Source organism: Streptosporangium sp. DT93, assembly GCF_049844535.1.
In the GTDB taxonomy this organism is placed as follows: domain Bacteria; phylum Actinomycetota; class Actinomycetes; order Streptosporangiales; family Streptosporangiaceae; genus Streptosporangium.
In genome coordinates this window covers 542419-598967 of sequence record NZ_JBNCLF010000002.1, presented here as the reverse complement: position 1 = coordinate 598967, position 56549 = coordinate 542419, and the positions used below count along the sequence as shown (strand labels likewise).

At 71.7% G+C, this 56549-nt stretch carries 47 protein-coding genes and 1 pseudogene (1 of these 48 running past the window's edge); 25 read left to right on the top strand and 23 right to left on the bottom strand.

The features are described from left to right. From ACLQ2R_RS07825 to rfbH, 4 genes are all read right to left on the bottom strand, one after another. A partial coding sequence (locus tag ACLQ2R_RS07825; protein ID WP_425958659.1) for a beta-ketoacyl synthase N-terminal-like domain-containing protein occupies window positions 1-896 on the bottom strand: 896 nt, incomplete at its 3' end. 34 nt (window positions 897-930) lie between these two features. Then, window positions 931-5592 (bottom strand): type I polyketide synthase, encoded by a 4662-nt coding sequence (locus ACLQ2R_RS07820; protein ID WP_425958658.1) that lies wholly within the window; start codon window positions 5590-5592, stop codon window positions 931-933. 97 nt (window positions 5593-5689) lie between these two features. Continuing rightward, the gene (locus tag ACLQ2R_RS07815) at window positions 5690-6547 is read right to left on the bottom strand and encodes a sugar phosphate isomerase/epimerase family protein (RefSeq protein ID WP_425958657.1); all 858 of its coding nucleotides are present in this window, start codon (window positions 6545-6547) and stop codon (window positions 5690-5692) included. Between the two features lie 111 nt (window positions 6548-6658). Further along, complete coding sequence (gene rfbH, locus ACLQ2R_RS07810; RefSeq protein WP_425958656.1) at window positions 6659-7978, bottom strand: lipopolysaccharide biosynthesis protein RfbH; 1320 nt, start codon at window positions 7976-7978, stop codon at window positions 6659-6661. 320 nt (window positions 7979-8298) lie between these two features. Here rfbH and ACLQ2R_RS07805 point away from each other — a divergent pair, with 320 nt between their 5' ends. The 5 genes from ACLQ2R_RS07805 to ACLQ2R_RS07785 all read left to right on the top strand — a co-directional run bounded on the left by ACLQ2R_RS07805 (window position 8299) and on the right by ACLQ2R_RS07785 (window position 13848). After that, the gene (locus ACLQ2R_RS07805) at window positions 8299-9090 is read left to right on the top strand and encodes a TetR/AcrR family transcriptional regulator (RefSeq protein WP_425958655.1); all 792 of its coding nucleotides are present in this window, start codon (window positions 8299-8301) and stop codon (window positions 9088-9090) included. A 133-nt stretch (window positions 9091-9223) separates the two neighbouring features. Beyond that, window positions 9224-10432 (top strand): macrolide family glycosyltransferase, encoded by a 1209-nt coding sequence (locus tag ACLQ2R_RS07800; RefSeq protein WP_425958654.1) that lies wholly within the window; start codon window positions 9224-9226, stop codon window positions 10430-10432. Window positions 10433-10612: 180 nt separating this feature from the next. Continuing rightward, complete coding sequence (locus ACLQ2R_RS07795) at window positions 10613-11593, top strand: ATP-binding cassette domain-containing protein (protein ID WP_425958653.1); 981 nt, start codon at window positions 10613-10615, stop codon at window positions 11591-11593. After that, window positions 11590-12429 (top strand): ABC transporter permease, encoded by an 840-nt coding sequence (locus ACLQ2R_RS07790; protein WP_425958652.1) that lies wholly within the window; start codon window positions 11590-11592, stop codon window positions 12427-12429. The genes ACLQ2R_RS07795 and ACLQ2R_RS07790 overlap by 4 nt, the downstream gene beginning before the upstream one ends. 153 nt (window positions 12430-12582) lie before the next feature. After that, on the top strand, window positions 12583-13848 hold the full coding sequence (locus ACLQ2R_RS07785; protein ID WP_425958651.1) for a DUF6365 family protein: 1266 nt from the start codon (window positions 12583-12585) through the stop codon (window positions 13846-13848). A 132-nt stretch (window positions 13849-13980) separates the two neighbouring features. Here the strand turns inward: ACLQ2R_RS07785 and ACLQ2R_RS07780 are convergent, their stop codons facing one another. Continuing rightward, window positions 13981-15090 (bottom strand): DegT/DnrJ/EryC1/StrS family aminotransferase, encoded by a 1110-nt coding sequence (locus ACLQ2R_RS07780; RefSeq protein WP_425958650.1) that lies wholly within the window; start codon window positions 15088-15090, stop codon window positions 13981-13983. A gap of 153 nt (window positions 15091-15243) precedes the next feature. On the opposite strand from ACLQ2R_RS07780, the gene ACLQ2R_RS07775 reads away from it, so the two are divergent. From ACLQ2R_RS07775 to ACLQ2R_RS07765, 3 genes are read left to right on the top strand one after another with little or no spacing between them, the layout of a single operon-like run. Beyond that, a complete protein-coding gene (locus ACLQ2R_RS07775; RefSeq protein WP_425958649.1) occupies window positions 15244-16161 on the top strand; it encodes a putative sugar O-methyltransferase in 918 nt (305 codons plus the stop codon). Continuing rightward, window positions 16158-16772, top strand: a complete 615-nt coding sequence (locus ACLQ2R_RS07770; protein WP_425958648.1) for a dTDP-4-dehydrorhamnose 3,5-epimerase family protein — start codon at window positions 16158-16160, stop codon at window positions 16770-16772. Before ACLQ2R_RS07775 ends, ACLQ2R_RS07770 begins: the two co-directional genes overlap by 4 nt. Further along, window positions 16769-17755 (top strand): NAD-dependent epimerase/dehydratase family protein, encoded by a 987-nt coding sequence (locus tag ACLQ2R_RS07765; RefSeq protein WP_425958647.1) that lies wholly within the window; start codon window positions 16769-16771, stop codon window positions 17753-17755. Before ACLQ2R_RS07770 ends, ACLQ2R_RS07765 begins: the two co-directional genes overlap by 4 nt. Here ACLQ2R_RS07765 and ACLQ2R_RS07760 read toward each other — a convergent pair. After that, entirely contained in the window at window positions 17740-18960 is a 1221-nt protein-coding gene (locus ACLQ2R_RS07760; protein WP_425958646.1) for a methyltransferase domain-containing protein, read from the bottom strand. The two genes, ACLQ2R_RS07765 and ACLQ2R_RS07760, sit on opposite strands and share 16 nt — an antisense overlap. 219 nt (window positions 18961-19179) lie before the next feature. Between ACLQ2R_RS07760 and ACLQ2R_RS07755 the strand changes: the two genes are divergently transcribed. Continuing rightward, on the top strand, window positions 19180-20664 hold the full coding sequence (locus ACLQ2R_RS07755; RefSeq protein ID WP_425958645.1) for an NDP-hexose 2,3-dehydratase family protein: 1485 nt from the start codon (window positions 19180-19182) through the stop codon (window positions 20662-20664). Continuing rightward, window positions 20661-21650 (top strand): Gfo/Idh/MocA family protein, encoded by a 990-nt coding sequence (locus ACLQ2R_RS07750; RefSeq protein ID WP_425958644.1) that lies wholly within the window; start codon window positions 20661-20663, stop codon window positions 21648-21650. The genes ACLQ2R_RS07755 and ACLQ2R_RS07750 overlap by 4 nt, the downstream gene beginning before the upstream one ends. 125 nt (window positions 21651-21775) lie before the next feature. Here ACLQ2R_RS07750 and ACLQ2R_RS07745 read toward each other — a convergent pair whose 3' ends face one another. From ACLQ2R_RS07745 to ACLQ2R_RS07735, 3 genes are all read right to left on the bottom strand, one after another. Next, window positions 21776-22696 carry an NAD-dependent epimerase/dehydratase family protein gene (locus ACLQ2R_RS07745; protein WP_425958643.1) on the bottom strand — a complete coding sequence of 307 codons (921 nt, stop codon included), beginning with the start codon at window positions 22694-22696 and terminating at the stop codon, window positions 21776-21778. Beyond that, entirely contained in the window at window positions 22696-25404 is a 2709-nt protein-coding gene (locus ACLQ2R_RS07740) for an AAA family ATPase (RefSeq protein ID WP_425958672.1), read from the bottom strand. Before ACLQ2R_RS07740 ends, ACLQ2R_RS07745 begins: the two co-directional genes overlap by 1 nt. A gap of 591 nt (window positions 25405-25995) precedes the next feature. Further along, window positions 25996-26745 carry a thioesterase II family protein gene (locus tag ACLQ2R_RS07735; RefSeq protein WP_425958642.1) on the bottom strand — a complete coding sequence of 250 codons (750 nt, stop codon included), beginning with the start codon at window positions 26743-26745 and terminating at the stop codon, window positions 25996-25998. Between the two features lie 783 nt (window positions 26746-27528). Here ACLQ2R_RS07735 and ACLQ2R_RS07730 point away from each other — a divergent pair. From ACLQ2R_RS07730 to ACLQ2R_RS07715, 4 genes and pseudogenes are all read left to right on the top strand, one after another. Continuing rightward, complete coding sequence (locus ACLQ2R_RS07730) at window positions 27529-28596, top strand: glucose-1-phosphate thymidylyltransferase (RefSeq protein ID WP_425958641.1); 1068 nt, start codon at window positions 27529-27531, stop codon at window positions 28594-28596. 90 nt (window positions 28597-28686) lie between these two features. Beyond that, window positions 28687-28932, top strand: a pseudogene (locus ACLQ2R_RS07725) (hypothetical protein); the annotation flags it as partial. Window positions 28933-29377: 445 nt separating this feature from the next. Next, window positions 29378-30118, top strand: a complete 741-nt coding sequence (locus ACLQ2R_RS07720; RefSeq protein WP_425958640.1) for an alpha/beta hydrolase — start codon at window positions 29378-29380, stop codon at window positions 30116-30118. After that, window positions 30111-31439: an acyltransferase family protein gene (locus ACLQ2R_RS07715; RefSeq protein WP_425958639.1), complete on the top strand. Its 1329-nt coding sequence runs from the start codon at window positions 30111-30113 to the stop codon at window positions 31437-31439. Before ACLQ2R_RS07720 ends, ACLQ2R_RS07715 begins: the two co-directional genes overlap by 8 nt. Here ACLQ2R_RS07715 and ACLQ2R_RS07710 read toward each other — a convergent pair. After that, complete coding sequence (locus tag ACLQ2R_RS07710) at window positions 31429-31857, bottom strand: hypothetical protein (protein WP_425958638.1); 429 nt, start codon at window positions 31855-31857, stop codon at window positions 31429-31431. The two genes, ACLQ2R_RS07715 and ACLQ2R_RS07710, sit on opposite strands and share 11 nt — an antisense overlap. A 340-nt stretch (window positions 31858-32197) precedes the next feature. Here ACLQ2R_RS07710 and ACLQ2R_RS07705 point away from each other — a divergent pair, with 340 nt between their 5' ends. From ACLQ2R_RS07705 to ACLQ2R_RS07690, 4 genes are all read left to right on the top strand, one after another. Continuing rightward, window positions 32198-32851 (top strand): heme oxygenase (biliverdin-producing), encoded by a 654-nt coding sequence (locus ACLQ2R_RS07705; protein WP_425958637.1) that lies wholly within the window; start codon window positions 32198-32200, stop codon window positions 32849-32851. Window positions 32852-32884: 33 nt separating this feature from the next. Beyond that, the gene (locus tag ACLQ2R_RS07700; RefSeq protein ID WP_425958636.1) at window positions 32885-33493 is read left to right on the top strand and encodes a TetR/AcrR family transcriptional regulator; all 609 of its coding nucleotides are present in this window, start codon (window positions 32885-32887) and stop codon (window positions 33491-33493) included. A gap of 228 nt (window positions 33494-33721) precedes the next feature. Then, window positions 33722-34048, top strand: coding sequence for a hypothetical protein (locus ACLQ2R_RS07695; protein WP_425958635.1), 327 nt, complete (start codon window positions 33722-33724; stop codon window positions 34046-34048). A gap of 301 nt (window positions 34049-34349) precedes the next feature. Beyond that, window positions 34350-35423, top strand: coding sequence for a DUF6745 domain-containing protein (locus tag ACLQ2R_RS07690; RefSeq protein WP_425958634.1), 1074 nt, complete (start codon window positions 34350-34352; stop codon window positions 35421-35423). A 102-nt stretch (window positions 35424-35525) separates the two neighbouring features. Here ACLQ2R_RS07690 and ACLQ2R_RS07685 read toward each other — a convergent pair whose 3' ends face one another. The 5 genes from ACLQ2R_RS07685 to ACLQ2R_RS07665 are packed head-to-tail and all read right to left on the bottom strand — an operon-like array spanning window position 35526 to window position 41038. Beyond that, a complete protein-coding gene (locus ACLQ2R_RS07685; RefSeq protein ID WP_425958633.1) occupies window positions 35526-36461 on the bottom strand; it encodes an STM4011 family radical SAM protein in 936 nt (311 codons plus the stop codon). A 5-nt stretch (window positions 36462-36466) separates the two neighbouring features. Beyond that, window positions 36467-37945, bottom strand: coding sequence for an STM4012 family radical SAM protein (locus tag ACLQ2R_RS07680; protein ID WP_425958632.1), 1479 nt, complete (start codon window positions 37943-37945; stop codon window positions 36467-36469). Further along, the gene (locus ACLQ2R_RS07675) at window positions 37936-38742 is read right to left on the bottom strand and encodes an STM4013/SEN3800 family hydrolase (protein ID WP_425958671.1); all 807 of its coding nucleotides are present in this window, start codon (window positions 38740-38742) and stop codon (window positions 37936-37938) included. The genes ACLQ2R_RS07680 and ACLQ2R_RS07675 overlap by 10 nt, the downstream gene beginning before the upstream one ends. Continuing rightward, complete coding sequence (locus ACLQ2R_RS07670) at window positions 38739-40085, bottom strand: STM4014 family protein (RefSeq protein ID WP_425958631.1); 1347 nt, start codon at window positions 40083-40085, stop codon at window positions 38739-38741. The genes ACLQ2R_RS07675 and ACLQ2R_RS07670 overlap by 4 nt, the downstream gene beginning before the upstream one ends. Then, entirely contained in the window at window positions 40082-41038 is a 957-nt protein-coding gene (locus ACLQ2R_RS07665; protein ID WP_425958630.1) for an STM4015 family protein, read from the bottom strand. Before ACLQ2R_RS07665 ends, ACLQ2R_RS07670 begins: the two co-directional genes overlap by 4 nt. Before the next feature lie 112 nt (window positions 41039-41150). Between ACLQ2R_RS07665 and ACLQ2R_RS07660 the strand changes: the two genes are divergently transcribed. Beyond that, the gene (locus ACLQ2R_RS07660) at window positions 41151-42578 is read left to right on the top strand and encodes an MFS transporter (RefSeq protein ID WP_425958629.1); all 1428 of its coding nucleotides are present in this window, start codon (window positions 41151-41153) and stop codon (window positions 42576-42578) included. A gap of 138 nt (window positions 42579-42716) precedes the next feature. Here the strand turns inward: ACLQ2R_RS07660 and ACLQ2R_RS07655 are convergent, their stop codons facing one another. After that, the gene (locus ACLQ2R_RS07655; protein WP_425958628.1) at window positions 42717-43946 is read right to left on the bottom strand and encodes a cytochrome P450; all 1230 of its coding nucleotides are present in this window, start codon (window positions 43944-43946) and stop codon (window positions 42717-42719) included. Between the two features lie 94 nt (window positions 43947-44040). Between ACLQ2R_RS07655 and ACLQ2R_RS07650 the strand changes: the two genes are divergently transcribed. Both ACLQ2R_RS07650 and ACLQ2R_RS07645 read left to right on the top strand, forming a co-directional pair. Further along, window positions 44041-45537: an FG-GAP repeat protein gene (locus tag ACLQ2R_RS07650; protein ID WP_425958627.1), complete on the top strand. Its 1497-nt coding sequence runs from the start codon at window positions 44041-44043 to the stop codon at window positions 45535-45537. Between the two features lie 169 nt (window positions 45538-45706). Further along, window positions 45707-46927 carry an ROK family protein gene (locus tag ACLQ2R_RS07645; RefSeq protein WP_425958626.1) on the top strand — a complete coding sequence of 407 codons (1221 nt, stop codon included), beginning with the start codon at window positions 45707-45709 and terminating at the stop codon, window positions 46925-46927. Between the two features lie 12 nt (window positions 46928-46939). Here the strand turns inward: ACLQ2R_RS07645 and ACLQ2R_RS07640 are convergent, their stop codons facing one another. The 3 genes from ACLQ2R_RS07640 to ACLQ2R_RS07630 form a co-directional block, all read right to left on the bottom strand. Continuing rightward, window positions 46940-47509 (bottom strand): hypothetical protein, encoded by a 570-nt coding sequence (locus ACLQ2R_RS07640; protein ID WP_425958625.1) that lies wholly within the window; start codon window positions 47507-47509, stop codon window positions 46940-46942. A 42-nt stretch (window positions 47510-47551) separates the two neighbouring features. After that, window positions 47552-49174: an alkaline phosphatase D family protein gene (locus ACLQ2R_RS07635; protein WP_425958624.1), complete on the bottom strand. Its 1623-nt coding sequence runs from the start codon at window positions 49172-49174 to the stop codon at window positions 47552-47554. Window positions 49175-49287: 113 nt separating this feature from the next. Then, a complete protein-coding gene (locus tag ACLQ2R_RS07630) occupies window positions 49288-50121 on the bottom strand; it encodes a hypothetical protein (protein ID WP_425958623.1) in 834 nt (277 codons plus the stop codon). A gap of 371 nt (window positions 50122-50492) precedes the next feature. Between ACLQ2R_RS07630 and arfB the strand changes: the two genes are divergently transcribed. Together arfB and ACLQ2R_RS07620 are read left to right on the top strand one after the other, a co-directional pair. Continuing rightward, window positions 50493-50915, top strand: coding sequence for an alternative ribosome rescue aminoacyl-tRNA hydrolase ArfB (gene arfB / locus ACLQ2R_RS07625; RefSeq protein WP_425958622.1), 423 nt, complete (start codon window positions 50493-50495; stop codon window positions 50913-50915). Window positions 50916-51112: 197 nt separating this feature from the next. After that, window positions 51113-51559 (top strand): NUDIX hydrolase, encoded by a 447-nt coding sequence (locus tag ACLQ2R_RS07620; protein WP_425958620.1) that lies wholly within the window; start codon window positions 51113-51115, stop codon window positions 51557-51559. A 34-nt stretch (window positions 51560-51593) separates the two neighbouring features. On the opposite strand, the gene ACLQ2R_RS07615 is transcribed toward ACLQ2R_RS07620, so the two are convergent. From ACLQ2R_RS07615 to ACLQ2R_RS07600, 4 genes are all read right to left on the bottom strand, one after another. Continuing rightward, window positions 51594-52991: a glycosyltransferase family 39 protein gene (locus tag ACLQ2R_RS07615; RefSeq protein WP_425958619.1), complete on the bottom strand. Its 1398-nt coding sequence runs from the start codon at window positions 52989-52991 to the stop codon at window positions 51594-51596. A 210-nt stretch (window positions 52992-53201) separates the two neighbouring features. Beyond that, window positions 53202-53984, bottom strand: a complete 783-nt coding sequence (locus ACLQ2R_RS07610) for an HAD-IIA family hydrolase (protein WP_425958618.1) — start codon at window positions 53982-53984, stop codon at window positions 53202-53204. A gap of 144 nt (window positions 53985-54128) precedes the next feature. Further along, entirely contained in the window at window positions 54129-54560 is a 432-nt protein-coding gene (locus tag ACLQ2R_RS07605) for a nuclear transport factor 2 family protein (RefSeq protein WP_425958617.1), read from the bottom strand. 24 nt (window positions 54561-54584) lie between these two features. After that, window positions 54585-55484, bottom strand: a complete 900-nt coding sequence (locus tag ACLQ2R_RS07600) for a TIGR03619 family F420-dependent LLM class oxidoreductase (protein ID WP_425958616.1) — start codon at window positions 55482-55484, stop codon at window positions 54585-54587. Window positions 55485-55540: 56 nt separating this feature from the next. Between ACLQ2R_RS07600 and ACLQ2R_RS07595 the strand changes: the two genes are divergently transcribed. After that, complete coding sequence (locus ACLQ2R_RS07595; RefSeq protein ID WP_425958615.1) at window positions 55541-56455, top strand: phosphotransferase family protein; 915 nt, start codon at window positions 55541-55543, stop codon at window positions 56453-56455. Between the two features lie 46 nt (window positions 56456-56501). After that, window positions 56502-56549: the 5' portion of a zf-TFIIB domain-containing protein gene (locus ACLQ2R_RS07590; RefSeq protein WP_425958614.1), read on the top strand. 261 nt of this gene lie beyond the right edge of the window; the window shows 48 of its 309 coding nt (coding positions 1-48); its start codon is at window positions 56502-56504; its stop codon lies off the right edge, out of view.

The window sequence follows — 56549 nt, the reverse complement described above, 5'->3', positions numbered from 1 at the left end:
TTCGACGCCCCATCCTGATTCACCGCCGAACCCCGAACCACCGCCAACACCCGATGACCACGACGACGAGCATCCGAGAGCCGCTCCACCAGCAACACCCCCACACCCTCACCCCAACCCGTCCCATCAGCCGCATCCGCGAACGACTTACACCGCCCGTCCGGAGCCAGACCGCTCTGCTTGCTGAAGGCCACGAAGGCGGCAGGCGTCGACATCACCATGACGCCGCCGACCAGCGCGAGGGTGCACTCCTTCTTGCGCAGCGACTGGCACGCCAGGTGCAGAGCCACCAGGGACGACGAGCAGGCGGTGTCCACCGTGACCGCCGGCCCCTCCAGGCCCAGGGTGTAGGCGACGCGGCCGGAGATCACCGCGGCCGCGGCCGCGGTGGACATGTACGCCTCGGCGACCTCGGGGGCTCGCAGGAGCAGGTCACCGTAATCCTGGATGCCCGACCCCATGAACACGCCGACGTTCTCGCCGCGCAACGAGTGCGGTGCGACTCCGGCGTGCTCGATCGCCTCCCAGGAGACTTCGAGGGCCAGGCGCTGCTGCGGGTCGGTCGCCACGGCCTCGCGCGGGGACATGTCGAAGAAGTTCGCGTCGAACCGTGGTGCGTCGTGCACGAAGCCACCGCGACGCACGTAACTGCCACCGGTCTCACCGGTGGTCCAGCCGCGGTCGGTGGGGAAGGCGGAGGTGGCGTCGACACCATCGGCCACGAGACGCCAGAGCTCGTCGGCGTTCGACACACCGCCGGGCAGCCGGCAGCTCATCCCGACGATCGCGATGGGCTCCTGGTCCTGGGCCTGTACCTCGTTCAGGCGCCGGCGGGTCTGATGCAGATCCGCGCTGACACGCTTGAGGTAGTCCAGGATTTTCTCGTCGTTCGCCATCCAAGCCTCACAGATGTTTCACGTCGTGATCGGGTCAGTTCAGCCCGAGTTCTTCGTCGATGAATGCCAGTACGTCGTCCGCGCTGGCGGCCTCCAGGCGGTCCTCCACGTCGGACGAGCCGCCGGACGAGCCGCCGGAGGTCAGCCGCTGTGCCAGTGCCTGCAGCCGGGCGGGGATGCGGTTGCGTTCGATGTCCTCGGGGGGCAGCCTGGCGACGGTCGCCTCCAGGCGATCGAGCTCGGCGAGTACCGGCTCCACCTGGACCCCGTCGCCGAACAGTTCGCTCCTGAGGTAGTCGGTCAGCGCGGTCGGGGTGGCGTGGTCGAACACCATCGTGGCGGGGAGCCGTCTGCCGACGTCCCGCGCGAGGGCGGTTCGCAGCTCCACCGACGTCACCGAGTCGAACCCGAGGTCCTGGAAGGGGCGTCTCGGTTCGACCGCGGAGGCGTCGTCGTATCCCATGAGCGCGGCGACGTGCCCGCGCACCAGTTCGAGCAGTGCCCTGTTCTGCTCCGCGGTGGACTTCCCGGCCAGGCCGGTGACCAGTGACCGGTCGGCCTGGGGTTCCGGCTCCCCGGTGGCCCGCAGCTCGGGGATCGCGTCGAGCAGCGGGCGCGGCCTGGCCAGGGTGTACGTGCCGGCGAAGCGCGGCCAGTCGAAGTCCGACACCACCACGTGGCTCTCCTCGTGGTCCAGGATCTGCCGCAGCATTCCGACGGCGGTTCGGGTGTCCATCGCGGGCACGCCGATGCGCCGCATGAACCCGGCGATCTCGTCGTCGACCATGCCGCTGTCCAACGGACCCCACGCGACCGCGGTCGCCGCCAGCCCGCGGGCCCGGCGCCGGTGCGCGAGGGCGTCGAGGAAGGCGTTCGCACCGGCGTAGGCCGCCTGGCCGGTGCTGCCCCACACCGCGGCGCCCGAGGAGAACAGCACGAACGCGTCGAGCGGCCGGTCACCGAGTAGTTCGTCGAGGTGCACGGCTCCGGTGACCTTGGCGCGTCCGATCTCGGCGAATTCCGCGAGGCCGGTCTCCGGCAGCGGCGTGTCCTGCTGTGCCACGCCGGCGGCGTGGACGACGGCTCTCAGCTCGGGCAGCGACCGGAGCAACCGGCCGACGGCGGCCCGGTCGCTCACGTCGCACGCGACGATCGTGACACGTGCGCCGAGCCGTGTGAGCTCCTCGGTCAGCTCGGTCATGCCGGGGGCGTCAGGGCCGCGGCGGCTCGTCAGCACGAGGTGCTCGGCACCGATGCTCGCCAGCCACCGGGCGACGTGCGCGCCGACGCCACCCGTCCCACCGGTGATCAGCGTCGTGCCGGTGGGACGCCAGGCGCGTTTGCGTGACGCGCCCGCCAGACCGGCGCGGACCAGTCGCCGGCCGAACACGCCCGCGTCGCGGACGGCGACCTGGTCCTCGCCGCCGGTCGAGGTCAGCACGTCGCACAACCGGCGCGCCGTCGTCTCGTCGAGGCGGGCGGGCACGTCGACGACGCCGCCCCAGAAGTCGGGGTGGTCCAGTGACACCACGACACCCGTGCCCCGCAGCGCCGCCTGGTGCGGGCTGGTCAGCCGGTCCTTGCCGTCCACGACCACCGCGCCGGAGGTGACGCACCAGAGTCGGGCGGGGACGGTGTCCGCCACCGCCTGGATCAGGGCGATCGTCGCGGCCTGGCCGGCGGACAGGCCCGGGTGGACGGGGTGCGGCCGGTCGTCGAGGGCGAGGAACGACAGGATCCCCTCGGGGGTGTGGGCCGTGAGGTGCCGTGCCAGCCCGGCGCGGTCGGGCTCGGTCACCTCGATCCGGACGATCTTGGCCCCTCGCGTGCCGAGCGCGTCGCCGACCGCCGAGATGCGCTCGTCGTCGGCGTGCCCGCCGGGTGCGAGCACCAGCCAGGTGCCGGTCGGCTCCGCCTGCGGCACCGAGGTGGTGATCGGCTCCCAGCCGATCCTGTACCGCCACGAGTCGGTCGCGTCGCTCACGGCGTCCGGCATGAGCCAGTGGTTCGTACGCTGGAAGGGATACGTGGGAAGGTCCACCGGCCGCGCGCCACGGCACGCGAAGACCGACTGCCAGTCCAGGGGCACGCCGGCGGCGAACAACCGGCCGGCCGCGGTCATCAGCGACTCGGCCTCGCCGTGGTCCTTCCGCTGGGCCGCGATCACGATGCCCGAGTCGCCGAGGACCTGCCGGGCCGGTCCGGTCAGCACCCCGTCCGGCCCGACCTCGACGAACCGGGTCACCCCCTGTTCGGCGAGGTGGCGGACGCCGTCGGCGAACCGTACCGTCTCCCGGACGTGCCGTACCCAGTACTCGGCGGAGCCGGTGTCGGCGGGCCTCCCGGTCACGGTGGAGACCAGGGGGATGGTGGGGGGCGTGAACCGGATCCCGTCCATCGCGGTGCGGAAGCCGGCGAGCATGGGCTCCATGAGCGGCGAGTGGAAGGCGTGGGAGACACGCAGCCGGGTGGACCTGCGGCCCGGCAGGGCGGCGAGGATCCGCTCGACGGCCGCCTCGGTGCCGGAGACGACCACGGAGTCCGGGCCGTTGACCGCGGCGATGTCGACCTGGTGTGCCGCTTCGCCCGGGTTCGAACCGGTGACCGCGGCGGCATCGGGCCGCCGCGAGGACGGGCCCTGGCCCGGCAGCAGGGCCAGCACCTCCTCTTCCGTGGCCTGGATCGCGACCATGATCCCGCCCTCGGGCAGCGCCTGCATCAGCCGTCCGCGCGCCGTCACGATCCGGCAGGCGTCGGCCAGCGAGAACACCCCGGCGACGTGCGCCGCCGCGATCTCGCCGATCGAGTGTCCCGCGACGTGGTCGGGCCGGACCCCCCACGACTCCAGCAGCCGGAACAGGGCCACCTCCACGGCGAACAGGCCCGCCTGGGTGAACTCCGTCCGGTTCAGCGCGGCCTCGTCGGACCAGATCACGTCACGGACGCGAGGGTCCATCAGGGACATGACGGCGTCGAACGCCTCGGCGAACACCGGGAAGATGTCGTGCAGTTCCCGGCCCATCCCGAGTCGCTGGGCGCCCTGTCCGGAGAACAGGAACGCCACCTTGCCCGCGCCCGCCGTTCCCGTCGACAGGCCGGCCGACGGCCGTCCTTCCATCAGCGCGGTCAGGCAGCGGGTGAAGTCCTCCGGTTTCGTTCCCACCAGGGCCGCGCGGTGTTCCAGGGCGGCCCGGGTCGTCGCGAGGGAGAATCCGACGTCCACCACGTCCAGGTCACCGGCGTGCGACAGGAGGTTGCGGGCCTGCTGCTTCAGGGCCGCCTCGCCGCGGGCCGCCAGGGGCCACACCACGGGCACGCCGGCCAGCACCGGGTCGGCCGGGGCGGGTGAGGCCTCCTGGGCGTCCTCGGCCTCCTCGATGATCACGTGGGCGTTGGTGCCGCTCACGCCGAAGGAGGAGATCGCGGCGCGGCGGGGCCGCGTGCCCCGCGGCCATTCCCGCTGCTCGGTCAGCAGGGAGACCGCTCCGGCCGACCAGTCGACCTCGGGTGTGGGCACGTCGATGTTCAGGCTCCGCGGCAGGATGCCGTGCCGCATGCCCTGCGTCATCTTGATGATTCCCGCGACGCCGGCCGCCGCCTGGGTGTGACCGATGTTCGACTTGATCGATCCCAGCCACAGGGGCCGGTCGCGGTCCTGGCCGTACGTCGCCAGCAGGGCCTGGGCCTCGATGGGGTCGCCGAGGGTCGTGCCGGTTCCGTGCGCCTCGACGGCGTCGACGTCGGACGGTCTCAGCCCGGCGTTCGCGAGCGCCTGGACGATGACGCGTTGCTGCGCGGGCCCGTTGGGCGCCATGAGGCCGTTGGAGGCACCGTCCTGGTTGATCGCCGAGCCGCGGACCACGGCGAGCACGGGGTGGCCGTTGCGGCGGGCGTCGGAGAGGCGCTCGAGCAGCAGCCAGCCGACGCCCTCGCCCCAGCCCGTGCCGTCCGCCGATCCCGCGAAGGACCTGCACCGGCCGTCGGGGGAGAGGGCGCGTTGCCCGCTGAACGCGATGAACGCCTCGGGGGTGGCCATGACCGTCACGCCTCCGGCCAGTGCCAGGGTGCTCTCCCCCGAGCGCAGTGACCGGGCGGCGAGGTGCAGGGCGACCAGCGACGAGGAGCAGGCGGTGTCCACGGTGACCGAGGGGCCTTCCAGGCCGAGCACGTAGGACACCCGGCCGGAGGCGATCGCGCCCGTGCTGCTGTTCTCGGGGTAGTCGTGGTAGACCATGCCGGCGAACACGGCGGTCCGGCTGCCCCTGAGGGACGTCGGGTCGATCCGGGCGCGCTCGAGGGTCTCCCACGCGGTCTCCAGCAGGAGGCGCTGCTGCGGGTCGATCTCCCTGGCCTCGCGCGGGCCGATCGCGAAGAAGTCCGCGTCGAAGTGGCCGGCGTCGTGCAGGAAACCGCCGTGGCGGGTGTAGGTGCGGCCGGGTATTCCCGGTTCCGGGTCGTAGATCAGCGGGTTGTCCCACCCGCGGTCGTCCGGGAACGGCGTGATTCCCTCGCGCCCGTCGGCCACCATGTCCCACAGCTCGTCCGGGGAGGTGATGCCGCCGGGCAGCCGGCAGGTCATCGCGACGATCGCGATCGGCTCGCCGTCCCGCGCCTCCAGCTCACGCACGCGACGGCGGGCCTGCTTGAGCTCGGCCGTCGCCCGTTTCAGGTACTCGCGCAGCCTGTCGTCGTTCACCAACAACACCAACCAATCTCACGGCCGAGCCGCTCGCGCGCGCTGCCCGGCGCACGGCGACCACGCTGTCCTCGCGCACCGGGCAGGGGTCCGGCGGTCAGGATCGCGCGGCTTCCTTGAAGACGTTCACCGCGGCCAGCGTGCGCCGCACGTTCTCCGCCGCCGAGAGTTCGCGCAGTTCCTCCGACATCACCTCGACCGAGATGCGCACGTCGGCTCCCTTGGCGTCCAGCGCGTTCACCAGCCGGACGAGGTCGAAGTCGCCCTCGCCGGGCAGCAGGTTGCGGTTCAGGGCGTCGTCCATCCTGGACACGGCGGGCTCGGCGGGGCCGTCGCGCAGTTCGAGGCCCATGACGTACTCGACGGGGATCTTCTCCAGCGCGGCCCAGGCGTCCGGGTCGCGGAAGAAGTGCCAGCCGTCGACGACCATGCCGCCGTTGGGCCGGCCCGCCGCCACGATCATGTCAACGGTGTCGTTGTAGTCGAAGCCCGGATTCACCGACTGGGTCTCGAACGCGATCTCCAGGCCGTGCTCGGCGGCGCGGTCGCAGATTCCGGCGAAACGCTCGACGAGCAGGTCGCGCGGGGGCATCTCGGTCGGTGTCATGATGACCGTCTTCACGCGCGGGATGCCGAAACGCACGGCGAGGTCGTAGACGTGGTCCTCGCGTTCGCGCGCCATCCGCCCGTAGTCGCCGCCGAAGTGCCAGCCGTAGAGAATCTGCAGCTCGCCGATCGTGACGTCGTGCTCGTCCAGCACGCCCTGGAGCTCGTCGGCCGAGCGGGTGGCCAGCAGCTGGTCGAACTCGTCGGCGTCGAACCCGATCCCGATGACGTCCTCGTGGCCGAGCGCGGCGATCCGCTCGTCGAACGTGTAGCGCGGTGGCTCGCCGAAAGGTGCGCCGAGCATGTGCAGGTACGTGAAGAACACGCCCTCCTGGTCCAACAGGCCCACAGTCGTCTCCTATTCGGCGGAAATCAGGTAATGCTCTTTGTCAGCACCGATTCAAGCCAGCGCGGTGCGGGCGGACCACAGGGCTCGCCCCCTAACAGCGGCGCCTGTCCCCTATCCGTCCCACCTGGCGAGGAACTCCTGGACGGACGACACCATGTAGGCGGTCATCTCCTCGGTGATGCCCGGGTAGACGCCGATCCAGAAGGTCCGCTCGGTGATCACGTCGCAGTTCGTCAGCTCGCCGGAGACGCGGAACTCCCGGCCGAGGTAGGCCGGTTGCCTGGTCAGGTTGCCGGCGAACAGCAGCCTGGTGCCGATCTGCCGTTCTTCGAGGAAGTTCACCATGTCCTGCCGGGTGAACGGCGCCTCCTCACGCACCGTGAGCGCGAACCCGAACCAGCTAGGGTCGCTGTCCGGCGTCGGTTCGGGCAGCAGCAGCGCCTTGGCGCCGTCCAGGCCGGCCCGCAGCTGGCGCCAGTTGCGGCGGCGCGCGGCCGAGAAGTCGTGCAGTTTGCCCAGTTGCGACAGCGCCAGCGCGGCCTGCAGGTCGGTCGTCTTCAGGTTGTAGCCGACGTGCGAGAAGATGTACTTGTGGTCGTAGCCGTAGGGCAGGTCGCCGAGCTTGTACGAGAACCGCTTGCGGCAGGTGTCGGTCTCGCCGGGCTCGCACCAGCAGTCGCGGCCCCAGTCCCGCAGGGACTCGACCTGTCGCGCCAGCACCAGGTTGTCGGTCAGCACGCATCCGCCCTCACCGCTGGTGATGTGGTGGGCCGGGTAGAAGCTGACGGTGCTCAGGTCGCCGAACCCGCCGGTCTGCGTGCCCCTGTAGGTGGATCCGACCCCGTCGCAGTTGTCCTCGACGAAGAACATGTCGCGTTCGGCCGCCAGCTCGGCGACCTCGGCCACCTCGAAGGGGTTGCCGAGCGCGTGCGCGATCATGATCGCCCGCGTGCGCGGGCCGATCGCGTCGGCGACCCGTTGCACCGTCGTGTTGTACGTGCCGAGTTCGACGTCCACGAACACCGGGGTGAGGCCGCACTGCAGGATGGGGTTGACCGTGGTGGGGAACCCCGCCGCGACCGTGATCACCTCGTCGCCGGGGCGCAGCCGCGAGTCCTCCAGCGCGGGGGACATCAGCGCGCTCAGTGCCAGCAGGTTCGCCGAGGACCCCGAATTGGTCAGGTGCGCCTTGCGCAGGCCCAGGGTCCGGGCGAACGCCGACTCGAACTTCCGGGAATACGCGCCCGCGGCGATGCGCATTTCCAGCGCGGCCTCCACCAGTGCCGCGCGGTCGTTCTCGTCGAGCACCGCGCCGGACGGCCAGATCGGGGTGATGCCGGGCCGGAAAACGACGTCCTGACGCTTGGTCTTGTCGTAGTCGTGAACGAGTTCCAGAATTCGCGCCCTGGTTTCCGCAGATTCGTCAGACATCACCACTCCATGGCACGATCGGAAATGTGAGCGAACGTCAAAGAAGTGTGAGAAAAGCCGGTTTCCTCGTCGCGGCCTTTCGTGATTTTCACACTAGCGACGGCGAAGATCGCCGCCACCCCTACCCGGCCCCAGACTTGCCGCCGGTGCCCGATCGTGCGCCGGCCGGGCGTCCCGGTGCACGCCAACGGCCCTCTCCCGCTACCTCTGAGCGGCCGCGTCCGTTACTGTTCCGGGTGAAGGACGGGCGGCCGCCGGGCAAACGTGCCGCCAGGCGTCAGGGCGCCCGGAGTATCTTTCGCCATTACATACAAGTACAATTGGCGGGCACCTACCGGCTCATGCAGGGAAAAGTGAAAGCGATGGACGAAGCAGGGGGAAGTGGCCTGCCCGCGATTCTGGAAGCCGCGTGGGGCGTCCGGCCGCGTTCCGGTAAACGTCGCCAGCCCGCTTTGAGTCTGGAAAGCGTCGTCGAGGCCGCCGTGCGGGTCGCCGCGTCGGAGGGCCTCGCCGCGGTGTCCATGAACCGGGTCGCCACCGAGCTCGACGCGTCCGCCATGTCGCTCTACCGCTACGTGGCCGGCAAGGACGAACTGCTGGTCCTGATGGCCGACACCGCCTACCGCACCTCCCCCTCGCCTCGCGAGCCCGGGGACGCCTGGCGCGACGGGCTGTCGCGGTGGGCCTGGGACCTGCACCGGATGCTGCGGCAGCACACGTGGGTGCTGAAGATCCCGATCTCCGGGCCCCCGGCGACGCCCCGCATGGTGGCCTGGGTGGAACACGGCCTGAGCTGTCTCGCCGACACGGGACTCGCAGAGACGGAGAAGCTGTCGGTGATGATGCTGCTGAACGGTTTCGTGCGCAGCGAGGCGACGGTGTTCGCCGACTTCAGCGAGTCCTACACGCAGGCGGGCGCCACCTCGCAGGAGGCGATGTCGTTCTACAGCTCACTGCTCGGGAAACTGGCCGACCCGGAGCGGTTCCCGGCCTTCCATGCCGCGTTGTCGGCGGGCGGTTACGATGTGGAGGGCGGCGAGCACGACGAATTCGTTTTCGGCCTCGATCGCATTCTCGACGGTATCGAGAAATTGATCGAATCGCGTTCCTGACATTCGTGCCTCGCGTGCACTTCAGGGGTTGATAGGGGTATCGGCTCGTTTTCCGGTGAACTTATGGTCGCCCTCACAAGTCACGCGTTCCACGATGGACGGGAGTCGCCCGGTGCCGCAGCACATCCTTTTCATGAGCCTGCCCGATCGCGGTCACCTGTTTCCCCACCTGGCCGTGGTGCGGGAGCTCGTGAACAGGGGGAACCGGGTCACGTTCGTCACCGCCCCGAGCATGACCGACCTGGTGGCCGCCTCCGGAGCGCGGATGCTGCCGTACGAGTCGCACTACGAGGGCATCGACGACAAGGTCGGCGTGGCCAACGACGACGGCGGGTCGGGCATGATGACGCTGGGTGTGGCCGAGTGCGCGTCGATGCTGAGGGCGATCGAGTCCGACTTCGGCGACGATCGCCCCGACCTGGTGGTCTACGACTTCGCGGTGTCACCGGGCGGCCGCGTCCTCGAACGCAAGTGGGGCCTGCCGGCGATCCAGGTCTATCCGGTGTTCGCCCAGAACGAGCACTACTCGTTCGCCGACTCGCTGATGGAGACCGCCGAGGAGCGGCACGCCGGGGACGAGCCGCCCGACCTGGACGACTGGATGTCCTCGCCGGAGATGAGGGAGTGGGTGCGGGCCGTCGAGGACCTGCTCGCCGCGCACGGCGTCGACACGGACTTCCAGGAACTCATGCTGCCCGTCCAGGACCTCACGATGGTGTACGTGCCGCGGGAGTTCCAGCCGTACGGCGAGACCTTCGACGAGCGCTTCGAGTTCGTCGGGCCCTGCATGCAGGACCGCACCTTCCTGGGGACGTGGGAGCCGCCGAAGACCGATCTGCCGGTGGTCCTGGTGTCGATGGGCACGGTGTTCAACGAGCTGCCCGACTTCTTCAGGACCGCCGTCCGCGCGTTCACCGGCGCTCCCCTGCACGTCGTGATGACCGTCGGCGGCGGCTTCGACCCGGCCGACCTCGGGCCGCTGCCCGACAACATCGAGGTGCACCGGTGGGTCTCGCACCTGGGGGTCCTGGAGCACGCGCGCGCGTTCGTGACGCACGCCGGGATGAGCAGCGTGACGGACGCGTTGAGCGCGGGCTGCCCGGTCGTGGCCGTGCCGGTCAGCCCGATGGAGCGGTCGACCGGCAGGCGGGTCGCGCAGCTGGGCATCGGCCGCCTGCTGCTGCCCGACGCGCTGGACGCCGGCAGCCTGCGGGAGACCGTGCTGGAGGTCGTGGCGGACGAGGCCACGCACAAGAACGCGGCCGAGATGAGAGCGCACACCGCCGCCGCCGGAGGCACCGGGCGCGCGGCCGATGTGATCGAGAACCGCCGCGGCCACTGAGCCGCGAGCAGCCGGCAGTGTCGAGCCGCCCCACCGTTCCTCGGGGGGCGGCTCGATGTTTGACCAGCGTGTTCGCCGTTTGTGTATTCCATATTGTCTGCGCGTGCACCTTACGCTTAAGCTATACGCACACTGGCCGGAGAGCGGCTGACAACAGGGAGCGAAGAGGGGAGCAGGATCTTGGCTGCGACCGGATCGGCGATCATCGCCGAGAACATCTGCAAGCGGTACGGCGAGGTGAGGGCGCTCAACGGCTTCAGCCTGACGGTGCCGGCCGGTGTGGTGTACGGCCTGCTCGGACCGAACGGTTCGGGCAAGACGACGGCGGTCAAGGCGCTGACCACACTGTCGAGGTTCGACAGCGGCAGCGCCGTCGTCGCCGGTTTCGACGTGGTGCGCCAGCCGGAGATGGTGCGCACCCGCATCGGGCTGACCGGCCAGTACGCGGCCGTGGACGAGTTGCTCACCGGCTGGGAGAACCTGGTCATGTTCGGCAGGCTGTACAACTTCGCCCCGCGGGACGCCAGGAAGCGCGCCGACGACCTGCTCGCCCAGTTCGATCTGGTCGAGGCCGGCAAGCGCCCGGTGGGACAGTACTCGGGCGGCATGCGGCGCCGGCTGGACCTGGCGCTGAGCCTGATCCAGGCGCCCGAGGTGCTCTTCCTGGACGAGCCGACCACCGGCCTGGACCCCAAGAGCCGTAACCAGGTGTGGAACGCCGTGCGCGACCTGGTCGCCGGTGGCACCACCGTGCTGCTGACCACGCAGTACCTGGAGGAGGCCGACCAGCTGGCGTACCGGATCGCGGTCATCGACGCGGGCGTCGTGATCGCGGACGGCACGGCCGACGAGCTCAAGTCGCGCACCGGCGGCGACCAGATCACCGTGGTCGTGCGCGACGCGCGCGACCTGGCGCCGGCGACGGCCATCATCGGGCGGATCAGCGGCTCGGAGCCGCAGGTGTCGGAGGCGGAACGGCGGATCAGCGCACCGGCCGCCGACCGGATCGCCACGCTCACCGATGTCGTCCGCACGCTGTCGGACGCGAACATCACCGCCGAGGACATCAGCGTCCGCCGGCCCACCCTGGACGAGGCGTTCCTCGCACTGACCGGGCGCCGTACCACTTCGACCGCGGAACCAGAGGGGGTTTTGCGATGAGCGTGGCGACCACGCGTCCGCCCGTCGTGCCCGTCCGTCCTCAGCCGGGACGGTTGCGCAAGGCCGTCTCCGACGGGCTGGTGCTCACCAAGCGCAATCTCGTGCACAACGTGCGCGAGCCGATCGAGCCGTTGCTGGCGCTCATGGTCCCGATCATGCTGGTGCTGTTGTTCGGTTACGCGTTCGGCGAGGCCATGTCCGTACCGGGCAACGGGAACTACCGCGAGTTCCTGATCGCCGGCATCTTCGTGATGGTGCTGTCCTACGGGACCGCGTCGACGGCGCAGGGCGTCGCGCGGGACACCGACAAGGCGGTGTTCGGCCGGTTCCGGTCGATGCCGATGGCGCCCTCGGCGCTGCTGGTCGGCCGCGCCCTGTCCGACATGCTCAGGGCGATTCCGGAGATGCTCCTGGTCGGCGTCGTCGGCCTGCTGATCGGCTGGCGGTGGCACAGCGACCTCGGTGACGTGCTCACCGCGTTCGGGCTGCTGCTGCTGCTGCGCCTGACGCTGATCTGGGTCGGGATGCTGCTCGGCATGGCGGTCCCCGCGGAGGCGGTCACGGCCATCGTCTATCCGCTGATGATGCCGCTGACGTTCATCTCCAGCACGTTCGTCGCGCCGTCGATGATGCCGAGCTGGCTCGGCGCCATCGCCGAGTGGAACCCGCTGTCGTCGGTGGTGAACGCCATCAGGGACCTGTTCGGCAATCCCGGCGTCGGCGGGGACAGCTGGATCGCGCAGAACTACATGCTGATGGCCGTCGTGTGGCCGCTGATCCTGCTGGTGCTGTCCGTTCCGCTGGCCGTCAGGAGGCTGAAGAGGATCACCATCTGACCGGTCCCCGCCGCGAAGGCCGTGAGCGCCGATGCGCTGCTCACGGCCTTCGTTCTGGGGGGGCGTAGGGGTGGGGAGCGCAACGACCCCGCGTCTAGGTTCGAGCACGTATCCCGGGGGATTTTCCTTCCCGCGACGGCCTTTGGGAGAACCATGCGCCTGCTCTACATCTCTCTGACCTCCTCGGAATCCGGCGAGGTGATGATCGCGCTGAACTTCGCCAGGCAGCTCGCCGGCGAGGACGTGCGGCACCACTTCGTCGTCCCGCCGAACCTGGCCGCCAAGGTCGCCGAGAACGGTCACCCGTACACGGTGCTCGACCCGGCCGTCGGCGCCGGCGCCCGTGGCCTGTTCGACGACGTGATCAACCAGGTGAGGCCGGACCTGATCATCGTGGCCGACTACTTCACCCACATGGTCTTCTTCGACTACCACCTGGAGGGCGAGCACGGGCTGGACCCCTGGTTCATCATGGACTACGGGATCCCGGTGCTCCCGATCGACATCTGGGAGTGGGAGAACACCGACTTCTCCCTCGACATCACCGCCGGTCTGGCCCTGCCCATGGACAAACGCATCCTGGACATGCCGATGCACCTGCGGCCGGTGCCGACCGGGAAGCCGACGGCGAGCGGAGCCGGCTACCCGTACCTGCTGACCAAGGAGACCGACAGGCTCTCCGCGCGCAGACGCGCCGAGGTGCGGGCCGGGCTGAGCGTGTCCGGCTCCGACAGGCTGCTGGTGGTCCCGATCTCCAACTGGCAGCAGCCCGAGGAGTCGCACCCCACGGTCGGCCGCATGGCCCGCCGCGTACCGGATCTGATCGCCCACTACCTGCGCCGGTTGCCCGCGCAGACCCGGTTCGTCTTCGTCGGCAGCGTTCCGGACTCGATCTCCGCGCTGCCCGCGGAACAGACGAGGATCCTGCCGCACCAGAGCGCGGAGGACTACTCGGCGCTGCTGGGCGCCTGCGACGGCACGCTGGTGCTGAACCCGCCGGCCACGACGCTGGTCCGGGCGTTGCTCGCCGACCTGCCGGGGATGTTCGTGACCAACGGTCTCCCGGTGGAGGACGAGAAGGACCTGGAGAGGGCGGACCGGGAACTGGGCGGGCTGAGCCCGAAGGTGCGGGAGTGGATCACGACCAGCATGCCGGTGCCCCGCTTCCGCGAGTGGCCGATGTCGTTCCACACCTTCATGGAGCCGCTGCTCTCCGGCAACCCGTACCTGGACGCCGTGGCGCACAACGAGATCCTGGACGAGCGGGCGGTGGTGGAGGGGCTGACGGCACTGCTGTACGACGCCCCCACCCAGGAGAGGCTGGCCGCGGCGCGGGCGACGTACCTGGAGCGGATCGCCCAGGTGCCGGACGCGGCGGAGGCGGTCGCGGAGGCCGCCCGGCGGTTCAACATCTCCTGACGACCGGGCCCGTGCGACCGGCCCTCTCGGGCGGTCGCACGGGCCTCGTCGCGGGGAGATGTCAGAAGGCGGGACCACCGGGCGAGCGGTGGCGGGCCGGGTGGCGGGCCGGCCCTCCCGGGCCTCGTGGGGTCAGAGCGATTCCAGAACGGTTCGCAGGGCGTCGATCACGCGGTTCTGGGTGTCCTCGTCGAGGGACGCGTACATCGGCAGCGAGAAGATCTGGTCGGCCAGTGCCTCGGTGACCGGGAAATCACCGGGACCGTAGCCGAGATGAGCAAATCCCTTCATGATATGAATCGGCCAGCGATAGCTGATGTTAAGTGAGACGTCGTGCTCCTGCATTCGTCGTAGAATTTCGTCGCGGAGGGGATGGCGCACCACGTAGAGGTAGTACACGTGGTCGTTTCCCTCCGCGGTACGGGGCAGGACCAGATCCGTGTCCCCCAGCGCGGCCGCGTACCTGTCCGCTATCTCCTTCCGGGAATTCAGGTATCCGGGGAGTCTCGTCAGTTTTCTGCGCAGGATCTCCGCGTGGACGTCGTCCAGCCGGCTGTTGTAGCCCGGGGTCTCCTCCACGTAGTAGCGGGTCTCCATCCCGTAGTAGCGCAGCCTGCGCAGCCGGGCGTTCACCTCGTCGTCGGAGGTGATCACCGCTCCGCCGTCGCCGTAGGCTCCCAGCACCTTCGTCGGGTAGAAGGAGAAGGCCGCCGCCCTGCCCATCGTCCCCGCCTGCTCGCCGTGGTGGTGTGCGCCGTGGGCCTGCGCGCAGTCCTCCAGGACGGGTATCCCGTGCCTGGTCGCCAGGTCCTTCAGGGGCGCCATGTTCACGCACTGCCCGTACAGGTGGACGGGCAGGAGGCAGCGGGTCCTCTCCGTGATCACCTCCGCGACCTTCGCCGTGTCCATCAGGTAGTCGTCCTCGCGGACGTCCACGAACACCGGTGTCGCACCGACCTGGTCTATCGCGATGATCGTCGGGGCGGCCGTGTTCGGCACCGTCACCACCTCGTCGCCGTGCCCGACACCGAGCGCCCGCAGCGCCAGCACCAGCGCGTTCGTGCCGTTGTCGCAACTCACGCAGTGAGGGACGCCGTGGTGGTCGGCGTATTCCCGTTCGAATCCCTGGACACTGGCGCCGAGTATGAGCTGACCGGAGCGGAAAACAGTGTCGACCGCATCCAGAATATCCGCTCTTTCAACCTCGTACTCCCGGCGGTAGTCCCACACAAAAGTGGTCATCAGCGCGCTTCTCCCTTCTGACGCGGCATGACAACACTATGCCGCATCGCATCGGGTCAACCCCTGCCGGACGGCGTCTATCTTCCGCGGAACGCCCCCTATGTCGCACCCCCGTCCTTGTTCGCCGGCGCGCGGCGACCATAACTTGTCGCCATGACGGAAAATCCGGTAAATGGTCGCAGTGCGCTTTGGGAACATATAAACAACAACCACGTCACCCGCGATTCCGCCGACGATCTGTCCACTTTCAAGTCAAGCGCGGTTAATTACAAGCTGGCGTTGTGGAATCCCGAGGTGAACGGGGTCCGCTACCTCAAGGCGCTGACCTACAACCTGGGGCGCCAGCTCACCCCCGACAACCTGACGCGGCTGCGCCGGATCGGCAACCGGGAGATCGGAGCCCCGTTCTCGGTCCGGGTGCACGGCGAGAGGGTCTGCATGGACTACCTGCAGGCCGTGTATGAGCTGGAGTTCATCGGCGCGCGGGTCGATCTGGACGGTGCCGCCGTGCTGGAGATCGGCGCCGGCTACGGCCGCACGTGCCACGCGCTGCTGTCCAACCACGACCTGGCCTCGTACCACATCGTCGATCTGCAGAACTCGCTCGAACTTGCGCGCTCCTACCTCAAGGCCGCTCTGACCGCGGAACAGTTCGCCAGGGTGGTCTTCGTCCCTGCGGGCCGTCCCGAACTGCTTCCCGGCAGCGGCTTCGACCTGTGCCTGAACATCGACTCGTTCGCCGAGATGGACGCCGGCACGGTGCACGACTACCTGGCGCTGATCGACAGGCTGTGCCGGTACTTCTACGTCAAGAACCCGGTCGGCAAGTACCTCGACAGGGGCCTGGACGGCCACGCCGAGGGAGAGCACGTGGTGAGACTGGCACTCGCCACCGGCCTGCTCACCGACGTCATCGACATCCACGACAGTGACCAGGTCGAGGCCATGGCCCGCGCGTTCGTCGCCGTGTACCGGCCGGCCGACCGGTGGCGTCCCGTGGCCGACGCCTGGGGCGTGCCGTGGAGTTACTACTGGCAGGCGCTGTACCACAACGAGGAACCGGGCCGATGACCACCATGCGGGCACGCGAGCTCGCCGTGGCGGGCGCGTACGAGTTCACCCCACCGTCCTTCGCGGACGAGCGGGGTGTCTTCGTCTCTCCCCACCACCACGACGACTTCGTCGCGGCCGTCGGGCACCCGCTGTTCCCGGTGGCGCAGAGCAGCTACAGCAGCTCGCGCCGAGGCGTGGTGCGCGGGGTCCACTTCGCCCTCACCCCCCCGGGGGTCGCCAAGTACGTGTACTGCCCGCGCGGACAGGTGCTCGACATGGTGGTCGACACCCGGGTGGGCTCGCCCACGTACGGCCGGTTCGACGCGGTCGTGCTCGACCAGGACGACCGCCGGGCGTTGTACTTCCCCGTCGGCGTGGGGCACGCGTTCGTCTCCCTGGAGGACGACTCGGTGGTGCACTACCTGCTGTCCGGCGTGTACGTGCCGGAGAACGAGCTCGCGATATCGGCGCTGGACCCCGCCCTGGACCTTCCCGTCCCCCGCGACGTCACACCGATCCTGTCCGAGCGCGACCGCGTCGCCCCCACCCTGGCCGAGGCGGCCGCTCGCGGCCTGCTGCCCGACTACGCCGCGTGCCGGCAGATCGAGAAAGAGCTGCGATCCCGATGAGAATCGTTGTCCTCGGCGCGTCAGGTTTCCTCGGATCGGCGATCGTGGGCAGGCTGTCCACCCGGCACGTCGCGCTGCGCGCGGTCGCCAGGCGCGCGACCGCCACCCCCGCCCGCCCGACGGCGGAGATCGAGGTACGCCGGGCGGACCTGACGGTCCCCGGTGACCTCGCCGGCGTGGTCGCCGACGCCGACGCGATCGTGCACCTGCCCCTCTACGACAGCGGCGCCTCGTGGCGTGTCGAGGAGGGCGACGAGGCAGGCCTGCGGGTGAACGTGGGCATCGCCGAGAACCTCGTCGGCCTCCTGCGCGAGGCGGGTCGCGAGGTTCCGCCGGTGCTCCTCTTCGCGGGGTCGACGTCGCAGGTGGGCCTCCCCCGCACCGGCCGGATCGACGGCGGCGAGGTGGACGCCCCGGTGACCGAGTACGACCGGCAGAAGCTCGCCGCGGAGCGGGCGTTCATGACCGCCACCGCCGAAGGCGTGGTCCGGGCCGTCAGCCTCAGGCTGCCGACGCTGTTCGGGCACAGCCCGATGTCGGCGAACACGGACCGGGGCGTCGTGGTGACGATGATCCGCAGGGCGCTCGCCGGGGAACCGCTGACCGTGTGGGGCGACGGATCGGTCACCAGGGACCTGCTCCACGTCGGCGACGCCGCCGAGGCGTTCGTCGCGGCGCTGGACCACGCGCACGCGCTCGCGGGACGGCACTGGCTCGTCGGGTCCGGCCGGTCGATCGGTCTCACCGATCTGTTCACCGAGATCGCCGCGGCCGTCGCGGCCCACACCGGCCGCCCGCCGGTGCCGGTCGTGTCCGTCGCGCCGGCCGGCCGCGCGACCGAGGCGGACTTCCACTGCTTCGACATCGACCCGTCGGCGTTCCGGCGGCTCACCGGCTGGCGGCCGCGGGCGGGGCTCGGCGAGGCGCTGCGGCGCACGGTCGCGGCGCTCGCCGAGCCGGCCTTCACTCACTCGACGACGTGAACCTCGGGGACGTACAGGATCCAGCGCCCGCCACCGTCCCGGAACGCCGGCTCCTTGGCGATGATCTCCTCCGCGTGGTTCCACGCGAACAGTAACGCGTAGTCCGGGTACGGCTCGGCGAACTCGCCCGACGGGACCACCGGGATGTGCGAACCGGGCGCCAGCCTGCCCTGCTTGGCCGGCGTCGAGTCGCAGATCTTCGACACCAGGTCCGGCCCGATGCCGCAGTAGTTCGTCACGGTGGCGCTCTTGGCGGTCGCACCGTAGGCGACCACCCTCCCGCCCCGGTCCTTCAGGTCCTTCAGCAGCGCGACGAGATCGTCGCGGATCCCCGCCACGCCGGCGGCGAACCCGTCCAGCGTCTCCCGCGTGACCAGGCCGCGCGCCTCCTCCTCGGCCAGGAGCTCGGCCACGGCGGCCGTCGGCACGCGCGCCTCCGGACGGGCGATCGAGTACCGCACCTCGCCGCCGTGCACGCCGAGCCGCCGCACGTCGACGAGGTCGAAGCCGTACCTGCGCGCCGCGGCGCGGACCGAGGTCGCGGTGAAGAAGTAGAAGTGCTCGTCGTAGATCTGGTCGAAGGAGCGCCGCTCGACGATGTCGCCCCAGTAGGGGTCCTCGAACACGAACACGCCGTCCGGCTTGAGCAGCGCGTCGACGCCGAGGAAGATCGACTCCAGATAGGGGATGTGGCAGATGGTGTTGGCGGAGAAGATCACGTCGGCCGGGCCGTGCTCGTCGCGGACGGCGCGCGCGGTCGAGTCCTCGAAGAACTCGGTGAGTACCCGGACGCCCTTGCTCCTGGCCACCTCCCCGACCCCGGCCGACGGTTCCACGCCGAGGTGGCGCACGCCGGCCTCGTGGACCGCGCTCAGCATCACGCCGTCGTTGCAGCCGATCTCCACGATGAACGGGTCGTCCCCGCTCAGCTCGGTCTCAAGGAACTCCTGCGCGGTCCGCCCGAAGTGCTCGCGCATCAGCGCGGACCCCGACGAGTGGTAGGGGTAGTCCGCGTGGAACATCCGGTCGCGTGGAACCTCCTCGACCAGCTGCACCATGGCGCACGACTCGCAGGCTCCCACCGCGAGCCGGAAGAAGTACTCCTCAGAGGTGTCATCCGGCTTCCGGAACGCATCCGACAGGGGCTGTCGCCCGAAGTCGACGAACTCGCGAACGGACGCCCCGCATATCCGACAGGTCAGCATGCCAGGGAACGTAACCCGCGCGTCCCGCCGAGCCAACCCCTGAGCATCCGGCGTTCCTGCACTCCTCGCACCCCCTGTTCCCCGCTGGGGCAGGCCGTGGCCCGTAGGGGGTGTTCGCGGTTGTCGGCCGTTCACGGCGGTTCATAGGTTGATGATGCTCTCGGCCGACGTGGACATCCACCGGCCCGCTGCCCGGATGACGCGAGGGAGGACAGGATCGTGACCGAGCTGACAGCCCGTCCGGACGTGTTGCTGCGCACCAGGGACCACGCCCTGCCGATCCGGATCGCCCAGTCGGCGCTCGCCGACGAGGGCTCGATGATGAGCATCGCCGAGTTCCGCACGTGGTTCGGCGACCGTAACCGCGACGATCCCTCGACCACCCGCAAGATCCCGTTCGACGAGCTGGCCGGCTGGAGCGTCCAGCCGGGCACCGGCAATCTCGTGCACGACAGCGGGAAGTTCTTCGTCATCGAGGGCCTTCGGGTGAGGACCCGGCAGGGCCCGGTCGGCGAGTGGTCGCAGCCGATCATCAACCAGCCGGAGATCGGCATCCTGGGCATCCTGATCAAGGAGTTCGACGGCGTCCTGCACTGCCTGATGCAGTCCAAGATGGAGCCGGGCAACTGCAACGGGCTCCAGCTCTCCCCCACGGTGCAGGCCACGTGGAGCAACTACACCCGTGTCCACAAGGGCAGCCCGGTCCCGTACCTGGACTACTTCGTCGACGCCGACCGCCACCGCGTGGTCACGGACGTGCTGCAGTCCGAGCAGGGGTCGTGGTTCTACCGCAAACGCAACCGCAACATGATCGTCGAGGTCACCGAGGACGTCGAGCTGCTGGACGGGTTCTGCTGGCTGACCATCGGCCAGCTGCACCGGCTGCTGTCGATGGACGACATGATCAACATGGACTCCCGCACGGTGCTGTCCTGCCTGCCGTTCTCCGGTTCCGGCCTGGCCACGACCTTCCCCTTCAGCGCCGACCCGTTCCGGTCCGCGCTGATGCGGTCGGTCAGCGAGGACCACGGCGCCCTGCACACCAACAGGCAGATCCTCAGCTGGATCACCGAGTCGCGCACCCGGTACGAGATCCGGACCGACCGCATCGACCTCGCCGCGGTGGAGGGGTGGAGGCGGACGGAGGATCGGATCTCCCACGAGGACGGCCGGTACTTCGACATCATCGCGGTGGACGTGCGGGCCCACGGCCGCGAGGTCGGCGGCTGGACCCAGCCGATGATCGAGCCGCACCGCATAGGCGTGATCGCCTTCGTCATCAAGGAGATCTCCGGTGTGCTGCACGTCCTGGTCAACGCCCGGGTCGAGGCCGGCTACCTCGACGTGGTCGAGCTGGCGCCCACCGTGCAGTGCACCCCCGAGAACTACGAGCACCTGCCGGAAGAGGCCCTCCCGCCGTTCCTGACCGAGGTGCTGACCGCGCCGCCCTCCCGGATCAGGTTCGACTCCGTGCACTCGGAGGAGGGCGGCCGGTTCTATCACGCCCGCAACCGGTACATGGCCGTGGAGGCGCCACCGGGCATCGACCTGAAGGTTCCCCCGGGGTTCCGGTGGATGACGCTGCACCAGCTCGTCAGCCTGATGCAGCACAGCCACTACGTGAACGTGCAGGCACGCAACCTGACCGCGTGCATGTACAGCCTGGCGGGCGGGTCCGGCGGCACCAGGGACACGGATCGATGAGCCCGCTGCGTGTCGGGGTGCTCGGCGCGTCGGCGATCGGCTGGCGCCGGATGCTGCCGGCCATGCGCGACAACCCGGCCACGACGCTGGCCGCGATCGCCAGCCGCAGCGCCGAGAAGGCGGCCACGTTCGCCGCCGAGTTCGGCTGCGAGGCCGTGGTCGGGTACGAGAAGCTGCTCTCGCGTCAGGACATCGACGCCGTCTACGTCCCCCTTCCCAACGCGTTGCACTACGAGTGGACCCGTGCGGCGCTGGAGAGCGGCAAGCACGTCCTGGCCGAGAAACCCCTCGCCACGACGGTCAAGGAGACCGTCGAGCTGACCGCCGCGGCCGCCGTGCGCGGCCTGGTGCTGCGGGAGAACTTCGCCTTCGTCCACCACGGCCAGCACCGGCGGGCGCGGGAGCTGGCCGGGGACGGCCGGATCGGGCGGCTGCGGCACTTCACCAGCTCGTTCTGCTTCCCGCCGCTGCCGGCGACCGACGTCCGGTACCGGGCCGAACTGGGCGGCGGGGCGCTGCTGGACGTGGGGGTGTACCCGGTCCGCGCGATGCAGTACTTCCTCGGTGACGACCTGACGGTGGTCGGAGCGGTGCTGCGGCGGGACCCGGTGTCCGGGGTGGACGTCTCCGGCAGCGCCGTCGCCGCCTCCGCGGACGGCGTGATCGCCACCGTGAACTTCGGTTTCGAGCACGCTTTCGGCTCCAGCTACCAGCTGTGGGGAAGCTCCGGGCAGCTCACCGTGGAGCGGGCGTTCACCCCGCCCGCGTGGTTCGTGCCGACGCTGCGCGTCGTCTCGCAGAACCACGTCGAGGAGATCGCGCTGCCGGCGGAGCACCAGTACAGCGCGTCCGCGGGCGCGTTCGCCGCCGCGGTCGCCGTGGCGCGGCAGAAGGGCCACGACCCGGGCCACCGGTCCTGGGCACGGACGGCCGTCCGCACGGCCGAGCTGGTCGAGCAGATCCGCGAGATCGCCCACCGGGTCTGACCCGCGTGGCGAGGGGGCCCCTCGGCCTTCCGGGCCTCTCGCGGAGGGCGGGGGACGTCCACGGCGGGCCCCGCCCCTCCGGGACGCGCGACCCGGCGGGTCCACCGGTTGCGCGACCGGCCCGGTTACGCGGTGAAGTCCTCCCAGAAGGCGCGGACCGTCTCCGGCAGAGTACGGCGGGGCTTCCAGCCCAGCAGCCCGGTCGCGCCGGCGAGGTCGGCCTGGAACCAGTCGAGCTCCCCCCGGGGCGTCGCACCGGCGTCGGGCCGTTCCACGATCCGGACGGGAACACCGCTGACCGAGATCAGCAGGTCGACGAGCGTCCTGACGCCGACCGCCTCACCGCGGCCGATGTTCACCACCCCGGACGCCTCCGCCCCCGCGGCGAGCACCACGGCCTCGGCGACGTCCCGGACGTCGACGAAGTCGCGCCGCGCCCGCAGGGGGGCCAGCTCGACGGCCGCGACCCGCCCGCGGTTCCTGGCCTCGGCGAGCTCGGTGGCGACCTGCCCGAGCAGGCTGACCGTGGGCACCCCCGGGCCGATCACATTGGACAGGCGAAGCACCATGGCGTCCACGGAGGACTCGACGACGGCCCTCGTCGCGGCGAGTTTCGTCCGGCCGTAGGCGGTCACGGGCCGGGTGGGCACGTCCGTGCCGACGGGCACGCCCACCTCGACCGGTCCGTACTCCAGCACCGAGCCGAGCTGCACCAGCCTCGGGCTCGGGTTCAGCAGGGACAACGCCGCGACGAGGCGCGTCGTCACGGCGTGGTTGGCCGACTCCATCTCCCGCTCGGTCACGCCCCACACCCCGCCGATCGCGTTGACCACGACGGCGGGACGCACCGTGGACAGCAGCGACGCCAGCCGGGCGGGCGGTGTCGTCGCCAGGTCGGCCGACACCCGGCGGTGACCCGGCACCCGGTGGTGACCCGCCGCCGGAGCGCGGGCCACCACCAGGACCGAGTACCCCTCGCGCGCCATCGCCGTGGTGATGTGCCGTCCGATGAAGCCGTCACCGCCCAGGATCACCGCGCCCGGCATCAGGCGATCTCGGCGGTGCCGGCTTCGACGTGCATCGGAAGCTCCTCCCGGTTGCGGATGCTCAGTTTCCGGTAGACGCGCGTCAGATGCTGCTCGACCGTGCTCACCGTGACGTACAGCTTCTCCGCGATCTCCCGGTTGCTGTAGCCGAGCGCCGCGAGGGACGCCACCCGGCGCTCGGAGTCGCTGAGGGTCGCGAAGTAGTCGTCCTTGGGCGTCCGCCGCCGTTGCTGCTTCGTCCCCGGCACATACGCCGTGAGCAACTTCTGGCAGAGCTCCTCGGCGTTGCAGCTCTTGGCGATCCGCTGCGCCCTGCGTGCCACGGTCCGCGCGTACGCCTTGTCCCCCAGCTGCTGGTAGATCTCGCTCATGTCGGCCAGCACGTGCGCGCTCTCGTACCGGTCGTTGCCGATCTGCAGCATCTGCAACGCGCCCTGCAGGGTCGCCAGCCGCTCGTCGGCCGTCTGCAGCACGGCCATCCTGCGCATGGTCATCCCCCGCGCCCGGAACAGGTCCGGGTTGAGCAGGTCGAGCTGCCCGGTGATGAACTCCCCGGCGCGGTCACGGTCGCCGCTGGCCATCCACGCGTCCGCGGCGCCGACGCGCCACGGGGCGAGCGCGGCGGAGTCGAGGTTCCACGCCGTCATCCGCTCGCCGCACGCCATGAAGTCGGCCAGCGCCGCGGGCGTGCGGCCGCCGGCCAGATGATGGCGGCCACGCGCGTACAGGTAGTGCAGGCCCGCGCGGGTCTGCAGCAGCTCCGGCAGGATGGGACGGGCGAACAACCGCGCCGCCGCGTCGTGGTCACCGGCCGAGGTGTGCGCCTCCGCCAGCGTGGCGAGCACGAGCACGGCGTTGGCGCTCCAGCTGTGGTCGGCCATCAGCGCCAGTGCCGTCTCGCCGTGTTTCACCGCCGCGCCCAGCTGGCCGGTACGCAACGCGACCAGCGCGTTCAGGCCGCTGATCAGCGACGCCCACACGGGTTCGCCGCTGCCGCCCAGCTCGGCGGCGAACCGCTCGCACCAGTTCGCGGCGGTGTCCAGCAGGTCGGAGTAGATCAGCGCGAGGATCGCCGGCTCGACCACCCGCACCGCGTCCGGTCCGCGGCCCGCGTTCTGCAGGACCTGCTCGGCCTGGGCGATCGTGTGCTCGTCGGCGTTCTGGGCCAGCACGGTCGCCAGCGACTCGGCCGCCTGCAGGGCGGGCGAGTAGGTCGCCGGGGCCGGCAGCTCGTCCACCGCGGACAGGTCGGCGTGCTGCAGCAGGCCGGGATAGCCGGTCGAGAGGACCAGCCGGACGAAGCGTCGCGCCGGTCCGTCGATGCGGTCGATCACCTCGAGCGCGTCGTCGAACCGGAGGTTCCACAACAACAGCTCGGCGACCCTGACCTTGTCGTCACCGGTGATCATGCCGGTCAGCGCCGGCGCTTTCAGCGACAGCAGCCGCGACCCCGACGACGCCGGCTCGATCAGCCAGTACAGCGCGGCCACCTGGGTCTTGAGAGAGTAGCGCTGACGCTGGTCGGCGCAGCACTCGGCGGCGAACCGCAGGTACTCGACGGCCCTGCGGGTGTCGTTTCCGGCCAGGGCGGACTCCGCCGCGCTGCGCAGTATCGGCAACACCCAGTCCTGCGGGAACGGGTCTACCTCAAGCAGCTGGTCGGCCACGACCGATGACGGGACGCCCTCCTCGTGCAGCAGCTGGGCCGCGCGGTAGCGCAGCTTGACGGCCTCGTCGGCGGGGATGTTCTCCAGGATGACCGTCCGCACGGCCTCATGCCGGAACCCGTTGCCGTCCAGCACGCCTGCCGCGGTGAGTTTCCCCACCACCCGCCGCGTCACCGTGATGTGCATGTCGATCAACCGGCTCAGCACGAGCATGTTGCTCGAGTCGCGCAGCACGGCGATGCCGTCGGCGACGCGCACCGCGAGCGGGCCGAGCCTGCGCACGCACATCCGGATCGCCTCGCGGAACCGCGGCCCGGCCGGGTCGTCGCCCACCGGGTACGGGCCGTTCGGCGCCTCCGCGAGCATCGCGCTGACCAGCATCGGGTTGCCGCCGCTGACCTGGTGGTAGACCCGGGCGAGGTCGGTGGCCTCGTGCTCGTCCATCGTGGTGCCGGCGTGCTCGGCGATCATTTCGGCCACGCCGCCCGGGGACAGCGAATCGATCTGGACCCGCCGCACGTCCGACCGATACACGAAGTCCTCGAGCATGGCCAGCGGTTCCTGGTCGAGCTGCTGCTCCCAGGTGAAGACGATCCCGAACGGCCTGCCGCGCAGCCCCTGCTCAAGGTACTGCAGGCAACGCAGCGACTCGATGTCGATGAACTGGACGTCGTCGACCGCGACCATGACCGGGCCGAACTCGGTCAGCCGGTTGACCGCCTGGAAGGTCACCCGCGCCACGTGGATGAAGCTCTGGCGTGTCGTGGCCGATTCCAGGTCCGATCTGAGCGTGGGCGGAAGGGCCGGCCCCATGGAGTCGAGCAGTTTCCCGAGCACGCTGTAGGGGATCTTTTGCTCACCCCGCAGGGCGATCCCGCCGACCACCATCGCGCCTTCGTCCGCCGCCCGTTCACTGAAATCGCGTAAGAGCGTGCTCTTGCCCATTCCAGGAGATCCGTTGATGACTACGACTACGTTTTTCCCAGCCGACATTTCCTCCATGACATCATTAAGCCGGTTTATTAATCTCGCACGTTCCACCACCAACAACGACGGTCACCCCTTTTAGTTCAGGTCCCCTTGAACCGCACGTGCTCCCGTTCGGCGTCCAACGGGGGTCGGCCAGCGCTGACCGCCCTGCCCGGCGTCCCCGTTCCTCCTGGGTCGCCGGGCCCCCAAGCTCTGCGGCGCCTCCCTGGCTCCTAGCAGGCCACGACCGCCCCGAGCGGCTCACCCCCGGAACTACCGCGTGACCTGTACACTTAACTTTTATGACATATACCTAGCGACAGGGCGATTTACTTCCGACGCCCCCCGCCCCTCAATGCTGGCATACGACGAAAATCGGCTCAAGTATCTAGAATTAGCCGACCCGCCCAGACCTTACTTACCAGGGATAGCGAGAGCAACACCCCTCGTCAGCGAGGGAGGACCGGGATGACCTGGTCTCCAGCGGGACGGGTGTTCCGCGGACGGAGGTCGCGCCGCCCGGTCCCGTGCCGGGACGCCAGGGTGGAAAGAATGGGGAGGTCGCGGGACACATAGGGGTAGCCCCTATGTGACCGAGAGCGACAGCGGGTTAACCCGCTGGAATATCCGGGCGCGTCTCCGCGCCCGGGCCGCGGGGCCGGCCTACGGCAGGTGCCGGGCGATGACGTCGGCGACGGCCTTGCCGTGCTCGACCAGGTAGAAGTGCCCGCCCCGGAAGGTGTGCATCCGGAACGCGCCGGTGGTGTGGTCACGCCACCCCTCGACCTCGTCGAGATCGGCCTTGGGGTCCTCGTCACCGGTCAGGGCGACGATGGGGCAGCCGAGCACGGGCCGTGGCCGATAGCGATAGGTCTCGACCGCGGTGTAGTCACCGCGTACGGCAGGCAGGATCATGTCCAGCACGTCCGGATCGTCCAGGACGCGGGTGTCGGTGCCGCTCAGCCCCTTCAGTTCGGCGACGATACCGTCGTCGTCCCGCAGGTGCACGCCGGGTTCCTCCCGGTGCCTCGACGGGGCACGCCTGCCGGACACCATCAACACCCCCGGCTCCGTGTCGAGCCGTTCCCTCATGCGGGTCGCCACCTCGAACGCGATCATCGCGCCCATGCTGTGGCCGAAGAACGCGACCGGCTGCTTCATGATCGGTTCGAGCGCGGCGAACACCTCGTCGGCGAACGCGTCGATCGTGGTCAGGCAGCGGTGGTGCCGCCTGTCCTGCCTTCCCGGGTACTGCAGCGCGAGCACCTGCGCGCTCGACCGCAGCATGCCGGACAGGGGTGAGAAGTAGTTGGCCGACCCGCCCGCGTGGGGAAAGCAGACAAGGAACGGGGCACGGTCCGGTCCCTCGTGAAAACGGCGGACCCATACATCGTCAAGGGAGATCTCGCGCAAGGATCGTCCTTTCGTCGGCCTCCACCCGGATCTTCCGCCCGGCGAGATCGCGGGCGGCGCCGCGGTACGGCCATGGAGAACAAGAGCGTCGTCGACCCCGCCCTCCGCAATGCCAATCCCGGCCCGAATCGGCCCGGACATCGCACTCGACAAACGTGAGACGACCATCCTCCGGTGACCACTCCACGGCACTCATTGAATTCACCGGATGCCCTGAATCGTTGCAACAATATCCCGCGCCTCCGGCGCCCCGCCCCCACTAACTCCCCGACATCTTCGATCGGGACCCCACTCCTCTCACGTGGCCCCGGCCGCTTCGGCGCGAGGTGCCGGAGCCCCTCCCCCGGACGCCGCTCCGGTAGCGGCGCATCCCGCGAGGGTCACCGGCGCCGGAACACCGCGACCGGCCGCCCCCTCGCACGCCGGCCGGCGCGTCGAGGCGGACCCGAAACGGATTCGGCGTAGCGCCGAAAAGGACGGCGGAGAAAGCGGCCGGCCCGAAACTGCCGCCGATAATGCGTGGACAGCGGGGAAAGGCGGTCCTGATAATTCTGGTGACCGGGGGGCGTGACATGGCACCCCGCCGATACCGGACACGGCGTCGGCCGACAGGAGCGCTTTTCCCCTCGGAGAGGCCTGATCGCTTTGCGGCCGCCGTTCACCTCATTCACCTCGAAGACCCGATTCGTGAGCGAGGTCCCGCTCTTGTGAACCGTCGCGGGACCGCCGTGCCGCGTTTCCTTCCCGGCCCGAAGGCCGGGATCCCCACGCTGGAGGTACTCGATGAAGGCACTGGTACTCGCCGGGGGCTCGGGGACGCGGCTGCGGCCGATCACCCACACCTCGGCCAAGCAACTCGTCCCGGTGGCCAACAAGCCGGTGCTCTTCTACGGGCTGGAGGCCATCGCCGAAGCGGGAATCCACGACGTCGGCATCGTGGTCGGCGAGACCCACGCCGAGATCGAGGCCGCGGTCGGCGACGGTTCCCGGTTCGGCCTGCGCGTGACCTACCTTCGGCAGGAGGCGCCGCTGGGACTCGCGCACGCCGTCCTCATCGCCCGCGACTATCTCGGCGAGGACGACTTCGTGATGTACCTCGGTGACAACTTCATCGTCGGCGGCATCAGCGACCTCGTCTCCTCCTTCGAACAGGACCGGCCCACCGCACGGATCATGCTGACCCGGGTGGCCGACCCGGCCCAGTTCGGCGTGGCGGAGCTCGACCGGAACGGCAGGGTCGTGGGCCTGGAGGAGAAACCCGAGGTGCCCAAGTCCGACCTGGCGCTGGTGGGTGTGTTCCTCTTCACCGCTGCGGCGCACGAGGCGGTGGTCGAGCTGAAGCCGTCCTGGCGAGGCGAACTGGAGATCACCGACGCGCTGCAGTGGCTGATCGACGAGGGACACCGCGTCGAGGCGACCGTGATCTCCGGCTACTGGAAGGACACCGGCAACGTCACCGACATGCTGGAGGCGAACCGGCTGGTGCTGGAGTCGGTGGAGAGCCGGCTGGACGGCGAGGTGGACGCCGCCAGCGACCTGATCGGCCGGGTGGTGGTCGAGGAGGGCGCGTCGGTGACGCGCTCGCGGATCGTCGGCCCGGTCATCGTCGGAGCCGGAACCCGGGTCAGCAACAGCTACGTCGGCCCCTTCACCTCCATCGGCGCGAACTGCGCGATCATCGACAGCGAGGTGGAGTACTCCATCATCCTGCCGAAGGCGTCCATCTCCGGCGCGCGCCGTATCGAGGCCTCGCTCATCGGCCACTACGCCGAGGTCACGCCCGCGCCCGACACCCCCAAGGCGCACCGCCTCGTCCTCGGTGATCACAGCAAGGTGCAGATAAGCTCCTGACCTCCTTCCCCTCGTGAACGAGGAGGATGACCGCGCTCGCCGTACGCGGCGTCGGAGGCGGGCGGCGACCTCGTCGCCCGCGCCTACGCGGTCGCCTACGGCCTGAACGTCTCCATCACCGGGTGCGGCAACACCTACGGTCCTCACCAGTATCCGGAGAAGGTCATCCCGCTTTCATCACGCGCCTGCTGCGCGGCGGCAAGGTCCCGCCGTACGGCGACGGCGGCGACGTGCGGGACCGGGTCCGTGTCGAGGACCACTGCGCCGGCATCCGTCCGGTCGCCGAGAAGGGCGAGCCGGCCGAGGTGTGCCACATCGCCGGTACGGCCGAACTGAGCAACGTGGAGCCGACCGGCCGCCTGCTGGAGGCGATCGGCGCGGGTCGGGACATGGTGGAACACGTTCCGGACCGTAAGGGCCACGACCGCCGCTACTCGCCGGGCGACTCCAGACTGCGCGCGCTCGGTTGTCGTCCCCGCGTCCCGTTCGAGGAGGGCCTGGAGAGCACCATCCGCTGGTACGCCACGCACCGGGAGTGGTGGGAGCGGCTCGACCCCGGTGTCGTGCCGGTCCCCTGAGCCGTCCGCCGCTCCACCGTCCCTCCACGCCCGGCCGATCGTTTCGCCGGCCGGGTGCGTCACCGTACCCCTCCACGGTGGCGTTTCTCCGGCGCCCTCGCTCCCCGGAGGGACGGGAGAGGTGAGCGCCTCGGAGTGACGCGGGTTACAGGCCCCGGTTCCTAGCGTTCTGTCCGGTCCTTCAGCCCGGACAGGAGGCTCGTATGTTCCGCCGTACGTTCGCCGTGGCCACCGCCGCGGCACTCGCCTACACGACGGTCCCCCCGCCCTCGGGCGACCGGATGGTGCGGGTCTACGGCGACCTCGGCGCGGCCGAGCACGTCGCGGTCGTCGTCCCCGGCTCCGACACCACGGCGGCCACCTTCGACGGCGGCAGGGCCAAGCCCTACAGCACGCCGGGCGGCGGGGCGCGGGCGCTGCTGGCCGAGGCGCGAGCACTGGATCCGAAGGCCAGGCTGGCGGTGGTCGCCTGGCTCGGCTACGACAGCCCGGCGACGCTCAGCCTCGGCGTGGTGACCGGCGGAGCCGCCGGAAGAGGAGCCCCCGACCTGCGGCGGTACGTCACCGGGACGCTCGCGGGGAAACGGGTCAGCCTGCTGTGCCACAGCTACGGATCCGTCGTGTGCGCCAAGGCCGCCCCGGGCGCCGGTGTCGCGGACGTGGCCGTTTTCGGCAGTCCCGGCCTGGACGTCTCCCCTGCCGACGGGATGGGCGGCGCCCGGTTGTGGGCCGGCGGCGGCAGCCGCGACTGGATGCGGAGGGTTCCCAAGACGCGGATCGGGCCCATCGGGTTCGGTCCCGATCCGATGGGCCCGGCCTTCGGCGCCCGGCCGTTCGCGGCGGGCACCGCCGGTCACGGCGACTACTTCGCGCCGGGAGGGGTCTCCCTGCGCAACCTGACGCTGATCGCCCTCGGCCGGACGGGCGAGGTGACCCGTGGCTGACCTCGTGGCCCGGATCGAGGCGGCCACCCCGTCCGGCCGGGACCGGGGCGTGGACGCGCTGCGCGCGCTGGCGATCCTCGGGGTGGTCGCCGGGCACTGGCTGGTCACGGCCTGGGTGCACGCCCCCGGCGGGAGGGTCCGCCTGTCCAGCCCGCTCGCCCACCTGCCCGCGCTCACCCCGGCCTCCTGGGTGCTGCAGACGCTGGCGGTCTTCTTCTTCGTGGGCGGTTACGCCGCCGCCAGGAGCCTGCGCCCTTCCACGCACCGCCCCGAGGCCCCTGAGCACCTCGACCGCCCCGAGGCCCCTGATCGCCCTGAGGTCCCCGGGACCCCTGGGCGCCTCGACCGCTCCGGTCGACCGGGGGGCAGGATGCGCAGGCTGCTGGCGCCGACGGTGCCGCTCCTGCTGGTGTGGGCGGGGATCGCGGCCGGGATGGCGCTGCGCGGCACCTCGGTGGAGACGATCCGGGCGATGGCGCTCCCCGCGGTCGGGCCGCTGTGGTTCCTGGCCGTCTTCGCCGCGCTGACCGCGGCCGCCCCGCTGCTGCTGCGCGCCCACCCGGGCGTCACGGCCGCGGTGGCGTTCGCGGTCGTGCTCGGGACGGACCTGGTCCGCTTCGGGCTCGGCGGCCCGGCCTGGGCGGGGTGGGTGAATCTGGTGGCCGCCTGGCTGGTTCCGTACGCGCTCGGGATCGCCCTGGCGGGCGGGCTGCTCTCCTCGCGCCGGGTGGCGGCGGCGCTGCTGGCAGGTGGGGCGGCCGGTGCGGCGGCGCTGGTCGCGGGCTTCGGGTACCCGGCGAGCATGGTGGGGGTGACCGGTGCGGCCCTGTCCAACCTCGGCCCTCCCACGCTCGCCGTGACCTGCTTCGGGCTGGCCCAGGTGGGACTGGCTCTGCTGGTACGCGAACCGTTGGCCCGGCTGATGCGCCGTCCCCGGGTGTGGGCGGCGGTGGCGCTGGTCAACCTCTCGGCGATGACGATCTTCCTGTGGCACCAGACCGCGCCGTCGCTGGTCGCCCTGGCGGCGCTGCGCCTCGGTGACGTCCCCGGCCTGCTCGGCCTGCCCGCCGAACCGGCCTGGCTCGCGTACCGGCTGGCCTGGCTCCCGGTGTTCGCGGCGGTTCTCGCGCTCGCCTGGCTTCCACGGCAGACGCCGAGACGGCCGACGCCGACGCCGACAGGAACGATGGCGAAAGAGGCGACGGCGAGAAAGGCGGCATCGAGAGGGACGACGGTGAGAGAACAGGGGCGGGGAGGGGCCTCCTGGGCCGGGGGACGCGCCTCGGGAGACGAAGGCCCTTGGACGGGCCTCAGGAGGTGAAGGCGTACTCGCCGTTCTCCTCGTCCCAGATCAGCGTCTGGTCGTCGACGTGGACGTCCCACCCGGTGTCCGGCAGGGCGGATCTGAGCCGTCCGAGCGTGGAGCCCATGTAGTGCTCGAGCTGGGCGAGCATGGGCTCGATCCCGCAGTCGCCGTGGGAGACCTTGGTGGAGCCCTCCAGGATCACGCCGGGCTTCCCGGGCCCGTCCACGGCGTAGAAGCCGAACTCCTCGGCGATCTCCCCCGCGTCCGTGACGTACTCCGGGACGATCCCCTCCTCCTTCCAGCCCGGCAGGCTCCGGTTCAGCCGCTCGGACAGTTCCCGGTTCTCCTCGTCCAGGATCTCGGCGATCCGGCCCCGTTCCCGCTCGTCGAGCGCGTGTTCGCGGCGCGCGGTGTAGTAGATCGAGATTCCCATGTCATGTCTCCTCGCAGGGCCGTCCCCGGCCCGCCGACCCCTACCGGACCGCCGCGGACCACCACGTCGGGGAACGGACCGGGTGGCGCGGCGAGCCGTCGACGGGAGCCGGGTGCTCGCCGTCGGACACCCGACCCTCTCATGACCTCTTCCCCTCCCCCACGCCGTGGGGGCCGCGCTCCCCCCGCGTGCCCTCTCCGTCCCGTTCCCGGCCTCGCCTTCGCCGTGGGAGTGGTGAGACCGGATGACCGGGGGTACGGGGCCTGCGTCGTCGGCTTGACGGGGCGACGAGGTTTTTGTGACACTGTGTCATAAATTTTCTCTCGTTGCGGAGTGATGAATGAGCGAGCCGCCGTTCTCCGAAGTCCTCAGGAACGCCACCTGGAGCGATCACGAGTCCGCCGAGGACGAGAGCTACCTCAAGGCGCTGATGGCGGGCCGGCTCGGCCCCGAGGCCTACGGTGAGATGGTCGCCCAGCACTACTTCGCGTACGTGGCCCTGGAGAGCGCCTCCCGCTCGCTGGCCGCCGATCCCGTCGCGGCGCCGTTCGTCGTTCCCGAGCTCTACCGCGAGGAGGCGCTCGTCCGCGACCTGGAGACGATCTACGGCTCCGGCTGGCGGTCCAGGATCGCGCCCTCCAAGCCGACCCTGACCCTGGTGGCCCGCATCAACCAGGTCGCGACCTGGCCGGGGGGTTACGTCGCCCACCACTACACCCGCTACATGGGCGACCTGTCGGGCGGGCAGTTCATCCGGATCGAGCTGGAGAAGATCTACGGCTACGAGCCGGGCGGCGGCGTCGACTTCTACCGCTTCGACGGGATCGGCAGCCTGCCCCGCTTCAAGAACGACTACCGGGCCAAACTGGACGCGTTGCCGCTGGACGAGGCCGAGAAGCGGCGCCTGATCCGCGAGACCAGGCTGGCCTACCTGCTGAACACCGAGGTCCTGGGCGAGCTCGCCCGCGTGACCAGGCCGGAGTACGCGGCCTGACCACACGCTCCGGCGCTGTGCCACCATGGGGCCATGCCCCGGATTTCGGCCGCCACCGTCGGCGAGCACCGCGCCCAGACCCGGGAGCGCATCCTGCGGGCGGTCTCGAAGCTCTCCCGTGACCAGGGCATCGACGCCGTCTCCATGACCGACGTGGCCGGCGAGGCCCGGATCACCCGCACCGTGCTGTACAACTACTTCCCCGACAAGGCGGCGCTGCTGCTCGCCTTCACCGAGCGGGTGACGCACTACTTCATCGAGAGCTACGAGCGGGAGCTGCCGGACCGGGCCACGCCCGCCGAGCGGCTGCGGGTGTTCGTCAGGCTTCAGCTCGACGGGCTGCTCGCCCACCCCCATCCCGGCCCCGCCGACCTGTCCGCCGCCCTGGGTCCGGACGCCTACCAGCGCCTGGCCGACCATGTCGAGCCGATGCAGCGCATCCTGACCGGTATCATCGACAGCGGCGTGGCCTCCGGTGACTTCCGGACCCCCGACGTGGCCGCCACCGCCCGGATGATCCTCGCCGTCATCGGCGCCGAACGGGTTCCGCTGCTCAGCGGCACGGTGACGCCGCAGGGGGCCGAGAAGGTCGTCTCGGGCTTCGTGCTGCGCGGCCTGGGCGCCCACGAGGCGCCCGCCTGACACCCCTCTTCGGGCGGTCCTCCTCCCCGGGTTCCCCCGGAAACCGGACGGAGCGGGGACGGCGGGCCCGACAGGTGACGGCGTGGAGGCGAGTATGCCGTCGGGCCCCGGCGGGCGAACGGGTGGTGGATGACACCGGAGGCGCGGAACGGCGGCCGGGCGACGACGGCGGGGAAATGTCGGTGGGGGCGGCTAGTTTTTCCTCGACCCCCGACGCAAGGAGCCCAGATGTACCGCCAGGGAGACGTGCTGATCATCCCCGTCCCGGAGGAGGCGGTGCCCGCCGCCGCCCTGTCGTCACCGTCGGTGCCGCGCGACGCCCGGGGGCGCCTGGTGCTGGCCCTGGGTGAGGCCACCGGCCACGCGCACGCGGTGGTCGGCCCCGGCACCCTGGTGCGCGGCCTGCGCCCGATGGACCCCGACTTCCTGCACGTCCCCTCGGGCGGGCGCGTCGTGCACGAGGAGCACGGGGCGATCCCGCTTCCCAGGGGGTGGTACCGCGTGCAGCGCCAGCGCGAGTACGTTCCGGGCGCCTTCCGCATCGTCGCCGACTGACCCCGCCCGGCGGGTCTGTCAAGCCGCCCTGTCCGGCCGACCCGCCCCACCCGACCGGCCTGTTGAACCACCTGCCCCCCACCGGGCCGCCCCGCCCGACCGGCCTGTTGAACCACCTGCCCCCCACCGGGCCGGTCCCGCCCGACCGGCCTGTCGTGCCCGCCCTGTTCACCCGACCGCCCCGTCCGGCCGATCCCGCCCGATCGACCGGTCAGGCCGGTCCCGCTCGACCAGCCCTCCCGCTCGACCAGCCCTCCCGGCCGATCCCGCCCGACCGGCCCGCCCACCCCAGGAGCACACGTTGACCGCCATCACCCAGACCTCCGCCCCCGTCGGGCCGGCCGGGCTCCTCACGGCCGGGACCGCCGAGTCGCTGACGGCCGCCGCACTCCGCTGGGAGGAGGTGGCCTTCCGCAAGGGACCGGCCGAACGGCCCGCGGCCGAGGAGGGCGTGCGGCTGGCCTACCGGATCGGCGGGCTGCCCGAGCCCGAGAAGATCGTCTGGGTCGACTCCCCCGCGGCGGCTGCCAGGGCGATCGTCACGCTCGGCGCCGGAAGGCCGGTCCGCGACGCGGTGCGGACCAAGCCCTGGGAGCGTGCCAGGGCCGAGGTGCACACCGCACTCGGCAGCACGTCCTGGCCGCTGGCCTGGTCGCTGACCGGTGACCGGCTCTGGCGGCCGGTCAACCGGCTGGTCACCCAGATCCGCAGGGCCGTGGCCGCGTCGGAGGAGTCGGAGACCGCCGGGGCGGCGCTGCGCGCCTCGACGCTCGACGCCGTGCTCGGCCAGCACGACGCGCCGTGGCTCTCGCTGTTCGACGCGCTGGGCCGCCCCGAGGTGGAGGGGCTGGTCCGGGTGGCGGAGGCGGCGGGCTGGTGGTGGCCGTTCGAACGCGTGGCGCTGATCTGCGAGCGCCCGGCGGAGCTGCACCGCGACGAGTCCGGCAGGCTCCACCGGGGCGAGGGCCCCGCCCTGGTCTACCCGGACGGCTTCGCCCTGCACGCCTGGCACGGCATGCCGGTCCCGGCCGATTTCGGTGCCTCCATCGCGAACCTGACCCCCGGGCGCATCCGTGCCGAGGAGAACGCCGAGCTGCGCAGGGTCATGCTGGAGCACTTCGGCTACGACCGGTACCTCGCCGAGTCCGGGGCCACCCCCGTGCACCGCGACGAGACCGGCGTCCTGTGGCGCATCGAGCTGGGCGAGGACGAGCCGGTGGTGATGGTCGAGGTGGTCAACTCCACCGCCGAGCCCGACGGCACGTTCAACCGCTACTGGCTGCGCGTCCCGCCCGCCACCAGCACCGCCCGCGAGGGCGTCGCCTGGACCTTCCAGCTCCCCGAGTCCGACTACAACCCCGAGCGCGAGACCTGAGGGGAGCCTCTCCTTCCCGGGCGGGCAGGCCCGGGAGGCCGGCCGGTTCCGCGACCGCCTCGTCTCTCGTCCGGGTGGTCCACCGGCCCGTCGGGGATCCGGTCAGCCGGGCGGCGGCCGGTCCGTCCGCGCGAGGCGGGCCGGGATCCGTTCCAGGATCCCTCCGGCGAAGACGTCGTAGAGGCCGGTCGGCTCCAGGTGCACGTAGCCGATGTGGCAGTCGCACAGTGCCGCCGGGCACGTCCTGGCGTCCGGCCGGAACGTGCCGTCGTAGAGGTTGCCGAGCACGGCCGGGACGAAGTGGCAGCGCCGCACCGTGCCGTCCCCGTCGACGGAGATCACGCTCTCTCCGGTACGGCAGGGCATCCCGGCGCTGCGGTGCGGCGTCCGGCTGTAGGAGAACAGCGGGTCGACGGCCGTCCAGGCCGCCGCCTCCTCGTCGGTGTAGAGGGTGCCCTCGGCGGCGTTCACCCACAGGTAGACCCCGGCGGGGAGGTCAGCCCGCAGGCGGCGGGCGTGGTCCAGGTGTTCGGGCAGCCCGACGACACCGACGCTGAACCGGACGCCCCGGGCCGTCAGGTCGCGGCAGCGGGTGAGGAAGCGCTCGTAGCCGACCTGGCCGGGGTGGTAGGTCACCCACAGGGCGAGCGTGTCCAGGTCGGCCTCGGCGAGCCAGCCGGGGCGGCAGCTGAAGTTGGTCTGGATGGCGACCCGGCGTACGTGCGCCAGGTGGCTCAGCTCGACCATCGCCGTGCGGTACCAGGAGCGGACCAGCCCCTCCCCCCACGGGGTGAAGAGCACCGAGACCGGATGGTCACGACCGGCCACCCAGGTGGTGAAGCGCTCCAGGGCCGCCCGGTCCAGCCTCAGCCGTTCCGGATCGTCGCGCCGCTTGGCGAACGGGCAGTAGGGGCAGTCGTAGTCGCAGCTCGCCAGCGGCCCCCGGTAGAGGATCGTCAGATGCCCCGGGTCCCGCCCGCTCGCGGACGGCACGGGGACGGATCGTCCGGGAGCCGGGAGGTCCACCGGATCGGGCATCGCGTTCACCGTTCCTGGTAGCCGGCCATCAGCGCCCGGACCCGGCCGGAGAACAGCGCCGGGCCGACCGCGTCGGAGTGGGCCAGCCCTTCGGCGGTGAGGCGGATCCACCCGGAGCGCCCGGCCGTCCCCGCACCGGGCCCCGTGCCAAGTCTCACCTCAGGTCCGGAACCAGGCCCGGCCTCCGGCCCGGCAGCAGGTTCCGCCCCACGCCCTGCATCGGGCACGGTGGCCGGCACCGCGGCGGATCCGGCACCGGGCTCTCCCCGGGTTTCCTGAGCCGGGTGCTCCAGCCAGCCCAGGGTGGCCAGGCGTTCCAGTTCCGCGCCGAAGTGGGTCTCCACCCCGGCGCCGAAGCGGTCGCGGTAGAGCGCCCGGTCCAGCCCCTCGGCCTGCAGCAGCGACTGGATCAGGTGGCGGCGGCGCCGGTCCTCCTCGTCGAGCGTGAAGCCCACGTTGGCGACCGTGAACTCCTCGGCGGGCAGCCGCACGTAGTCGTCGATGATGCCGCGCACCGCGCCGGCGCCCACCGCGTACTCGTAGGAGTAGTGCAGGTCCGAGGTGTAGGAGCGGGCGCCGCAGCCGAGACCGACCATGCCGTCGCTCTGGCAGGTGTACTCGGCCGGGGACGAGCGGCCCGGCAGCCGGAACATCCGCATCGAGACCTGCTCGTACCCGGCCGCGAGCAGGTGGTCGCGTCCCTGGCGGTAGAGGGCGAGCCGCTGGTCGTCCCAGTCGCGGGCGCGGCGTCCCAGGCCGGTCAGCGGGCGGACGTACAGGGGGTAGAGGTAGATCTCCTCCGGCTTCCAGGCGAGCGTGGCGTCCAGCGAGTACCGCCAGGACGTCTCGGTCTGCCCGTCGATGCCGTAGATCAGGTCGATGTTGAGCGTCTCGAACCCGGCCTCCCTGATCCTGCCGAGCGCCGTCTCGACCTCCTGCCGCTTCTGCGGCCTGACCGCGGCGCGGGCCTCGGCGTCGATGAAGCTCTGCACGCCGATCGAGACGCGGGTGGTGCCCCGCTCGGCGAGGACCGCCAGCCGGTCGGCCGTGGCGGTCGCCGGGGAGGTCTCCACCGCCAGCGGCACGGCCCGCAGGTCGGCCCCGGTGATCTTCTCGACGAGGTCGAACATGCGGGTCAGCTCGGCGGCGTCCAGGTAGGTCGGCGTGCCGCCGCCGATGGCCGCCGCCGCGAACCGGGGGTCGCGCAGGGCGTCCCGTACGGCACCGGCCTGGCGTGCCAGCGCGTCGAGGTAGGCGTCGACGAGCTCCTCGGGCGCGCCGGTGCGGGTGAAGAGGTTGCAGAACCCGCAGCGCATCTCGCAGAACGGGATGTGCAGGTAGAGGAAGAGGTGCCCGAGGGGCTCGTCCGCCCACACCCGCTCCAGCGAGGGACGCGGGTCGAGCGGCCGGTAGGCCGTCTTGTGCGGGTACGCGTAGACGTACCCCTGGTAGGGGCTCGCGCCCGGATTCGACGTCACCGCCATCGCCCCCGTTCCATCGTGAACTCACCGTAGGGCACGGTCCAGACGACCTCGTGGCCGATCCGGTGCCCGACGTACCCGTCCTCACCGTAGGCGGTGCCGTGATCGGAGCAGACGATCGCGTACCCCGGCCTTCTCTCGCTCATCAGCGCGAACAGCCTGCCGATGTGCCGGTCGACGTACTCCAGCGCGGCGGCGTGGCTGCGCGGGCCGTCGCCCTCCTCCGGGGTGCCCCCCGGCAGGTGGAACCAGTTGGGCTGGTGCAGCGCCGAGACGTTGACGAACAGGAAGACCGGCCCCCGCGCCCCGGCCACGGCCCGCTCGGCACACGCGATCTGCGCCTCGAACGAGGAGGGGGCGGTGACGCCGAACCCCGGCTCCCAGTGGCTCTCGGCGAACAGCGCCGGAAGCGCGGAGCCGAGCGGGGTGAGCTTGTTGAAGAACCCGACCCCTCCGACGCAGATCGTGTGGTAGCCGGCCGCGGCCAGCCCGCCGGGCAGGTCGGGCGCGTCGAACACCCAGGTGCCCGGCGCCGTGGTCTCGCTGCCGGGGAACGCCGCGGCGAACGGCCGCGGATGCGGCCCCGGAGCGGCCGGGGTCGGCAGGAATCCGGCGAGGATGGCCGCGTGCGCGGCGTAGGTGAAGCTGCCGGGGCTGTGCCGGCGCTCCCAGCGTCCGCCCGGCAGCGCCCCGGCCAGGGTGGGCAGCCTGCCGGCCGCGAGCAGCTCCTCGGCCACGTCGTGGCGGAGCGTGTCGAGCGTCACCAGCAGCAGGTCGTGGCTGCCCACGATCTCGTTCATGTCGCGCACGGGGTGACCTCCCTCCGGGCGGGCACCGCGCGAACCTGCCCCGATCGGGCCCTGTCCTGCCCGGCCCTGTCCTGCCCGGCCCTGTCCTGCGGGGCCTTTTCCTTCCGGGCCGCGTCCTTCGGTGTGTCCTGCCGGACCGGCTCCTGCTCGCCCGTGTCCTGCGGGCCCGGCTTCCGTCCCGCCGTCTCGTGCCGGGCCAGGATCGCGCGGACCTGGGCGTCGTAGGTGTCCAGGCCCTCGGCGGCGCCGGGCAGACCCTTCAGCCGCGGGAGCAGGTCGCCGAACGCGTTGACCTCGGCCACCGCGAGGCTGCGCCAGTCCACCCCGATCATGAGGTCGACCCCCACGGCCAGGCTGCCGGGGAAACAGGCGGCCGCCCGCGCGCAGACGTCCAGGGCCCGAGCCCAGCCGTCGGGGCCGAGCCCGGCCCGTACGGCGCCGAGATCACCGCGCGAGCCCCCGAGATGCAGGTTCGTCATGGGGCCGCGCCCGGCCCGGACCACCGCGTGGGTGGGCGTGCCGTCCACGACCACCACCCGCAGGTCGATCGCGCGTCCGGCCAGGCTCGCCTTGGGGAACCAGCGCTCGACGTGCAGCCCGTCCGCGGCCAGCAGGCCGACGATCAGCTCCAGGTCGCGTTCGTGCTCGTAGGAGCGCAGGCGCAGGGAGTTGTGCAACTCGCCGAGACCGAAACCGGAGCCGGAGCCAAGACCGGAGCCCGGCCCGAGGCCGGAGCCGGAACCCGGGCCTGAGGCGGCGCCCTGGGTCAGGGCCGCCGACGTCACCGCCCTGACCCTCTCGCCCCAGGCCTGCAGGGCGATGATCCCGGACGCCGACGAGCCGTGGGCCGGTTTGACGAACACCCGGTTCCACCCGGCCTCGTCCATCCGACGGCGCAGCTCCCGGTAACCCTCGACCGGCCCGGGAAGAACGGGCGGCACCGGGACCCCGGCGGCCGACAGCCGGGCATGGCAGAGCCGCTTGTCGAACATCACCGCGATCTCGCCGACGTCGGCGAGCAGCACGGCACCGGGTGTCCGGGCGACGGCCTGGCCGACCCGGGCCGCCCCGGCCACGAAGGTGGCGTACCAGCGGGCCCCGCCGCCGACCCGGGACGACTCCCCCGGCCCGCGCAGCAGTGCGTCCGTCTCGGCGTCCTCTCCCGGCGAGTCGATCCGCACGAGCGTGCCCGGCGCGAGCCTGATCTCCTCGCCGCGCAGCACGGACGTCCACGGCAGCGACGCGGGATCGGCCAGGCCGTGACGGGCGCAGGCCTCGGCGAACAGCGTGACCCGCCGCTCCCCGGGCGTGCCGACGACGGCGAGCGCGGTCACTCGGCGACCGCGATGTAGCGCCACTCGCCGTCGGGCTCCTCCTGCTCCGACACGTCGAGTTCCACCCCGCAACCGGAGAACGCGCTGTTGACGCGCTCGACCATGGCGTCGGTCATGAAGTGGTGGTGCAGGTCCAGGCGCCGCAGGTGGGTGAGCGGCTGGCCGGAGAGCAGGGCCTCGGCGCCCTCGTCGGTGAGCACGCCCATCGACTGGTCGAGCGACTCCAGCCGTGCCACCACCGGGGCCGAGGCGACCGCGGCGGCGACCTCGTCCTGGATCTCGCTGTTCTGCAGTCCCAGGTGCGCCAGGGCGGGCAGCCGCTCGCCGGACAGGATGGCCTCCAGGTCCGTCACGGTGGCGTCGCCGCCGTACTCGCTGGTGCCGAGCCACAGCTCCAGGTACTCCAGGGCGGGCAGGTCGCTCCCGGCGACCGCCCGCACCACGGCGGCGGGCAGCCCGCCCGCCTCGAAGCGCAGGATCCTGAGGTGCTCGTGCCTGACCGGCCGGAACACCAGGTCGGAGCCGCCGCGGACCTCCAGCCGCTCCAGCAGCGGGAACGCCTCCAGCAGCGGCGTGACGTCGCTCTGCCGGATCCAGGAGATCTCGCACTCCTCCGACGTCATCGCGCCCAGGAAGAGCGAGCGCAGCGCGGGCAGGCGCGCCGCGTTCTCCGCCAGCAGCCGGACGATCTCCGCGGAGGTCTCCTCGTACGCCTCGCCCCACCCGCCGATGATGATCGCCTTGACCTCGGTGGTCTCGACGGTCTCGACGAAGCGCGCGAACTGGTCGGCGAGCGTCTCCTTGGCGTCGTAGACGTCGACCGACAGGCGCCAGGCGGTCTCGCCCGCCACGGGCATCGGGGCGCCCGCCGGACGCAGCCCCTCGATGGGCAGGCCCGCGTAGCGCCCCTTGTAGAGACCGTCGACCTTGTCGTCGAACTCGCTGTAGTCCATGGCAGGCTCCCCTCGGGCTGAACGTGACAGGACCCGTCCTACCAGAGATGCACGACACTTCCGGAATCGTGCGCCTGCCCGGAGGTGCGCGAACGTCCGCGATGATGAGCGGATGGACAATGGTCATCTGCGGTTCGACTCCGCGGCGGGGCGCTGGGTCCTGCTCACCACCGTGCTCGGCTCGGGCATCGCCATGCTGGACGGAACGGTCGTCAACGTGGCCCTGCCCACGCTCGGCGCCGCCCTGGAGGCCGACATGGCCGGCCTCCAGTGGACGATCAACGCCTACACCCTCACCCTGGCGGGCCTGATCCTGCTCGGCGGCTCGCTCGGTGACCGCTACGGCAGGCGGAAGATCTTCCTGATCGGCGTGGTCTGGTTCGCCCTCGCGTCGGCCCTGTGCGGCCTGGCGCCGAACGTGGAGACGCTGATCGCGGCCCGTGCCCTCCAGGGGGTCGGGGGGGCGCTGCTCACCCCCGGCTCCCTGGCGATCATCCAGGCGTCCTTCGCGCGCGAGGACCGCCCCAGGGCCATCGGGGCGTGGTCGGGCCTGGGCGGGGTGGCCTCCGCCGTAGGCCCGCTGCTCGGCGGCTGGCTGGTGGAGACGGCCGGCTGGCGCTGGGTGTTCCTGATCAACCTGCCGCTGGCCGCGCTCGTCGTGGTGGTCGCGCTGCGGCACGTCCCCGAGAGCAGGAACCCCGGCGCGGGGGGCCGGTTCGACGTGCTCGGCGCGGCGCTGGCGGCGCTGGCGCTGGCCGGGATCACCTACGGCCTGATCGACCTGCAGGTCGTCCCGGTCGTGGTGGGCGTGCTGCTGGGCGTGGCCTTCGTCTGGCTGGAGATCAGGCGTTCACCCCGGGCGCTCGTGCCGGTCGACGTCTTCGCCTCCCGGGTGTTCACCGCGGTCAACGTCGTCACGTTCATCATGTACGCCGCCATGGGCGTGGTCTTCTTCCTGCTGGTCGTCCAGTTGCAGGTGTCGTCGGGCTTCTCGCCGCTGGCCGCCGGGTCCGCGATGATCCCGGTGACCGTCCTGATGCTGCTGCTGTCGTCGCGGGCGGGCGAGCTGGCCAGGCGTGTCGGGCCGCGGCTGCCGATGACGGCCGGCCTGGTGGTCTGCGCCGGGGCCCTGCTGCTGATGGCGCGGATCGGCCCCGGCTCGTCGTACGTGGTGGACGTCCTGCTCCCGGCGGCCCTGTTCGGCCTGGGGCTCTCGGCGGCGGTCGCGCCGCTCACCGCGACGGTGCTGGCCACCGCCGCCGAGCGTCACGCCGGGGTGGCCAGCGGCGTCAACAACGCCGTCGCCAGGACCGGCGGGCTGCTCGCGGTGGCCGCGATCCCGCCGCTGGTCGGGCTGACCGGTGACGCCCTCACGTCCCCGGTGATCTTCACCTCGGGGTTCCGCACGACGATGGTGATCAGCGCGATCATGCTGGGCCTCGCCGCGCTGATCACCTTTCTCACCATCCGGGAGAACGTGCTGACCCAGCCGGAGCCGAAGATGAACTGCCCCGTGACGACCCCCGAACCGGGCAGCTGACCCGGCGGCGACCCCGGCCGCGCGCCCCTGGCCGGGAGGACGACCGCGCACGCGGGCCAGAGCCGGGCGGCTGACCCGGCGGCGACCCCGGCCAGGGCCACCGCCGGGATGGGCGCGGGGTGTCCTGCCGGGACGTCCTCAGAAGGTGAACGCCTGCCTGCGGACGCTGTTGTCGAAGTTGGACACCAGCAGTTCCGGCTCGCCGACCGACCGGATCTCCGGCAGCCGGGTGAACAGCTCGCGGAACATGGTCCTGATCTCCTGCCGGGCGAGGTTGGCGCCCAGGCAGAAGTGCGGCCCGGGGCCGCCGAAGCCCACGTGCGGCTTGGTGTCGCGGGTGATGTCGAACCGGTCGGGGTCGGGGAAGACCGACTCGTCCCGGTTGGCAGAACCGTAGAAGAGCACGACCTTGTCCCCCGCCTTGAGCCGCAGGCCCCGCAGGTCGTGGTCCTCGGTGACGGTGCGGCGGAACTGCATGATCGGGGAGACGTACCGGACCATCTCCTCGACGGCGCCGCCGATGCGCGCGTCGAAGTCCTCGGCCAGCAGCCGCCGCTGCTCGGGGTTGTCGGTCAGCAGCTTGACGCCGTGCGCCATGGTGTTGCGGGCCGTCTCGTTGCCCGCGACCAGCAGGAGCGTGAAGAAGGAGCCCAGCTCGCGGTCGGTCAGTCTCTCGCCGTCGACGTTCGCGGTGACCAGCGCCGACACCAGGTCGCCGCGCGGCTCCCTCGCGCGTTCCTTGCCCAGGTCGATGACCAGGCGCTGCAGGGCGAGCAGCGCGAGCGTGTTCTGCGCGGCCATCCTGACGGTCTGCGCCAGGCTGGGCCGCACCCCGGAGTAGGCGGTGGAGACGTCGACGTGCCGGTGGACCCTGGCCCGCACGTCGTCGGGGACGCCCATCATGTCGCAGATGACGTGGATGGGGAGCTTCGCGGCGACCTGGCCGACGAAGTCCCCGGGCCCGGCGGCCACGACGTCGTCGACGATCCGGGCGCACGCGGCGTCGATGCCGCCCTGCAGGCCGGACAGCATCCTCGGGCTGAACGCGCGCGAGACGATGCGCCGCAGCCGGGCGTGCCGGGGGTCGTCCATGTTGACCATGGACTCGCCGAACACGTGCTTGACCCAGCCGGGCGGCTCGGGGCTGGTCACGCCGGGCTCGCTGGAGAACACCCTGGCGTTGCGGCTGGCCTCGACCACGTCGGCGTGCCGGACCAGCGCGTAGAACCCCTTGCCCGAGCGAAGCAGCGGGACCCGCTTCTCCTCGAAGAACACCGGCCGGTCCAGCTGCCGAAGCCGCGCGAAGGCCTCGTGCCGCTCCTTGAGCGGCCGCCGCCAGAATCCCAGGTCGGCCAGGTCGATTTCCATGCGCCAATCCTGGCATGTTCTCTACGCGTACCGGCCATGTCGGCGTCATGCGCCGGTGGGCTGCGGGACCGAATCACCAGAAACCATCACGTCCATGAGAGCCGTGCTTCTCGCCTCCGCCCTCCTGGTCTCCGCGGTCCTTCCCTCACCCGCGCTCACGTCCCCGGCGCTCGCCTCCCTCGCACCCGCCCTCCCGGCGTTCGCCCCGCCCCCGGCCGCAGTGTCCTCGCGGGCCTCGCGGGCCTGTTCCGGCGTGCCGTCGGACTTCGACGGCGACGGGCGCGCCGACCTCGCGGTCGCCGCGCCGTACACCAGGTCGGGCGGGCACGCCCGCGCGGGATCGGTCACCGTCCTGTACGACCTGCGCACCGCCCGGAGGCTCACCCAGGACGGGGGCGAGACCGGGGACGCGTTCGGCTCGGCGCTGGCGAGCGGCGACTTCGACGGCGACCGCTGCGCCGACCTGGCCGTGGGCGTCTCCGAGAAGGACCGCTCCCGGCCCGGCGCCGACGGCGACGGCGCGGTACGGCTCTTCCACGGCTCCGCCGGCGGCCTGCGGCCGGGAAGGACCGTCGACGCCCGGGACCTGGGCCACAAGGGCCGATCCGGCCGGTTCGGGGCCGCGCTCGCGGCCGGTGACCTGGACGGCGACGGCGACGACGAGCTGGTGGTCGGCGCCCCCGGACTGGGCGGCGGCGCCGTCGGGGTGTACGGGTTCACCGGCCGCAGGCCCTCCATGGTCACGCAGGACACCCGCTGGATCGGGCAGCACGAGCGCGAGACCGACCAGTTCGGCGCGGTGCTCGCCACCGGGGACTTCGACGGCGACGGCCGCGACGAGATCGCCGTGGGCGCGCCCGCCGACACGGTGCTGAAGAACGGCCAGGGCTCGGTCACGGTCCTCGACGTCCGGCGCCGCGGGGCCGTCCGGCTCACCCAGGACAGTCCCCGGATCGGCGGGGCCGCCGAGGTCTGGGACTTCTTCGGCTCCGCGCTGGCCACCGGCGACTTCGACGCCGACGGACGCGACGACCTGGCGATCGGCGTACCGGGTGAGGGACTCTCGGAGAACCAGCGGGCGATGGACTACGGCGACGGCACCGTGCACGTCGTGTACGGCTCCACCGGCGGGCTGCGCGCGGGCACCTCCGAGGCGTGGTCGCAGCGGTCCCTGAACGGCGTGCCGCGCTACTTCGACCGCTTCGGCGCCGCCCTCGCCGCCGGCGACCTCAACGGGGACGGTGACGACGAGCTGGCGATCGGCGTGCCGGGCGAGAACGCCGTCCAGATCCTGGCGGGCACCCGCTCCGGCGGTCTCACCCGGCACGGCGACCTGCTGGTCACCGGTAAGGGCGGCGACTTCGGCGCGGCCCTGACCACGGTCGGGGGCCGCGGGCTGGTGGTCGCCGCCCCGCGCGACGGCAGGCTGACCCTGCTGCGCGGCACCGTGCGGAAGGGCCCCTACCCCGGCATCAGGCCCTCGACGGCGCGGACGCTGGCGACCGCGCCCGAGGACGCCCTGTTCGGGTACGCCTTCGCGACCTCGTCCACCGGCCGCCAGTCCACCGGCCGCCAGTCCACCGGCCGCTAGGACGGGTCCTCCGAGCCGGAGCTCCCGGGCGTCCGCGAGGGAGCCCCCGGCACCCGCGAGGGAGTTCCCGGCGCCCGCGGGGGACACGGGTGTCCCCGCCTCGACCCGGCACCACTTCGAGCCGGGAACGAGACCCGCCCGCTCGGAGGCTTTACCTAGGATGTCGGTCATGATCGGCGCAGCGCAGAGGACCGTCCGTGACCTACGTCGGGGCAACCGGGCGACCGTGCTGCGCGCCCTCTACTTCGACGGGCCCGCCAGCCGCCAGGAGCTCAGCGAGACCATCGGCCTCAGCCCCGCCACCGTCAGCAACGTGACCGGGGACCTGCTGGACAACGGGGTCATCGTCGAGGCGGGCCTGGTCGACTCCGACGGCGGCAGGCCCCGGGTGCTGCTGCGCGTCAACACCACCCACGGCTACACCGTCGGCGTCGACGTCGGCGAGACGCACGTGCGCGCCGAGCTGTTCGACCTGGACATGAACCGCAAGGCCCGCGCCGAGTACGCGCTCCGCCCGGCCCGCCACGACGCCGGCCTGGTCGCCGGGCACATCCTGTCCGGGATCGACGCTCTCCTCGGCGAGAGCGGCGTGCCCGGCGCGCGGGTGCTGGGCGTGGGGGTCGGCGTTCCCGGGATCGTCGAGACCGGGCCCGACGCGCTGATCCACGCCCCGACGCTGGGCTGGGACGGGGTGCCGCTGGGCAGACTCCTGCGGGCGGGCACGGACCTGCCGCTCTTCGTGGACAACGGCGCCAGGTCGATGGGCCAGGCCGAGCTCTGGTTCGGCGTGGGACGCCGGGCCAGGCACGCCGTCGTGGTGCTGATCGGCTCGGGGGTGGGGGCCAGCATCATCACCGACGGGACCACCTACCTGGGCGCCGACAGCAGCGCCGGCGAGTGGGGCCACACGAAGATCATGGTGGGCGGGCACCGGTGCCACTGCGGCGGCCGGGGCTGCCTGGAGGCCTACGTCGGGGCCAGAGGCATCCTGGAACGGGCCGGGGTGTGGACCGAGACCGTCGACGAGCAGGCCGCGCTGGCCGAGCTGGTGACCGGCGGCTCCCCGATCGTCGACGAGACCGTCACCTACCTGGGCGTCGGCCTGGCCAACCTGATCAACCTGCTCAACCCCGAACGGATCATCATCGGCGGCTGGGCCGGCGTGCTGCTCGGCGAGCACCTGCTGACGAGGATCAGGAAGGTCGCCGCGGACAACTGCCTGGCGCAGCCGTACCGGACGGTCTCCATCGGGCTGGGGCGCCTCGGGGTCGACTCCGTCACGCTGGGCGCCGCCACCCTCGTGGTCGAGGACTTCCTGCGCGACTCCGTGCCCTCGGTCCCCGGGGGCGCCTCCGCGCGCCCCCGGAGACCGGCCGGTGTCGGGCCCTGAGACCGTGCTACGTCAGCGGATACGCGTGTCGGCCTTGATGGTGCGCCGGGCCTGCTTGGCGAGCTTGCCCCTGTCGGCCTTGGCGTCGGAGGTGGCGATCGCCCCGAACCTCACCGCGGCCTTGCCCCGGCGCGGCCCGGCCCACGCGCGGATCCGCACGGCGGTCGAGTCGCCCCGGTCGAGAGAGGTGATCCAGCAGGCCACGGTGCGGCGCTTGACCGAGCAGCTCACGCTGCGCGGCTTGGAGACCACCTTGACCTTGCGGAAGCGGGTGGAGAAGGCGCCGGTCAGCATCACGTAGTGCTGGCCCTTCGCCTTCCTGTTCTTGATCTTGACGGTGTAGACGAGGGAGCCGCCCCGGCGGACGTGCCTGGGATAGAGGATCACGTACCCGAAGTCGGCCGCCCCGGAGGGGGACGTCACCGAGAGGGGCGCCGCGGTGAACGACGACCCGGGATGGGCGAGGGAGGGCGCCGTGAGCGCCGCGGTCCCGGCGGTCGCGGCGGGAACGTGGACAAGGAGGGTGCCGCTCAGCGCCGCGGCGAGAACCGCGGCACCGAGCCTCGTGGTGGTAGACCTCATACGCGGCATCATCCAACAAATACCGGCAAATTCCTCTGTTGCTCAGGTCAGTGAGGCCTGTCCTGCCGGGATGGTGAGCCGGGCGCCGGTCTTCGCCGGGGCGCCCTTCCTGCTGATGTGCTCCAGGACGCGGAAGTCGGCGTCGAGCTCCTCGGCGGTGACGCGGCAGACGATGTAGCCGCGCCGCTGGTCCAGGTAGGAGATGTGCGGGTTCTCCGCGATCGTCTCGGCGATGCGGCCCTCGTCGCGGTAGCCGTCACCGTCGCTGGCGATCGAGGAGGCGACCAGCTCCACCGCCACCCGGGGCGAGTCGGGATCGTCGAAGTCGAGTTTCAGGTCGGCCGCGTGGTGCATGTGCGCGTCGCCGGTCAGCACCACCGGGTTGGCGGCGCCCGACCTCTGGAACCCGGTCAGCAGGCGGGTGCGCTCCGCGGCGTAGCCGTCCCATGAGTCCATGTTGACCTCGGTGCCCGGCCCCACCTTGACGTCGCGCTGGGCCATCAGGATCTGCTGGCCCACCAGGTTCCAGCGGGCCCCCGACGTGGCCAGGCCGTCCAGCAGCCAGTCCCGCTGGTCCCTGCCGAGCAGGGTGCGCCCGCTCGCCAGCCGGTCGTCGCAGCCGGACCGCAGCCCGTCCTCGCAGGCCTGGTCGTCGCGGAACTGCCGGGTGTCGAGCAGGTGGAAGCGGGCCAGCGGGCCCCAGTCCACCCGGCGGTGGACGCGCATCGCCGCCCCACCGGGCACGCTGGTCCGCCGCAGCGGCATGTTCTCGTAGTACGCCTGGAAGGCGTTGGCCCTGCGCCTGGCGAAGGCCGGGGCGCCGGAGCTGGAGACGTCCGCCGCCCAGTTGTTCTCGATCTCGTGGTCGTCGAAGGAGACCAGCCAGGGCGCGACCGCGTGCGCCTCCTGCAGGTCGGCGTCGCTCTTGTACTGCGCGTGCCGCAACCGGTAGTCGGCCAGGGTCACGCACGGGCCCGGGGTGTGCTGCCGGACGCTCCCGCCGAGCGCCGTGTACCCCCGGGGGCCGTACTCGTACATGTAGTCGCCCAGGTGGAGCACCAGGTCGGGTTCCTGCTCGGCCAGCCTGCGGTACGCGGTGTAGAAACCGTGCTCGTAGTGGGCGCAGGCGGCCACCGCGAAGGTGAGCGAGGCCGACGCGAGGGCCGCCGGTGCCACCGACGACGCGGACGACGGGGACACTGAGGGCCGCGGGGACGGCACCGCCGGGGCGGTGCGGGTACGTCCCGTCGGCGACAGGCGCCCCCCGGCCCGGAAGCGGTAGAAGTACTCCCTGCCGGGTTCCAGCCCGTCGACCTCGACGTGGACGCTGTGCGCGCGCCTCCAGCGGGCGCTCTCGGTGCCCCCGCGGACCACTCTGGAGAAGCGCTCGTCGGTGGCGAGCTGCCACCGCACGTCCACGTCCCGGCTCGGCATCCCTCCGCGGCCGTTCGGCCCCAGCGGGTCGAGGGCGAGCCTGGTCCAGAGCACCACGCCGTCCGCCGACGGGTCCCCGGAGGCGATGCCCAGGGTGAACGGGTCGGCGGCGAGGGCCCGGGAGGGGGTGAGGGCGCCGGCGGGGGTGGCCCCGGCGCCGGTCAGCAACAGGCCGCCCGCACCAGCGGCGGCGACGGAAAGGAACGTTCTGCGTGACGGCGTCTGCTCCACGTTCCCAGTGCAACCGGCCGACCTTTCCCCGCCGTGGCGTGCGGCCCACGACAGGATGAACAGGGCCCGCACAGGCGGGCCCCGCCCGCGCCGGTCCCCCACCGTCCGGCGGCTCAGCCCAGGTACGGCTTGAGGTGCGCGTTCAGGGCGCCGCAGCCCAGGTACTTCTCCACGGTGTGGAAGTCGATCCAGTCGAGATCCACCAGCGCCTCCTGGTCGACCCCGGTGAAGCAGGTCCGCAGGCCCGGCGGGATCGCCGCGATGTCGTCCTTGTCGGCGATGTTGACCCAGCGCCCGACCGTGCGGGGCCGCTCGCCCCGGCCGTTGACCGGGGCCGGGACCAGGTGGTCGAAGATGACGTCGCGCATGCCGAGCGGGCTGCCCAGGGTGATCAGCAGCTCGACCTTCAGGTCGGGGTTGGCCCAGAGCGTCTCGTAGGTCACCACGCTGCCCAGCGAGTGCGCGATCACCACCTTGGGGCGGTTCCGCCTGATCACCTCGGCCACGGCCGCCCGCGCCCTCGCCCTCGCCTGGCTCCCGGCCGCCATGTAGGCGGCGACCTCGGGACAGAACAGCCGGGCGAAGTCCGCGGCGTTGCCCTGCAGGCGGCCCAGCAGCCAGCCGGCCACCCGGTTCAGGGTCCCGGTCAGCCCCTCCCCCACCGCGTCGAGCTGCCCGGCCCAGGCGACGAGGACCTTCTGGGCGCCGACGTCCATGCCGCGTACCGTGCGCGCCGTCTCCTGCTTGCTCTCCCCCAGCAGGTGGGCGTAGTAGGCGATCTCGGTGATGTAGCGCTCCCTGGCGTGCGGCCTGCCACCGGTCAGGCCCAGGTGCAGGTAGCGGTCCCACTTGTCGCGCATCGCGACGGCGGCCCCGTCGACCGAGTTGCCCGCCTCGCGGTAGTACCGGTACTTGCCGATGCCGTGCACACCGACGATCGCGCTCATACGCCCCCGCCTCCCCTGCCCGATGATCCGCCGTCACCGATGTCGGCGGTGCACGTCCCCGCGCCGGGGCGCGTCCCGGGCGCGGGCGTCCCGGTAACTGTGACGCACGGAAACCGCGCGCCACAAGGCCGCGCCGAGGCACGCCCCCGTCCCGGACCGATCCCGGGGTCCCCGGACCGGGTCGCCCGGACCCGTGACCGCCCGGAGGCGGTGATCGTGCCCGGGGCGGGCATAAACCGGTTGGTACGCGCTCACCGCCCCTGGATACCCTGGGGAGGCTCCCGGCGCCACGGAAGGTCCGTGAGAAGCCCGCAGGCCCGAAGGGCCCCGCCGGAACGGCACGTCCCGCGGACGCGAGAAGGAGGTCCCCCATGCCCGGTCCGCTCCAGATCAACGGTTCGGTCTCCGTCCCCGAGGCCGAGCTCGGCTGGCGGTTCTCCCGCTCCTCAGGTCCCGGCGGGCAGGGGGTCAACACCACCGACAGCCGGGTCGAGCTCAGCTTCGACCTGGCCGCCACCGAGGCGCTCGGCCCCGTCTTCAAGGCCCGTGCCCTCGAACGCCTCGGTCCCCGCCTCGTCAACGGCGTGATCACCATCGCGGCCTCGGAGTTCCGCTCCCAGCTTCGCAACCGCGAGGCCGCCGAGATGCGGCTGGCCCAGATGCTGCGCGAGGCGATCGCCCCGCCGCCCAAGAAGCGCCGCCCCACCAAACCGAGCAGGGGTGCGGTCGAGCGGCGGATCGCGGCCAAGAAGCGGCGCTCCGACCTCAAGCGCCTGCGCGGCGACCAGCACTGACCGCCCCACCCCGTAACGTCGACCGGCACCGGCCGTCCCGCACCTGAGCGGCGACCGGCGCCGACCGTCCCGGACAGGCACCGGCCGCCCCGTACCTGGGCGCCCGCGCGGCGACCGGCGCCGGTGGTCCCGCCCCCCCCGCCCCCCGGCGAGGCGGGCAGAGGCTCTCACCGGGGGTGACGTGACACAATGGCCCCATGCCCGTCACACCCAGCGTCCGCGCCGTCCTCCTCGACGATGACGACCGGCTGGTGCTGTTCCGCCGCACGGTCCCCGGCCAGGAGCTCTACTGGTCGGTCCCGGGTGGCCACGTCGAGCCCGAGGACGCCTCGCTGGAGCACACCCTGCACCGTGAGGTCATGGAGGAGCTCGGCGCCGTGGTCTCCGACGTCACCCCGCTGACCACCCTGGAGTGCGTCCGTGACGAGGGCGTCAAGACCCAGCACGTGTACGGCTGCCGGTTGGTGTCCATGGACCCGGCCCTGCGCTGCGGCCCGGAGTTCGACGACCCCGCGCGCGGCCACTACGAGGTGATGCGCCTCCCCCTCGACCCGGCCACCCTCTCCTCCCTCAACCTCGTCCCCCCGGAGCTCGGCGTCTACCTCGCCGGCACCGTCACCCGCCTGCCCGCCCTGATCGGCTGACCTCCCGCGCCCGGAGTCCCCGGAGGGCGCGGGATCAGGGCCGTTCGCGGACGTAGAGGCTGAACCACGAGTACCCGAAGTCGTCGGTGGACGTCAGGGCGAAGTCGCGGTTGGCCATGAGGGCCAGATAGCGCTCCTCGTCCCCCTCGAAGACCTTGTCCTTGTACTTCCTGCCGCCGCTGACCAGCCAGACGCGTTCGACCCCCTCCAGCGCGGCCGCGAGCTGCGCGGCGTTCCTCGGCTCGCGCCCGCCGGGAACGAAGGTGAGGTCGCGCAGGTTCCGGTAGGCGTCCTCGTACACGGCGACGAACAGGCGCCTCTTCTCCGCCATGTAGAGCACGGCGTCACCGGGGCGCTGCCTGGCCAGCAGCGCGGCGGCCATGGAACGCAGGTCGTCGGGGCGCCCGTCCGGCTCGCGGATCGTCAGGTGCGCCGGGACGGTCAGCGCCGCGACGAGGACCAGCCCGATCCAGCCCGCCGCCCGGGGTCGCAGGGCGTTCAGGCCCGCCCCGGCGAGCAGCGCGACGGCGGGGACGGCGAAGAGCACGTACCTCGGGTGGAAGACGGGGTGGACCAGGGAGATCGCCATGGACACGAACGGCAGCAGCGCCCAGGGCAGCGCGACCACCGCCAGACGCCCGCCGGAGCGCGTCCCGAGGACCACGAGGGCGGCCAGGAGCAGTGCCACCCATCCGGTGCCCGCCACCTCCTCACCGAACCAGGCGATGTCGGTGAGCTTCGACGGCTGCAACCACGACAGCTGGGCCTCGCGCTGGCCCGCCGCCAGAAGCGCGAGCGGGGCGATCCCGGCCGCGGCCAAGGCCAGCGCCCCGGCGAACCGCACGACCTCGGACCGGAACGGCGACGGCGACGAGGACGGGGACGACGGGGACGGGGACGACGCGCGGTGCCGGTGCAGCAGCACCGTCGCCACGTGCGCGACGACCAGGAGCAGCGCGTAGACGTGCAACCACCCGAGCAGCACCAGGCAGGCCCCGTAGGCCGCGTACCACCGGCGGCCGGATCGCCGCGTCGCCTCGACCAGCGCCCAGGTGGCCAGGACGGCCACCGCCGTCACGATCGCGTAGCCGCGCGCCTCCTGGGCGTACCGGCTCACCATCGGCAGCACGGCGTAGAGCGATCCGGCCAGGAGGCCTGCCCCGGGGGTGGCGAGCCTCCTTCCCAGGACCACGATGCCGTACGCGGCGGCGGCCGTGGCGACGGCCGAGGGCAGGCGCATGGCCAGCTCGCCGGTCGAGAACGCGGCGAACGGCCGCAGCAGGAGGTAGTAGAGCGCGTGCACCCGGTCGATGCTCCCGAGCAGGTGCCACAGATCGCCGAGAGGCATCGACGCGGCCAGGGCGCTGACCGACTCGTCGCGCCAGAACGAGGGCGTGGTGATGCCCCAGAGCCCGATCAGCAGCGCCGCCACCGCCGGGATCGTCTCCGGCGGGCGGAACCGCTCGCGAGACCGAATCCCGTCCTTTTCCGCGGCAACCGTCACATCACGCTATTTCACACCATGAGGGTGAACGACGCGACGGCCCGGCGGAATCGTCCCGGACGCCCCGGCCCACGCCCGGGCGGGACGTGCCACTTCGCCGGCTCTCCGGCGCAGGCTCCCGCCCGCGCGGGACGCGCCTCAGTCGATCAGTTCGATCAGGTCGGCGACCGAGTCGACCACCCGGGACGGGCGGAACGGGTAACGGTCGACCTGGTCCTTGCTGACGACCCCGCTGAGCACCAGGATCGTGTGCAGCCCCGCCTCCATGCCCGAGACGATGTCGGTGTCCATCCGGTCGCCGATCATCGCGGTGGTCTCGCTGTGCCCGTCGATGGCCCGCAGCGCGCTGCGCATCATCATCGGGTTGGGCTTGCCCACGAAGTAGGGCTCCACCCCGGTCGCCTTGGTGATCATCGCGGCGACCGCGCCGCAGGCGGGCAGCGACCCCTCGTTGGACGGCCCCACCGGGTCGGGGTTGGTCGCGATGAACCGGGCGCCGCCCTCGATCAACCGGATCGCCCGGGTGATCTGGGTGAAGCTGTAGGTGCGGGTCTCGCCGAGGACCACGTAGTCGGGGGCGATGTCGGTCAGGACGTAGCCGATCTCGTGCAGGGCCGTGGTCAGCCCCGCCTCCCCCACCACGTACGCCGAGCCGCCGGGGCGCTGACCGTCCAGGAACCTGGCCGTGGCCAGCGCGGAGGTCCAGATCGACTCCGGCGGCACCTCCAGCCCGGCGGCGCGCAACCGGACGGCCAGGTCGCGCGGGGTGTATATCGAGTTGTTGGTCAGGACCAGGAACCGCTTGCCCGACTCGCGCAGGCGGCGGATGAACTCGTCGGCGCCGGGCACCGGGTGTCCTTCGTGGACGAGGACACCGTCCATGTCCGACAACCAGCACTCGATCGGCTTGCGCTCGTCCACCGTTCTCCCCTGCTCCCTGTCGACGCGTACAGGACCAAGGATGACAGGTACCGGACGGGCCACCCGTCGGCAGGCCCCGCCCCTGCCGCCCCTGCCGCCCCCGTCGGATTCCCGCGCCTCCCCGGCATCACCGGGCGGGAAGGGTCACCGCACGGTCCGCCAGGTCTGCTCCTCGACCAGCTCCCTGCTGCGCCAGCCGTACGTCGTGCGCACCAGCCGGTGACGGTACCAGCCGCCGCCGCGGACGAACCCGGGGGTGTCGGCGGCGACCGTCCGCCTGGTCGGCGCGAGCGTGTCGGTGAAGGAGGCGACGACCTCCGCCTCGTCGCCGTCGAACCTGACGCTCATCGCCCCGATCAGGTGCTGGCGTCCCGGCCAGGCCGGCAGCACCTCCGCCAGCCACCGCCGCGCCTCGTCCCTGCCGCCCCTGATGCCCCCGGCCGAGGTGTAGTCGATCACCGCGTCCGGGGTGAAGACGAGGTCGAGCCGTTCCCAGTCCCCGCTGTCCACCGCGTAGGCGTACCGCGCGAGCAGTTCGCCGATCTCCAGCCGGTCCGCCATCTCCTGTTCCCGCATGCCCTCATAGAACCAAACGCTTGCTCAGGGCGCGAGGGCCTCCAGGGCCTCCTCCGCCCGGCGCATCGACGCGGCGGGGTCCGCGGAGGGCGATCCGATCTCCGGGTCGAAGTTGAGGTCGTGGAAGACGTCGGTGACGCCCCTGGCCCCGAGCGCGGCGACGTCGCCCCGGATCTCCTCGAACGAGCCGGTCAGCGCCTCGCGCCCCGTCGCTCCGGCCGGCCGGACGCGGGTGACGCCCCGGGTGACGAACCGCAGCGCCTCCGGATCGCGTCCGGCGGCACGTGCCGCTTCCTTTACAATGTAGATTTTTTCGTTGATGCCGCCGAGGTCCTCGCGGCTCGAACTGATCCAGCCCTCGGCCAGCCGTCCCGCGCGCCGCAGCGCCACGTCCGCCGACCCGCCCAGCAGGATCGGCGGGACGAGCGGCGGCTTGGGGTCCTGGTGCACCGGCGGCAGCTCGTAGAACTCGCCCCGGTGCTCCACGGTCTCCTCGGTCCACAGCCGCCGCAGCAGCGGGACGAACTCCTCCCCGCGCCGCCCGCGCCGCTCGAACGACGCCCCCGAGGCGGCGAACTCCTCCGGCAGCCAGCCCAGTCCGAGACCGGCGTCCAGCCGCCCGCCCGAGACCGCCTGCAGGCTCGCCAGCTGCTTGGCCAGCAGCGCGGGCGAGGCGAACGGGATGTTCAGCACCGCCACCCCGAGCCGGACCCGTTCGGTCAGCCCGGCCAGGTAGGCCAGCGTGACCACCGGGTCGTGCACGCTGCGGTAGACCGGCCCCATCGCGTGGCCCCGCGGGTAGAGCAGGCGCTGGAACGTCCACAGCTCGTGGTAGCCGAGCTCCTCGGCCCTGCGGGCGATCCGTGCCATGTTGGCCGGCGTCGCCCACGAACCCGACACCGGCACCGCGAACCCGATCCTCATACCGGCACCCTATTCGGCCGGACGGCGGGGCCGCCGATCGGTGGTTCACTTACCCGATGGAGAGCGAGGACCTGATCGACCGCCTGCGCCGCATCGGCACCCGGTACGGCGGCGTTCCCGGAACCGTGATGCCGACCAGGCCGGACGTGGTCATCGTGCGGGCCGGTCCCGTCGTCGTCAAGGCGCACGCGCCCGGCGCGGAGCGGGAGCCGCTGGTGGAGCGGATGCGGGCCGTCGTCCACCCGGCGCTGGACGGCATCGTGCTGCGGCCGGTCACCGCGGAGGTCATGACCGCCGGGGACCGCCTGGTCACCGTCTGGCCGGCCGGGACGCCGGTGGACCACGACGACCCCGACGCGGCGCCCTGGGAGGCCGCGGCCCGGCTGCTGGCCCGGCTGCACACCGTACCGGCGCGGGCGCTTCCCCCGCTGCGGGCCGCGGGCGGTCCCGCGCGGGTGGCCACGACCGTCGCCCGGCTCGGGGACCGCTCCGCCGCGGAACTGGTCGTGCGCCGCGCCTTCACCTGCCTTCCCCCCGAGGGCACCGGCTCCGGCGACCCCGGCGGCCCGCGCGCGGGCCTGACCCACGGCGACTGGCACATGGGCCAGCTCGTCCGCGCCCCGGAGGAGTGGATCCTCATCGACGTCGACGACCTGGGCGTCGGCGACCAGGCCTGGGACCTGTCCAGGCCCGCCGCCTGGTTCGCGGCCGGACTGCTGGAGCCCGAGGTCTGGCACCGCTTCCTGGCGGCCTACCACGCCGCGGGCGGGATCGCCGTCCCCGCGGACGGCGACCCGTGGGAACGGCTGGAGATCCCCGCGCAGGCGATGACCGTGCAGCTCGCGGCGGCCGCGGTGGCCACGGCACGGCGGCAGGGACGCGCGCTGGACGAGGTGGAGGAGGTGCTCGTCGAGGCGTGCCTGAGGATTGTCCGTCACCGAACCGCCTGCCGGGGCGCGCCCACGCAGTAGGTTGTGGGTACGTCGGTTACCACGTCCGAACAAGGAGAACGACCAGATGCAGTGCCCCAAGTGTCGGGGTGCCATGCGCACCTACGAGCGCAAC

Bases quoted from the DNA above. Each gene is read 5' to 3' on its own strand.
- rfbH (WP_425958656.1), bottom strand. From the start codon at position 7,978: ATGTCTGACGAATCTGCGGAAACCAGGGCGCGAATTCTGGAACTCGTT.
- ACLQ2R_RS07800 (WP_425958654.1), top strand. From the start codon at position 9,224: ATGAGCCTGCCCGATCGCGGTCACCTGTTTCCCCACCTGGCCGTGGTG.
- ACLQ2R_RS07790 (WP_425958652.1), top strand. From the start codon at position 11,590: ATGAGCGTGGCGACCACGCGTCCGCCCGTCGTGCCCGTCCGTCCTCAG.
- ACLQ2R_RS07785 (WP_425958651.1), top strand. From the start codon at position 12,583: ATGCGCCTGCTCTACATCTCTCTGACCTCCTCGGAATCCGGCGAGGTG.
- ACLQ2R_RS07780 (WP_425958650.1), bottom strand. From the start codon at position 15,090: ATGACCACTTTTGTGTGGGACTACCGCCGGGAGTACGAGGTTGAAAGA.
- ACLQ2R_RS07775 (WP_425958649.1), top strand. From the start codon at position 15,244: ATGACGGAAAATCCGGTAAATGGTCGCAGTGCGCTTTGGGAACATATA.
- ACLQ2R_RS07770 (WP_425958648.1), top strand. From the start codon at position 16,158: ATGACCACCATGCGGGCACGCGAGCTCGCCGTGGCGGGCGCGTACGAG.
- ACLQ2R_RS07765 (WP_425958647.1), top strand. From the start codon at position 16,769: ATGAGAATCGTTGTCCTCGGCGCGTCAGGTTTCCTCGGATCGGCGATC.
- ACLQ2R_RS07760 (WP_425958646.1), bottom strand. From the start codon at position 18,960: ATGCTGACCTGTCGGATATGCGGGGCGTCCGTTCGCGAGTTCGTCGAC.
- ACLQ2R_RS07750 (WP_425958644.1), top strand. From the start codon at position 20,661: ATGAGCCCGCTGCGTGTCGGGGTGCTCGGCGCGTCGGCGATCGGCTGG.
- ACLQ2R_RS07745 (WP_425958643.1), bottom strand. From the start codon at position 22,696: ATGCCGGGCGCGGTGATCCTGGGCGGTGACGGCTTCATCGGACGGCAC.
- ACLQ2R_RS07730 (WP_425958641.1), top strand. From the start codon at position 27,529: ATGAAGGCACTGGTACTCGCCGGGGGCTCGGGGACGCGGCTGCGGCCG.
- ACLQ2R_RS07720 (WP_425958640.1), top strand. From the start codon at position 29,378: ATGTTCCGCCGTACGTTCGCCGTGGCCACCGCCGCGGCACTCGCCTAC.
- ACLQ2R_RS07710 (WP_425958638.1), bottom strand. From the start codon at position 31,857: ATGGGAATCTCGATCTACTACACCGCGCGCCGCGAACACGCGCTCGAC.
- ACLQ2R_RS07705 (WP_425958637.1), top strand. From the start codon at position 32,198: ATGAGCGAGCCGCCGTTCTCCGAAGTCCTCAGGAACGCCACCTGGAGC.
- ACLQ2R_RS07700 (WP_425958636.1), top strand. From the start codon at position 32,885: ATGCCCCGGATTTCGGCCGCCACCGTCGGCGAGCACCGCGCCCAGACC.
- ACLQ2R_RS07695 (WP_425958635.1), top strand. From the start codon at position 33,722: ATGTACCGCCAGGGAGACGTGCTGATCATCCCCGTCCCGGAGGAGGCG.
- ACLQ2R_RS07685 (WP_425958633.1), bottom strand. From the start codon at position 36,461: ATGCCCGATCCGGTGGACCTCCCGGCTCCCGGACGATCCGTCCCCGTG.
- ACLQ2R_RS07680 (WP_425958632.1), bottom strand. From the start codon at position 37,945: ATGGCGGTGACGTCGAATCCGGGCGCGAGCCCCTACCAGGGGTACGTC.
- ACLQ2R_RS07675 (WP_425958671.1), bottom strand. From the start codon at position 38,742: ATGAACGAGATCGTGGGCAGCCACGACCTGCTGCTGGTGACGCTCGAC.
- ACLQ2R_RS07665 (WP_425958630.1), bottom strand. From the start codon at position 41,038: ATGGACTACAGCGAGTTCGACGACAAGGTCGACGGTCTCTACAAGGGG.
- ACLQ2R_RS07660 (WP_425958629.1), top strand. From the start codon at position 41,151: ATGGACAATGGTCATCTGCGGTTCGACTCCGCGGCGGGGCGCTGGGTC.
- ACLQ2R_RS07655 (WP_425958628.1), bottom strand. From the start codon at position 43,946: ATGGAAATCGACCTGGCCGACCTGGGATTCTGGCGGCGGCCGCTCAAG.
- ACLQ2R_RS07650 (WP_425958627.1), top strand. From the start codon at position 44,041: ATGAGAGCCGTGCTTCTCGCCTCCGCCCTCCTGGTCTCCGCGGTCCTT.
- ACLQ2R_RS07645 (WP_425958626.1), top strand. From the start codon at position 45,707: ATGATCGGCGCAGCGCAGAGGACCGTCCGTGACCTACGTCGGGGCAAC.
- ACLQ2R_RS07640 (WP_425958625.1), bottom strand. From the start codon at position 47,509: ATGAGGTCTACCACCACGAGGCTCGGTGCCGCGGTTCTCGCCGCGGCG.
- ACLQ2R_RS07630 (WP_425958623.1), bottom strand. From the start codon at position 50,121: ATGAGCGCGATCGTCGGTGTGCACGGCATCGGCAAGTACCGGTACTAC.
- arfB (WP_425958622.1), top strand. From the start codon at position 50,493: ATGCCCGGTCCGCTCCAGATCAACGGTTCGGTCTCCGTCCCCGAGGCC.
- ACLQ2R_RS07620 (WP_425958620.1), top strand. From the start codon at position 51,113: ATGCCCGTCACACCCAGCGTCCGCGCCGTCCTCCTCGACGATGACGAC.
- ACLQ2R_RS07605 (WP_425958617.1), bottom strand. From the start codon at position 54,560: ATGCGGGAACAGGAGATGGCGGACCGGCTGGAGATCGGCGAACTGCTC.
- ACLQ2R_RS07600 (WP_425958616.1), bottom strand. From the start codon at position 55,484: ATGAGGATCGGGTTCGCGGTGCCGGTGTCGGGTTCGTGGGCGACGCCG.
- ACLQ2R_RS07595 (WP_425958615.1), top strand. From the start codon at position 55,541: ATGGAGAGCGAGGACCTGATCGACCGCCTGCGCCGCATCGGCACCCGG.